Origin of the sequence: Hymenobacter sp. (assembly GCF_036387835.1) — a bacterium.
Lineage (GTDB): Bacteria > Bacteroidota > Bacteroidia > Cytophagales > Hymenobacteraceae > Hymenobacter.
Window position 1 is genome coordinate 1 of sequence record NZ_DASVSY010000045.1, and the last position, 57,671, is coordinate 57,671.

Here is a 57,671-nt window from a genome sequence, read left to right on the forward strand (position 1 = left end):
CTCAGGAGGAATCTGAGTCAGCCTGTTGAACGACTTAACTCAGATTCCTCTCGCCGCTTGAGGCGCGGAATGTCGCAACAACAAGCGGCTGGAGTAAACCTTTACCGGTACTCCCCGGCAACGCTGCGGCTGGCGGTATCGTGGCGGCCGGCCTTGATCAGCGACCAGCCGGTGAGCAGCAACAGCACGCCGAAGCCAAGGAAGGCCAGGTCCCAAGGCAGCTTGTTGGCGGTGTATTCCTGTACGTGGTGCAGCCCGAGCAACTGGTGGTCGATGATGCCTTCGACGACGTTAAAAAGCCCCCAACCGAATAGCAATGCCCCCATAAACGTCCGGCCCGACCACGGCACGTCGCGCCGGCTGCCCGCCGCCCAAAGCATACGGAGGCCAAGGGCCGTCATAATCCACACGGCCGCGTGAAACACCCCGTCCCAATACATATTCACTTTGGCGGCCACCAGCGTATCGGGTGGTAGCTGGTTGGAAAGCATGTTGTGCCACTGCAAAATCTGGTGCAGCACAATGCCATCCACGAAGCCACCGAGGCCAGCTCCCATTAACACGCCGGCAGAAATTAACGGGGAACGGTGGAGCTGATTAGTCATGCAGGGGTGGAGAAGTGAAACGGCGGGTTAGCGAATCGGCAAAAAACAGTCCTACGCCTAGCAATACCAGCAAGGCCACGGGCAGCAGGATCAGCAACAGATTATAACCGTAGTCGGGGGCGTGGATGACAGCTTGCACGCGGGGACGGCACACGCGGCACGCCTCGGCGGGCAGTGTCAGCCAGCACAGCAGCCAGCTGGTTAGTAGCACCAGAAGGCGCCGCGTACTTGGTTTCAAGATGGTCATGTACCTGGCACCTACGCAGCGCCGGGGGCCCGGGGTTATGGTCGAGTTCATTAAATAACTAACTCAACGGCCGGCATTTAACGGTGCCCGGCAGTGGTTGGCTAATTCGCTGCGTTTTGCAACCTAGCTCCGTCGGGCAAGTACAAAGAGTTAGCAACCGCGTTTTGTAGCGCCTTATACCTTAGCGTTTTCGCTTTCCAAATATGACTCAGATTGTCACGCTTACCCTGAACCCGACGGTAGACAAAAGCACTTCGGTAGACAAGATTGTGCCCGAGCATAAACTCCGCTGCGCCGCGCCCAAATTCGAGCCGGGCGGCGGCGGCATCAACGTGTCGCGGGCGTTGAAGCGCCTCGGCACCGACTCGCTGGCGGTATTCCCATCGAGCGGCCCGGCCGGAACTTTGCTCCAACACTTGCTCACGCAGGAAGGAATTGCGCAGCAGCCTATTACCACCATCAACTGGACCCGCGAAAATTTCATTGTCGTTGACAGCTCCACCAACCAGCAGTATCGGTTTGGCATGCCGGGCCGCGAGATTTCCACCGACGAGCAACACGTAATACTGGAAACGCTGCAAGCCCTCAACCCGGCCCCCGACTACTTGGTGATAAGCGGCAGCCTCCCGCCCGGCATCGAGCCCGATTTTTTGACCGAAGTAGTGCGCCAGGCCCACGCCGCCGGCACCAAAGTAGTGGTCGATACCTCGGGGCCAGCGTTGGAGCGGGTGCTGGAGGAAGGGGTTTTTCTGATCAAGCCGAATGTGGGAGAGCTAAGCCGCATGGCCGGGGTAGACGAGCTCGACAGCCGGGCCGTGGGGGAAGCCGCCAAAGCCCTCATTAGGGAAGGCAAATGCCAGATTGTAGTAGTGTCGCTAGGTCCGCAAGGCGCTTGCATCGTCACCGACGAATTAGTGGACCACGTTCCCGCACCCGCCGTCAGAAAACGCAGCACCGTAGGCGCCGGCGACAGTATGGTGGCCGGGATGCTTTGCGCCCTCACCGATGGCAAGTCGATACGGGAAGTGGTGCGCATGGGCGTTGCCTGCGGTACGGCCGCTACGATGAACCCCGGCACCGAGCTGTTCAAGAAAGAAGACGCGGAAAAGCTCTATAACTGGCTGCTGGAAACTATGCCCGAGCTAAAAGCCGTGAGTTAGGCTACGGGAATGAGATAACAACAAAGACCGTCCTGCCGAGGCGCCTCGGCAGGACGGTCTTCTAGAAAAACCAAATATACTGCGCCTGGAAGCCCTTCTTGCCCTTAAAAGGACATCATGCTTCGGCTGCGCCTCAGCATGACGTTCTAGTGCTTGCAGACGCTGGCCTAAGCTTATTTCGCGGTAGCGGGCGTCTTCACCAGGATAAAGTTCTTGGCGTCGCGGGCGGTGGGCGTGAAATCGGTGAACACCCCGTCGAGGCCGAGGTTGTAGAAGTTCTTGTACTCGTTGATGGGGTTGTTGCCGTAGGCGGGCAGCAGGTAGCGCGGCTCGTTGCGGAAGGTGTAGGCATGAACCAGCAGCCCGCGGGAGTGCGCCCGCGCAACAAGGTTAGTGGCGGGCAGTAAGCTCATGTCGGTCGAGCGGTACGGCTGGATATAGGGCTTCCAGGGCCCGATGCCATCGGCATAGGTTCTGATGAAATCCAGGCCCACGTTGGTGGAAAGATCTAGGAAGGTGCGTGGGTCGCCCGCCACCACAAAATCGTAGGGCTGCGCGTAGGGAGCCCGCATAATCAGGTTGCCGTTGGCATCCACGTCTTCCGCGTCGAGGAGCTGCACCAGCTTCACGGTTGAGCGGTACTGGCTGCGGATGGAGCGGAGGTTACTGACTTCAAATGACTGCACGAAGACGGGCGCCGCGCGGTTGTTCCAGCCCGCGGCCGTAAGGGCCTGCATCAGCTTGTCGGTTAGTTGCAGCCCTAGGCTTTGGTGGAAGGTGGGGTGCTTGGTTTCGGGGTAGATACCGATGATCCGGCGCTTCGCCAACGTCTGGGCTTTCACCAGGTTGATCACTTCCTCGAAGGTGGGGATGCGGTACAGGCCGTTGTATTGCTGAGGGCGGTCGGCCATGGCCTGCTTGGCACGTATAGTTTTGATTTCGGCCAAGGTAAAGTCGCTGGCAAACCAATCGTTGACGGCCACCCCATCCAGCATTTTGGTGGTTTTGCGGCTCGCGAACTGCGGTAAATCGGCCACGTTGGTGGTGCCCGACAAGAAGGGCTCGTGCCGACAGATTAGCACCGAGTCTTTCGTGAGCACTAAGTCCTGTTCGATGAAATCGGCCCCTTGGTCGATGGCCAGCTGGTAGGCTTCCAAGGTGTGCTCGGGCAGAAAGCCGGAGGCGCCCCGGTGCGCCACCACCAACGGGGGGCGGCCGTTGAGGGTGTTGTACAACACGGTGCTGTCGTCGTCCTGGCAGGCCGTGGTGGCGAGCAGGCAGGCAGCAGAAAGGAGTAGAAGTATGTTTCTCATGGCTGAGTAGGATAGTTCAGCGCAAAAATTGGATTGCAACATCACTTCCTGATTAAGCCTAGATTACCAAATCGGGTATTGCTTATGAAGCCGGCCCACACTAGCACGGCATAGCACTTACCAATTGATGTACACTGCGTAGCATTAGTTACCAATGTTGTTGCGTATCATGGCCTTCGGTTTAGGGCGCCTAGCCGTTTTCACTCCACTTTAGGAGTAACTAGGGGCAAGCGAAAAGGCTACTGTTGCAAAAAATAGCAACTGGAAGCAGCTTTATCCCTTTAAACCAGACTTTACCACCGTATTCGCTTTCCAACTCCACTGCGTGACCGAACAAGACGTAAACCGCCTCCTGGCCAAGCTGCCACCCTTACGCGAAGAAATTGCCAAAGTAATTGTCGGGCAGCACGCGGTGCTGGATGAGGTGCTGGTTGCCCTCCTGGCCGGGGGCCACGCCCTGCTCGAAGGGGTGCCGGGCTTGGCCAAAACCCTGCTCGTGCGTACCCTGGCCTCCGCCACCGACCTGTCTTTCCGCCGCATCCAGTTCACCCCCGACCTGATGCCCACCGACATTCTGGGCACCGAAATTCTGGAAGAAGACCACGGCACCGGCCACCGCTCGTTCAAGTTCAACGAAGGCCCTATCTTCGCCAGCCTCGTCCTGGCCGATGAAATCAACCGGACGCCGCCCAAAACGCAGGCGGCCTTGCTCGAAGCCATGCAGGAAGGCCACGTAACGTACGCCGGCCAGGAGCACGCCCTGCCCAAGCCATTCTTTCTGCTGGCCACCCAAAACCCTATCGAGCAGTCGGGCACGTATCCGCTGCCCGAAGCGCAGCTCGACCGGTTTCTGCTTTACATCCGCATCGGCTACCCCACCGAGCAAGAGGAACTGGCGGTGCTCAGCGGCACCACCGGCACCGCCCGTCCCGAAGTGCGCCCCGTGCTCGGCGGCGCCGACGTCCGGCAATTGCAGCAATTGGTCCGGCAAGTAAGCTTGAGCAACGAGTTGTTAGGCTTCGTCAACCGGCTGGTGCGGGCCACTCGCCCGGCTACGTCGGAGGTGAAATTCATTCGGGACTACGGCCGCTGGGGCGCCGGCCCGCGCGCCGGACAGGCCCTGATTTTGTGCGCCAAAGCCCGCGCCCTGCTGCAAGGCCGCTTCGCCGCCACCCTGGAAGACATTCGGGCCCTGGCGCCCGCCGTACTGCGTCACCGCGTGCTGCTCAACTTCAACGCCGAAGCTGAAAACCTAACCGCCGATGATGCCGTGCGGGAGTTGCTGAAGGCGGTTACGGTTTAGTTTTTCGTTGTTGGTTTTCGTTTTTTGCCAAATGAGAAATGACAACCTATAAATTTTAGCGAAAAACGAAAAACCAACAACGAAAAACGAACCCATGCTGACGCCCGAACTCCTTTATGCTTTGCGCAACTTGCCGCTGGCTGCCAAGCAGGCGGCGGAAGGCTTCTTGCACGGCCAGCATCAAAGCCGACGGCACGGCGCGGGCATGGAGTTCAGCCAATACCGCCCCTACCAGCCCGGCGACGACCTGCGCCGCCTCGACTGGCGTTTGGCCGCCCGCTCGGACCGGTATTACCTGCGCGAATCGGAGGTGGATACCAGCCTGACGGTGCATCTGCTGCTCGATGCCACCGCCAGCATGAACCACCGCGACGACAACGGCTTGCGCAAACTCGATTATGCCCGTCTGCTGCTGGCGGCCTTGGCTTACCTGGCCACGCAGCAAGGCGACGCCGTAGGCTTGACCGTGCTGCTTCCGGGAGGCTTATACCACCTGCCGCCCCGCGCCGATGCTCGCCAGCTGACCCGCCTCTATCATGCCCTCGAAACCACTGAAGCCACGGGCACCTTCCCCGATGCTGGCACGCTGGCCCCGCTTACGGCCCGGCGCCAACGCGCGCTTACGGTGTGCGTAAGTGATTTGTACGAGGAAGAATCGGAAATTGAAAGCCTGCTGAAGCGCCTGCGCACCACTTCCGGCGAGGTGCTGCTGCTGCATCTGCTGGCCCGCAACGAGCTGGAATTCACGTTCCGCGGAGCCGTCACGTTCGAGGACCTGGAAACCGGCCAGCGCCTCCAACTCGACGCCGACCAGCAACGCGCCACCTGGCAGCAGCAGCTCCAGGAGTGGCTGCAAGCCACCGCCCAACAAGCCCGCCGCCACGGCTTCGATTATCATCAACTCAACACGTCCGCTCCTCTAGACCACGCCATGCGCGAATTCATGCGCCGAAGAATGCTGTTGTCCTAACCATCACTGAACCAGTAAGCACCATGGTGTTTGTCCAGTTAATTCGTCATGCTGAGGCCACGGGGCATAGAACGTGCTGATGTTGCCAAAGTATTGTCATGCTGAGCGGAGGCGCTAGCCGAAGTCGAAGCATCTCGCTAGGGTGGTAAACCCTTTTACCATTGCAACGATTCGAGCGAGATGCTTCGACTTCGGCTAACGCCTCCGCTCAGCATGACATTCTAGCAAACAAATAACCCACTCGTTCCTTCCATTACCTCCACCAATTCACCTCGTTTTTCACCAACCTGTTTTGTCTTTGTTTACTTCCTATAGCCTCCAAGACGTTATGGCCGGGCTGCTGGCCTTGTTGGGCTTGGTAGTACCTATTGCCATTCACCTCTGGAACCGACGGCCAGGGCAGACGGTGCAGGTGGGCAGCGTGCGGTGGCTGGCGGCCGCAGCCAATCGGCGGCTACGCAACCTGCGCCTCGAGCAGGTAGGGCTGTTGCTGCTACGCGTAGCGTTGCTGGCACTGCTGGCGCTGGCTGTGGCGCAGCCCCTTTGGCAACGCAGCTTGCCGCAGCCGCTGGTGCGCGGTCACGTGTTACTCTCGCCCGACCTGCTACGCCCCGACGTGCTGCCGGCTTTGCGCCCTGGCATAGACTCGTTGCGCCGCCGCGGCTTTGCGTTGCAGCTTTTTGCGCCTGGTTTCCGGGCAGTTTCCGCGCAAGCCTGGACGAACCCCGACTCATTGGCCAAGCTTTCCCTGGCGCCCGGCGCTACGGCCTTAGCGGCGGGGGCACCCGTCGTTTCGCCAACCGCCCTTGTACCCGATGATTATTGGGCGCGGGCTCAGCAAGCCGCTGACTCGTTTCCCGACCAGCCACTGCGCATCGTATCGGGCGCGGCGCGCCAGCACTTCAGCGGCCCGCGGCCCGTTCTGCCGGCCCGGCTCACGTGGCAAACGGTACCCCTCCCCGACTCGGCGGTATGGCTGGCCGGTGCAGCAGTACCCAAGGCCGGTACTCTCCGCCTACAAGTAGGCCGGAGTGGCGAGGATGCTACTACGTTTCGCGTGGTGCAGCTGGCGTTGCCGCGCGGGGCTGCACCGTTATCAGTAGCTGGTCTGCCCGAGCTTCACTATCAGCCCGCGCAAGCTGCCCTTCCCGCCACCATCGAGTTGCCCGGCCGACCGGCTGTGACTGTAGCGGCCGATCCGTTGCGGGTAGTGATTTACGCCGATGCCGCTCACATTGAATCGGCGCGCTATGCGCGGGCGGCCTTGCAGGCCGCGGCTATCGGCCTGCCGCAGCGCCTCGACCTAACTACTGGTTCGCCTACCACTGATTTTGCAAAAGCCGCCCCCAATTGGCTTTTTTGGCTGAGCGACAAGCCCGCCCCGGCTTCCTGGCAGCAGCAAGCGCAGCGCGGCGCGCAGCTGTGGCAAGAAGCCAGGGCAGGTGCAAGCGTTGAAGCTGAATTAGACCTGACTGGCTTGGCTACAGCGCCTCCCGTAGCTATCAGCCGCCTCGACACCACCGCAACGCAGGCTGCCAAGACCTCAGTGCTGGTGTTATGGCAAGACGGCACCGGTCGGCCGGTGCTCACCCACCAGGCTAGTGGCACGGGAGGCAGCTATCAGTTGGCAACCCGGCTACAACCCACCTGGAGCGGCCTCCCCGACAGCCCGGCGCTGCCCGAATTGTTTCTACAGCTTCTGCGCGCCACTCAGTCCGAGGCGCCCGCAACGGCCATCGATTTACGTCAGCTAGACGCCCGCCAGCTCTCGGCCTCAACTTCCCTGGTATCCCAAACCACCTCTTCTACTGCTGCGCAACAGCCCTCTGGCTCTGATGCCCCACTCACGGCGCGTCAGGTAGTGGCCAGCACGGCTTTGCGGCCATGGCTGGTGCTGGCGGCGCTAGTGCTGTTTGCCATAGAACGTTGGTTGGCGGCCCGGCGCACTTCGCTTACTTCCACTTCGTCTCTATGAGTGTTGTTGCCACTTCTTCTGCTCCGGGCCGGGAGCTGCTGCTTGCCATCAGCCGGCGCGAAACCAACCGGCGCACTATAGCACGGTTGCTACCGTTGGCCGCGGCCGTGTTGGCGCTTGGTGCCTGGACTCGACACACGGCTGCGGCTCCTTTACTTTTCAGCGGCGGGCTGGCGCTATTGCTGCTCGGCGCGGGCCTGTGGCTGTATCGGCAGCGGCAACCGCGGCTGGCGGCACTGGCCCGGCGCCTCGACCGGCTCTATCCTGAGTTAGAAGACAGCACGGGCTTGTTACTGCGCGATGAACGCCACGCGCCCTTGAATCTGCTGGAAGAGTTGCAGTTGCAGCGCATTGCCACCCGGCTGGCAGCACTTCAAGCGGCAGCGCCTTCTCTGCTGCCCTTCTCGTGGCGGCCAACCATACTGGCTACTACCGTTTTGCTGCTGATACTGGCCATTGGTATGTGGTGGCACCAACCTGCCCGCTCGGCAACTACCAGCGGCCTACCCGTGCATTTTCCGGCCGCCGATACGCCCACCCGCCCTGGCCAGCCGGTGCCGGCCAGGCTGCTGACTACCCAGCTGCTCGTGCTGCCACCGGCTTACACCCGGCGGGCGGCCTTCACTCCTACCAGTCTTTCCTTTAGCTGCCCTGCCGGCTCGCGGGTGCGCTGGACGGTGCAGGTAAACCGGACCGCTAACGCGGCGCCCGTGCTGGAGCTCGGCTCGAAACGCTTCCCCTTCCAAAACGTAGCTGGCCAGCCTGCCGAGTTTGTGGTCGAAACGGTGGTAACGGCCTCGGCGCTCTACCGCCTGCGCTTTGCCGGCCAGGCTTCCGACGACTATGCCCTGGATGTTGTGCCCGACCAAGCTCCTACCCTGAAAATTCAAACGCCCAAGCCCTACACCCTTATCGAGTTCGGCCAGAGTCCGGTGGTGCCGGTACGCGCCGATTTGCGCGACGACTATGGCCTCAGCGAGGCGCAGTTGGTAGCCACGGTAGCGCAAGGCCAGGGCGAGGCCGTAAAATTCAAGGAATTCGTTGTCAACCTGAGCAGCCAGCTGCGCGGCCAGCCCCGCCAGGTTACATTGAAGACTAGCCTGCGCCTGCCAGCCTTGGGCCTCACCTACGGCGACGAGGTGTATTTCTACGTCCGGGCCCGCGACAATGCTCGCCACCTGACCCGCTCCGACACCTACCTGGTGCAGTGGGAAGACACTACCGTGCAAGACGGCCTCACCGATATGTCGTTGAGCGTAAATGTGGTGCCGGCTTACTTCCGCAGCCAGCGCCAGATCATCATCGACACCGAAAAGCTGATGGCCGAGCGCGCCAGCCTGCCCGCCGCCACCTTCTCTGAGCGAGCCAACAACCTTGGCTTCGACCAAAAGATGCTGCGGCTACGCTACGGCAAGTTTCTAGGCGAGGAGTCGGAAAGCGGCTTCGGTTCGACGGCGCCCCAACCTCCCGTAAGTTCCGACACCAGCCACGCCGGCGAGCAAGGCGCTGAGGCCGGCCACACCGCCGCCGATGGGCACGACCACGCCGCTCCCGCAACACCGCCCGGTGGCGAGGCAGCCGCCAATACCGCCGAGCTAATGGAGCCCTACCTCCACCGCCACGACGACGCCGAAACCGCCGATTTCCTGGAACCCGCCGTGAAAGCCAAGCTACGGGGGGTGCTCAACCAAATGTGGGAAGCCGAATTACGGTTGCGCTTGGCCAAACCTGCCGAGGCGCGGCCCTACGAGTACCGGGCCCTGCGCTTACTCAAGCAGGTGCAGCAGCAAACCCGCGCTTACGTCCGCAAATCGGGCTTCGAGCCGCCGGTATTACCCGAAGCCACCGCCCGCCTTTCCGGTGACCTGGCCGGGGCTGCTACGCCCCGCTTGCAGCAACAAACCACCCGCCCCGCTACGCAGCCAGAGATTCGCGAAGCCCTGCGCTTACTGGCCGCCTTACGTGCCGGTCAGCCGGCCCGGCCCGCCGATGCCGTGGCCCTGGAGCGGGCCGGCCAAGCCGTGGCGCAAGCGGCGCTGCAGCGCCCTGGTGCTTACCTGGCGGCCGTCCGGGCGCTACGTCAGCTTGCCACCGATGCCCGCGCCAGCCGCACAGCTTGCGCTACGTGCTTCGTTCCTGCCGAGTCGGCACTTACGGCGCTGCTGCCCGCCCCACCTGCCACTCCCGTTCGCGCCAGCAGCGGCGGCCGCTTAAGTCAACTCTACTTCCAAAATCTGAACTCCCGATGACGTAGTACGGCGGCCTGTTATTCCGACACCGGAGGAATCTGGATAAGATGATTGAATGGCCTAAATCAGATTCCTCCGGTGTCGGAATGACAGGCCGCCGCACTACAATCTAAATCACCTACAATGTTCAATCAGCCCATCTATTACGCTTTGCTTGCGGGATGCCTGCTGCTAGCCTTGGGAGTGTCGGTGGCGGCTTGGCGCCGGCCCAACACCCGGCGGCGCGCAGTCCGGTTGCTGGCGGGCTGGTTGGCGGTGGCAGGGCTGTGGCTGACTGCCTACCCGCCGCACCGTACTGTAGCTGAGCCTCAGGCCGAAGCCATCCTGCTCACCAACGGCTACCAACCCGATACGTTGCGCGCTTTACTTAACCGTTTTGGGGCGCATACCCGCGTGTGGCGTTTCGCGTTGGGCGGTCCGCGGCAACCTACCGATACGCCCACCATAGCCAGCTTAACCACCCTGCGGGAGCAGATGCCCGCTTTGCGGCGCCTGCACTTGGTTGGCCGTGGCCTGCCCGCCGCCGCCCTGCCGGCCCTAGGCCCCGTACGCCTGGTGCCCCACGGTCCGCCACCTTACACGGGCTTTCAGAGTACGCATTGGAATCATACGCTGGAATTAGGGCAGCCGCTGCTGCTGGAGGGCTATTTCGCGGCATCAACTACCCGCCGGCCGGGCCCGACGTGGGTGCGCCTGCAAGTGGCCGGGGCCGTCCGCGACTCGGTGCAACTGCCAGCGGGGCGGGGCCCTTTCCGGCTGCGCTACGTACCCAAAACGGCCGGGCGGCTGGTGGCAACTATTTCGGCCGGACCGGGCCGCCAACTACTGGCCAAGGAGCCTGTGCCGGTGGAAGTGGTTGCGCCGCGCCCTTTGCGGGTTTTGCTGCTGGCCGTCACGCCTTCGTTTGAGCTTAAGTTTCTGAAAAACCACTTGGCGGCCCGTCAGCACGCCGTGGCTTGGCGGGCCGGCATCAGCCGGGGCCTCACGCAAACCGAGTTCCGCAACCAGTCCACCGCCGACATAAGCCGCCTCACCCCTGCCCTGCTCTCCCGCTACGATGTGCTGGTGACGGAAGCCGGCGTGCTGCCCACTCTGCCTGCCGCCGAAGCACAAGCCCTACAAGCGGCGCAGCGCACAGCTGGCCTAGGTGTAATTGTGCTGGCAGAACCAGCCGCGCTACCCGCTACCGTACCCGGCCGGCCAACGGTGCGGCTGGTGCTGCAAAACAGTAGCCTCAACCGGCCACAGCGCCTAAACTGGCCCGATGCGCCTGCGGCCACGGCCATAGCGCCCGGCACTCTGACACTGAGCGGTACCGCTCGGCCCTTGGTGACGCTAGCTGGCTCGGGGGCCGTGGTGGTGGCCGGGCAGCGGGTAGGCTTAGGCAATGTGGTAGTTTCCACTCTACCCGAAACTTACCCTTGGCTGCTGCAAAATGCTCCCGCTACCTACGAAAGCTACTGGAGCCGTTTGCTAAGCGCTGCAGTTCGTCCAGCAGCCCCCACCGCCCGCTGGACCCTGGCCGACCCATGGCCCCGCCCCCAACTGCCCCTCTCGCTCCGGCTAACAGGTGCTTTTCCGGCGCAGCAGCCTACTGTACTAGGGACTACCAACGCACCCCTAGCCCGACTGCCGCTGCACCAAGACCCCGCCTTACCCGAGTGGAGCACCGCCACTTACTGGCCTACCGCACCGGGTTGGCACCAGCTTCAGCTAGCGGGTCAGCCCACCCACTGGTTCTATGTGTTTGCCTCATCCGACTGGCAGGGCCCCGAACTAAAGCGCCGAATTCAGAGTGCTATTCCGTGGCTTACTTCGGCCGCTGAACCTTTGCCGGCCCTTCAACGCACGGAACCCTGGCCAGTTAAGTGGTTCTTTGCGCTATTCGTGCTGGCAGCAGGCTTTCTATGGCTCGAAGAAAAACTGTAGTTGCCTTACTTATCAAGTATCGAAGCTGTTGAGGAAGGAAGGTTGCTGAACCCCTTTAGCATGATAGGCGAGCAACTGCCTAAACACCTTCATCAGCATAAAAGCAGAAAACGGCCTCTAGAGGCCGTTTTCTGCTTTCAAGCCGACACAGAGTATCTAATAGCGAATACCGGGATGTCCTCCGAGGTCGTCGTAGGCGGTGTCGCCTATCATAAACTCGGTAACAGCCTCCATTGAAGGCTGTATTACGGCATTGTTCTCAACTATCAGCAAGTTGTGCGCAGGAGCTGCTTCACCATTCTCGATTTCAACGATTGGCGTGTGGACAGTGGGTAGGATGGGTGAAGCTTTCAAACTGATAGAAGCAGAAGTAGCGCTGGCTAGCTGAAGTAACATTCAATCAATATTAAATAGTATTTATTATATATTACAACAGTCCTAGATTATTTTTTCCCTTAAGTAAGAAAACTAGCTACTGTGTAGTTGCTTATTCTGATAGCTAGCATGTTCCTAACTACCAACACAGCAAGGCGAAAGAGCAAGAACTGACTGCCTGAATTGATTCCGGCAGCTTGATTATCAACACATTACCGCACAGCCACACCTTACTTACCTCTTGATACTAAAAGGAAAAGCCCGGACTCTCACGAATCCGGGCTTACTTATCAAGCGAAGCAGCCAGTTAACTGGCTGTTCCTTACTTCTTTTCTTCGGTAGTCGTAGTGGTAGACGACTCGGTGGTAGCTGGAGCAGCCATTGCGGAAGAGTCACCAGCCATTGCTGAAGAATCGCCAGCCATGGCTGGAGCCGTAGTTTCGGTGGTAGTCGTAGATTCGGTGCTAGCTTCAGTGGTAGCAGGCTTCGATTCGCAAGAGGCGAGGGCTACAGCGAAAAACAGAGCGGATACTTTCAGCAGGTTGTTCATTTGGTCGTAGGTTTGAAAAATTTTGTCTGGAAAACGTCCTTTATACTCGACAATAAGAAAGGTAACCCGACAGTAAAAAATATTTTCTCAACGGGTTACCGCACTTCCTTCATTGTATTAACCACCAAAGTGAATGGCGAAGGCCACTGCTTCTTATTCTTACACCGATGACGAGTTTGTGGCGGCTATCCGCTGCGGCGACGACCGGGCCCTGGCGCAACTCTACCGGCTGCACCTCCCCATGATTTCGCACTACGTGCTGCAGAACAGCGGCACCGAAGACGAAGCCAAGGATGTGTATCAGGAAGGGATTATGGTATTCTACGAAAAAGTACGCGACGGCTCCCTCGAGCTTAGCTGCCAAATCAAGACCTACCTCTACGCTGTGTGCCGCCGGCTGTGGCTGAAGCGGCTCACCGAGAAGACCCGCTTCGGCGGCTCCCTCGACGACCACGAACCCTACCTCGAAACCGGTGCGGAAGCAGATTTGGTGGAGGCTGAAGAGCGGGACCGGCGTTTTGCAACAATGGGCGAAGCGTTGGACCTAATTGGCGAGCCTTGTCGTTCACTTTTAGAAGGCTTTTACCTGCTCGATAAGTCGATGCAGGAACTCACTGCAGAATTCGGCTACACCAACGCCGACAATGCCAAGAATCAGAAATACAAGTGCCTGGTACGACTGAAAAAGCTGTTTTTCACGAACTACCAGGAATAGGAATCTTAAGAACGCAGAAGTGAGAAACCAGAATAGCGCGCCACTCTTTTATGGCACTGTTCTCGCCTCTAAGCCCTACATAAATACCTGCGGGTCTAACCCATCCGCGCTAATGCTATGATGACTGAAGCTGACTATTACGCTTTATTTGACGCATACCGACAAGGTGAGCTGGAAACTCCGGCCCGCCTTAATTTGGAGCGTCGCCTAGCCGCCGACCCGGTGCTGGCGCAGCGCTTTGCCGAATTCGAGGACATTACGACTACGCTAAACGGTTACAACCAGCGCTTGAGCACGCGCCAGAAACTGCGCGCCATTCAGGTTGAAATTGATGCCGAGCAGGCCGTGCGGCTGGAAGCCAACGAGGAGGTGCTGGAAACCGGCCATCCCACCATGCCTACGCTCCATATTTCGCGTACCGAGCAGAAGCTGCGCGAGTTTTGGCAGAGCCACCGCGCGACCATGATGGTAGCGGCTTCGGTAGCGGTTATGGCAGTGTTCACTACGCTGCTCGGCATCGAGTGGTGGCGGGCATCGCAGAAGCCTTCGCTGTATGGCTATACGGTGCTGCGCCGCGAGGTGGAGCGCATCAAGCGCACGCAGCGCGCCATGAACCGTGCTATCCAGGGCCAGGGCGATACACCCGAAGCAGCCAAGGAAGGTAAGTTCAGCGGCACCGGTTTCGCCCTTACGGCCGACGGCTATCTGGTTACCAGCTATCATGTTATTCAGGATGCCGATTCGCTGCTCATTGAAGGTCACGACCAGCAACGCTTCCGGGCCGAGCCCGTGTTTACTGACGTAGCCCACGACTTAGCTATCCTGCGCATCAAGGACAAGTCTTTCCGCGGCTTTGGCCGCTTGCCGTACTCGTTTAAGCGTGGCACTGCTGACCTTGGCGAGAAAGTGTATACGCTGGGCTATCCGCGCGAAGATTTGGTTTTCAACGACGGCTCGCTGAGCGCCCGCTCCGGTTTCGAAGGGGATTCTGCTTTCTATCAAATTAGCATTCCGGTGAATCCGGGCAACTCGGGCGGACCACTGCTTGATGAGCGCGGCAACCTGATTGGCGTAATTAGTGGTCGGCAGATGGATGTGCAGAGCGCCGCTTTTGCCACGAAGTCGTCGTACTTGATGCACTTGGTTGATTCGCTGGCCGCGGCTGGTACCGGGCACCCCTATTCGCTGCCTCGCGGCAACCAGTTGGCGGGCAGCTCGCGCCCGAACCAGATTCGCAAGCTCCAAGACTACGTGTTTGTAGTGAAGGTGTACGAATAAGTGAAAGCTTAGCGCATCAGTAATTGACATTGCGCCTGAACCACTGCTCTGCAAATCAAGCCCTGCCGTTTTTCGGTGGGGCTTTTTGTTGCAGTGAATTTTCTGCGCTTACCAAGGCCGAAATACCCAATTGCGTTGCGCCACGGTAACTGCGTAGAACCTAATAAAGAATCCCTCATTAAATTTTCACTATTTTAATAAGTCCTTAGAACACAGCTTGCTAATAGGAGCAGTAATACTTTACTTCCTGATCCTTTTGCGGTCCTTTCCTATTCTTCTCACCCAACTGCCTATGAACCGTAGAGCTTTCCTCAGCAAGCCTGCCGCCACCTTAACAGCTCCGGCAACAGCGGTATTGGCACGTCCGGCCATAGGCTCCGACGATCCGCCCACCGATGGAGAAACCATCAGCCGCTTTGCCAATACCCGGCTGCCCACCGAGCCGCGCTCTACGGCTGGCATTGGTCCTTACGCCGGCCCTTGGGGATATACGCAGGCAGCCCATCTGCTGCGCCGCTGCCTGTTCGGCCCCACTCGCACAGAGATTACTACGGCAGCAAGCCAAACCCTGACGCAAGTGCTGAACGGCCTGTTCACGGCGCCTCCCGCCCCCACGCCCCCGCTTACTGTGTCGGCCACCGATACGAGCGTGCCGCAGGGCCAGACCTGGATTACCCAGCCTTTCAACCAGACCTTTGAAGGCGCCCGGCGCTCGTCGTTGCGGGCGTGGTGGATGGGGCAGCTGCTAGGACAGAGTTCTTCTTTGGTGGAGAAAATGACGCTGTTCTGGCACAACCACTTTGTGATCGAGCTCGGCGACATCAACGATGCCCGCTACGGCTACCAGTACTGCACGCTGCTGCGGCAACACGCCCTCGGCAACATCAGGCAGCTCACCGAGGATATTACGGTGGCGCCGGCTATGCTGCGCTACCTCAACGGCAACCAAAGCACTGCCACGTCCCCCAACGAAAACTATGGCCGCGAGCTGCTGGAGCTGTTCACGGTAGGCAAAGGCCCGCTGATCGGGACCGGCAACTACACCAATTACACCGAGGCCGACGTGCAGGCCGCGGCCAAGGTGCTCAGCGGCTGGCGCGACAATGCAACCACTATTGCAGGTTACTACACCGCTACGCGCCACAATACCACCACCAAGCAATTCAGCGGTGCCTTCCAGAACGCCACCATCGCCAACCTCGGCGACCAGGAGTACAAGGCCCTCATTGCGTTGATTTTCGCGCAGCAGGAAACCGCCAAGTTCCTGTGCCGCAAGCTCTACCGCTGGTTTGTGTACTACGTCATCGATGCGACCACCGAGGCGCAGGTGATTCAGCCGCTGGCGCAGCAGCTTATTGCCAGCAATTACAACGTGGCGCCGGTGCTGCGGACCTTACTGTCGAGCGAGCATTTTTATGATGCCGTGAACATGGGCTGCTTGATTAAAAGCCCGCTTGACTTCACGGTGGGCACCTGCCGGCAGTTGCAGATGGTATTTCCACCCGCCAGCAACCTGGTAGCGCAATACGGCATGTGGGACTACCTCAACAGCGTCACGAACGTGCAGCAGCAGTACCTCGGCGACCCGCCCAACGTGGCCGGTTGGCCCGCTTACTGGCAAACGCCGCAGTACTACGAAATGTGGATCAACGCCGTGACGCTGCCGCGCCGCAATCAGCTCACCGACCTCTTTATCAGCACCAACGGCTACACCCGCAACGGCGCCAACATCAAGATCAACGTGCTTGACCTGGTGCTCTCGTTGCCGCCCGCTACCGCTGCCGACCCCAACCTGCTGATTGCGGAGCTGGCTCAACTGCTGCTGCCCATCACCCTGACGGCCAACCAGCTTACCTACCTCAACGACACCCTGCTGCCCGGCCTGCCCGACTTTGAGTGGACAGTGGAGTGGCAGCAGTACCTGGCCGCGCCCACCAACGTCACCCGCCGCGCCGCCGTCGAAACCAAGCTCCGGTCGTTGCTGCGCACCATGATGGGGCTGGCTGAATATCATTTGTCTTAATGGTTGGATGGTTGAATGGCTGCATGGTTAATCGTATCAACGACTTGCCACTATCCAAACAACAATTTAACAATCAACTATTTAACCATTAAATACGCATGAAACGCAGACATTTCCTCCAGACTACTGCCGCTGCTACCGTGTTGCCGACGCTGCTCGGCGGCTTGCCCATCGGGGCCTACGGATTTTCACCGGAGCTTTTCGACATAACGGGCGGCGCCACCCAAACCGACCGGGTGCTGGTACTGATTCAGCTAAACGGCGGCAACGACGGGCTGAACATGATTATCCCCACCGACCAGTATTCGGCCCTGATGAATGCCCGCGCCGACATTGCCATTCCGCAAAACCAGGTGCTGCCACTCAGCGCCACCACGGGCATACACCCGGCCATGGCGGGCGTGAGAAATCTGTTCGACGACGGCAAGATTGGGGTGGTGCAGGCCGTAGGCTACCCAAACGCCAACTACTCGCACTTCCGCGCCACCGACATCTGGACCTCGGCTTCTGATTCCAACGTGACCATCACCTCGGGGTGGGCCGGGCGCTACCTCAACGGCGAGTACGCCGACTACCCCACCGGCTATCCGAGCCCCGCCAACCCCGACCCATTGGCCATTAGCATCGGGTCGGTGGTGAGCAACTGCGTGCAGGGCCCGAGCGTGAACATGGGCATGGCCATTGCCAGCACTACGTCGTTCTATCAGCTGCTTTCGGGTGGGGTAGATGCGGCCCCGAATACCCCGGCGGGCCACGAGCTGACATTTATCCGGCAGGTAATATCGCAGACGCAGGTGTACACGACGGCCATTCAGGCGGCGGCCGCGCGGGCTACCAACCTCTCGCCTCTCTACCCGGCCACCGGCCAAAACTCGTTGTCGGACCAGCTTAAGATTGTGGCGCAATTAGTGGCCGGGGGCTTGCAAACCCGCATCTACGTCTGCAACCTCGGGGGCTTCGACACGCACTCCAACCAGGTACCTACCACGGGCAGCAATACCACCGGGACGCATGCCACGCTGCTCGGCAGAATTTCGCAGGCCCTGGAGGCTTTCCAGGACGACTTGCGGCGCCTGAACATCCAGCACCGGGTGGTAGGCATGACGTTTTCGGAGTTTGGCCGCCGCATCAAGGCCAATGCCTCGAAAGGCACCGACCACGGCGCGGCGGCTCCGCTCATTGTGTTCGGTACCAGCGTCAACCCCGTGTTGCACGGCACCAACCCCGTACTGCCCGCCACCGCCGGTGTAAACGACCAGGTGCCTATGCAGTTCGATTTCCGGGCCATCTACGCCAATATTTTGAAAGATTGGTTTAAAGTATCGCAAACCACAATAAACGAGTTGCTGCCGTCTACCAATAGTCCATTCCCCTACGTGCCCGTCATTCGGCCATCGGTGGTGAACGGGACGGCCTCGGCGGCCAACACCAACATAGCTAACTTCAGCGTGTACCCTAACCCCATCCGCGAGCGGGCCACGGTGGAATTTGCCAGCGAAGGCGGCCACGTGCAGGTACTGCTCTACGACGGGCTAGGCCGCGAAGTGGTTCGCCTCCTGGATCGGACTCTGCCCCGCGGTACGCAGAAGGTTTCGCTTGATGCCTCGCATCTGGCGGCCGGTTCTTATCACTGCCATGTGCAGGAAGGCCAGCGTATCAGCTCGCGGCTGGTGGTGGTGGAATAGCCAGCTCTACGAGTAGGCTTCATACCATAGAAATCCTGCGAATACAGTTCATTAGGCACGTTTTTGCCGCCGAAACAACTGTTGAACTTGCAGGTAATGAGCGTTGTCGAGTTTGATTTTTCTTTCTCTCCCCCGTCAAAAATCCTCGCATTGAGGCAGCCCGGAGCAAGCTTTTTGCGTACACGCCCTGCGGTGGCCTAGCCACCCGCAGCACTCACCTGTACAACCGCTACCACAACGCCACAATGGAAAACCAACTAGAAAAACAAATCGAAAAAATTGCCCCGGAAGATATTTCCCGCACGCTGGAAAGCGCTTATCATGTTATCTTCCAAGGCGACCATGACCGCATCGACGACCTACTGAAGCATGGTGGCACGCTGCTCCGCAAAGCCGCCCAACGCTTCACTACCACCCAACTGATCCTCGGTATTGCCGGTGTAGCCGCCGTGGCAGTGGCCGTAATAGCCCGCATCGAAAGCCAAACCCAAGACGGGGAAGCCGAAGTTGTTGATGCAGATGCAAGCAAGCCGGAAATCGAAAACAAGCCCAAGCCCAAGCCTAGCAAGGCGCAAACGCCAACGGTTTAAGTGGCTGTAGTTCTACACAAAAAAGCCCTGATTGGAAATATCCGATCAGGGCTTTTTTGTGTGAGCTTACGCACTGACCTCACACGGCCGAGTCGTTCAGACGGGGCCTCACCCCCTAGCCCCCTCTCCTAGAGGAGAGGGGGAACTAGTTGTAGTTGCCTTTCCGGATTCTAGTGCTAGAAAACTAGCCGCTAGTTCTCCCTCTCCACGGGAGAGGGGGCTAGGGGGTGAGGCCCCGTCTGAACGACCCAACTGCGTAACAGCAATTACTCAGCACTGTTAGGTGTAATACCATTGGCGCTTCTATCCGCATGCAGCAACGTTTAGGCGGCTTCCAGCACGCTAGCATCGTTGTGAGCGGGCGAGTTGACGCGCGTGGTAACAGTGTACTCGCGCATCAGCTCTGCCGGATACGGTTGCAACAGCGCCTGATGATCGGCTAGGCTTACGGCATCGTCGAGCCAGGCCAACTCGGCTTCGCGGCCTTGCAGCATTACGGGCATGCGGTTATGGATGGGCGCCATCAGCTCGTTGGGGTCGGTGGTGATGATGGTGAAGGTGGGGCGTATCTCGCCGGTGGCTTTGTCGAGCCATTCGTCCCATAGCCCGGCAAAGGCAAAAGGCTCTTCGTTGCGCAGCAGAATGCGGTGCGGTACCTTGCCCTGGGCCGTCACCTGCCACTCGTAGAAGCTGTCGGCGGGTACGAGGCAGCGGCGGCGCTGGAGCAGTTGCCGGAACGAGGGCTTCTCGGGCAGGGTTTCGGCGCGGGCGTTGATGGGTTTGGGCGCCGCTTTCAAGTCCTTCACCCAACCCGGAATCAGGCCCCATTGCAGCAGCTGAATCTGGCCGGGCTCGGTGTTGAGAATCACGGGCAGCCGCTGTGAGGGCGCGGCGTTGTAGTTAGGGTCGGCTTCGGCAGCGAAGGAAGCTTCAAAGCGCTTTTCAAGAACCGGTTTCGGGGCAACAGTGGTGTATCGGCCGCACATACGAGGGTTGGGAAAGAGTGAAACAGAGTATCAGCAAGGCGCTTATTGCTAACGCTGGAGGTGGAAGGAGGGTTCTTATGCACTGGCCTTATGTCGCCTCGGCTGGCCTCATTTCTCTCCCCGTTTCAAGGCAAATGCGTATAACCGAGCTGACTTACTATGCTGCCTTATGTCCGAAGCTCCTCGAAAACCGGAACTGCCTGCTTGGGTCTTCCTGCTCCTGCGCTTGGCGTCGGTGGCCTTGGTTGCGGCCGCCGCCTGGCTTGCGGTGAAGTGCACTTGATGCTTGCCGAGTCGGCAACGCAACAGAACAATGCAATGTAGAGACGCGAAACTTCGCGTCTTGGCGTTGCTGAGGTTGTTTCTGTTTTCATTTCTGTGGTCACATAGCGGCCGAAAGCTGGTAGTAAATCTATAGAATGACCCACGCCACGTAGCGGCGTCAGACCTACCAGCGTATTTGGCACTGCTATCCAGCCCTGAATTGCCTGTTTAATCTTCCAGAAGCCTGGAGTTGCCTGGCAACCTAATCATAGCTGGCGGAAGCCAGAAAACCTGCCCTAATCGTTCAGCGACGAGACGCCAAGTGTGGCGTCTCTACACTGTTTCCATCACTCAGGAGCAATGTGCTTCCGCCTGATACTTAGGTGCCGAACACTTCCTTGCTGGCGAGGAAGCAAAAGATAGTATCCGTAGCTCAGCTATAACCTAGAAGGCAGAATTAGCGCTACACCTAGCCTCACCCACTGCTCCTCTCCCCATGGCAACTTCCAAGCTGCGCGGCAACGACCTGCGCAAAATCGGCTACCCCGAAGGCCGGGCAATCAATCTGGCACTGGATATTCTGGAAGACAAGCAGCTGAAAAAGCTAGATAAGGGCAGTGCCCTCGCCACGCTGCAAAAAATCAAGGAAGATCCGTATGCCTACCTCCGCGACTCGCTGTGGCGGGAGCTAGCTAAGGAGTTTGTACCCGACCCGAGCCGCGACGTCAGCCTCAACCCCGAAATAAAAGATTACCGCCGCTACGGCGACGCCTACATCGAGGACGGCGCCCGCAAGCAGATGGACACCGCCATGAAATTGCCCGTAACGCTCGACGGCGCCCTCATGCCCGACGCGCACCAGGGCTATGGCCTGCCTATTGGCGGCGTGCTGGCCGTCGACAACGCCGTGATTCCCTACGGCGTAGGCATGGACATTGGCTGCCGCATGGCGCTGTCGGTGTTTGACTTGCCGGCGCGTTATCTGGAGCAGCGCACCCAAGAGCTGAAAAAGCTACTGCACAACCACACGCGCTTTGGGGCCAAGGAAGTGTTTAAGAACCCCGCCAACGACCCGGTGCTGGACCGACCCGAGTTCCGGGAAATTGCGGTGGTGAAGGGCAAGCGTGAGGCCGCCATCAACCAGCTCGGCTCCTCGGGGTCGGGCAACCACTTTGTGGAGTGGGGCATCGTCGACATCACCACCGAAGACAACGACCTGGACCTGCCGCTCGGGAAGTACCTGGGTTTGCTTTCGCACAGCGGCTCGCGGGGCCTGGGCGCGGCCATTGCGCAGCACTACACCAAAATAGCCATGAGCAAGTGCCCCCTGCCACCCGAAGCGCGCTACCTGGCCTGGCTCGACCTCAACAGTCAGGAAGGGCAGGAATACTGGCGGGCCATGAACTTGGCCGGCGACTACGCCTCGGCCTGCCACCACGACATTCACCGCCGCCTGAGTTTAGCCCTCGGCGAAAAGCCGGCGGCCCGGGTGGAAAACCACCACAACTTTGCCTGGAAAGAAACCCTGTCCGACGGTCGCGAAGCCATTGTGCATCGCAAAGGGGCTACGCCAGCGGGCCAAGGTGTGCTCGGCGTTATTCCCGGCTCCATGACTGCGCCCGGCTTCATTGTGCGCGGCCGGGGCGAGCGAGACTCCATTCAGTCGGCCTCGCACGGGGCCGGGCGCCGGATGTCAAGAACGGAAGCCAAGAAGAACATTTCGGAAGGTGACCTCCGCCGCCACCTCCGCGACCAGGGCATCGAGCTAATCGGGGGCGGCCTCGATGAAGCGCCCATGGCCTACAAAGACATTCACCAGGTAATGGCCCACCAGCGCGATTTGGTGGACGTGCTAGGCTCGTTCACCCCGCGCATCGTGCGCATGGACGCCGGCGGCAGGGGTAAAAGCAAGTATGGCGGCGAGTAACGCCCTGCAGGCATCCAACCAACATTTTATACCAAGCGTGACTGCGCGCCTAGCAACTCTTGCAACTGCCGCGCATTCAGCACGCCGGCCCCGCCGATACCGTTGTTGAAGTACACGTAGGCTTCCTGCACGCTTGGCTCGGCCTGTATGTCGTGGGCTATGCGGGCCAGGAATTCCTCGCTGTAAGCTGACTTGTACAGCTCAGGCACGCCATGAAAGCGGTAATAGAGTTGCGGCGTATTCACTACTACCTCGTCGGGCAAGGGCGCGGGGTAGCTCTGCCCAACGAAACTGATGCCGTGCCGCCCTAGCTCTCGCATAATTTCGCCCTCCCACCAGCTTGGGTGCCTAAATTCCAGCACGTTGAGAAAACCAGAGTCAAGATGCTCCAGGATGCGGCCAAGCAGTTCCTCGGTGTACGCCGCTTTAGGTGGCAACTGAAACAGGATGGGGCCTAGCTTCTCCCGCAAGCCCTCCCGCACCGTTCCGTAGAAATCAGCCAGCACGGGGCCAGCTTCCGCGTTGAACTTCTTGTAGTGCGTCACGATGCGCGGCGCTTTTACGGCAAACCGGAAATCGGCGGGGCTTTGGGTGTACCACGTTTCAAACACCTTCAACTCGGGCATGCGGTAGAAGGTCACGTTCACTTCCAGCGTATTGAAGTGGGTGCAGTAGTAGGCAAACCACTTGCGCGGCGGCAAACCCTCCGGGTACAGAATACCTTTCCAGTCGCGGTAGGAAAAACCGGAGCAACCAATGTAGATAGTGGGCATAGGAACAGCTAGGGTGTACTGCGTGTACTGCTCTTACGCAATTCCTCGCCGCCAGCTTCCATTATGTTTCCAAGCTAAGCGTCTCGCGCAGCGCCCAGCTGAAACTGGGGTTCAAGCAACTGCAAAATGCAGGCAGATTCGAACCTGTAGCTCGTCCATATAATTTCCTCTATTTTCGTGGCAGAAGTCTATTCAAAATTACCTGGCAGCAGTTAAGTACCCTTGCGTCTTATGCCTAAAAGCCTACCTCCTACCTTCTCTCTGTTTACTATTGCTGCAACAGTTCTACTATCAACCTCAACGAAAGCACAAACCCGTGCGCAAAGTCAGCCTGGCTATGTCGTGACTGCGCAAGGGGATACGCTGCGGGGAGTACTTGATGTACCACGCTTAGTTTCCGATCAAGGCTTACAATTCCGACCGGATAAGCAGGCTGCTGCAAAAACCCTGACTATAAAGGACCTGAAGGCCTTTGGTTTAGAGGATGGCCGCCGCTTCGTGAAACGCACTATCACAACTGGCCGCAACTCGCAAACTGGTGGCATCGATTCTGCCGTTGTTTTTGTGCAGCAGCAGATAGCAGGCACCGTGAACTTCTACCGGTACGAGCACAGCCCGCTCAACAACCGCACGCAAGCAGGATCTTCGGCTAATGAGCCAGTTCAATACTTTATCGACTCTGGGAGCCGCAGCCTTATCCGCCTATCCTCTCGCACCTATCAAAGCACCTTTTCGGTTCTATTTAAAGATTGCCAAACAGTGGTGGAAGAGGTGGCACGGACCGCATTTCGCGAAAAAAGCCTTGGCGACCTTGTTTTGCGCTACAACACTCAGTGCCCTAACTCTACGACCGTCGCTCATGACTATCGGGTAGCGGAGAAACCTAGCACCACTCACTTGCTGTTCAGTGGGCGCGGAAGCGTGCAGAGCGGGAATCTGTGGTATACCTCCTCCCCTGATTTAGCCCGCAAAGACTCCCGCATGCCTACTGGGGCGGCGTTCGGAGTGGAAGTACGGCTGGCCAACGATGGGCCTTGGTCGTTGAGCAGTGGCCTGCACTATGCTCAGTTGCACCGCGAAACCAATCGAACCCGGAATGGCTTTGCGGGTACTGTAAATGCCAATGAAAGCATTGTTGTTCCCGCTTCCGTGCAAGTTCAAAGCGTACAGGTGCCGCTGCTAGTTCGCTATACGCTGGGCCATAGTATGCTACGCCCCTATCTGGCTGCTGGTGTTTTATATGGCCAGTACCTCAACAACAAAACTATGCTGCCCTACTTGAAGATTACCAATGAGGGTGGCACCAACTCTTCTTATCGAACTGATGTAGTGGTAGAGCATACCAATAAACTCGATAATGCTCACTTCACTATAGCCAGTGTAGTACGCCTAGGGTTGCAGATAAAAACGTCTGCTCGATTTTCTCCGTTGCTTGAAATTCAGTACAGCGCAGGCCGGGATTCTGATTTGAACTCTGGTTTCTCAGGGACTGATTTAGGTGATTTGCATTACCAAACACTAGGTTTTACAGCCGGTTTAGAGTTCTGAAGTATCTGTTTTACTGCTCCTTTAGCTGGTTACCCTGGGGTAATTTCCTTCAGCCATGAAGCTGAGTTAACTCCTTACGGCCGTTTCAGACCGAGGCGTTCCACGGTTTCGCCCTCGAAGTCGAACTCGATAAGCACGGCGGGCTCCTCGCCTACTACCCACCCGTCGTGGCCGGGCGCAATGGCTACCACTTGCGGCGCTATGTACTCTTCCCGGGTCCCATCGGCGTATTCAATAGCCAGGCAGCCGGCCGCCAGAAACCCTACGTGAGCGTGCTGGCACAGTTCGGTACCAATCAGCGGCTTTAGGTTCTTCGACCACCGAAAGCCCACCGGATACACCACCCGCTTCACGCGTGAGTTGCCGGTGCGCACTACATCAACTTGCACGCCGCCTACTTCGCGGCGCGTGGCGTCCTTCAACGGACCTAGGAGATTGTCGATATTCATGGGAGGGCAGTAATGGTGGAAAGCGAACACAGCAAGACTATTCTTGAATATAGTGTATTCAAGGATAGTCTTGCTGTGTCGCTTGGTATCTTCCTAATCCTGCTGGTAGAGCCCGCCGTGGCAGCCGCGCTGTTTCTGACTGTAATTCCGGGCAGGATGGAAACCTAACGTGCAATTAGTCACAAATTCTAGCCACCATGTTGCTTGAAACGGCCGCCACAAAATCAGCCACCGTATAGAACTAGCCGGGACAGACCATGGTAACAGTCCAACAAAGTAGCTGCTTTATTCAACGAACAGCTTACGAACCACATTTCCGCAGCGCACCACATACAACCCACTTGGTAAGCCAGCCACATCAAGGTGCGCCCGGCTGCTGCCGCCAAGCAAAGGGAGCCTGCGCATCACTTGGCCTGTGGCACTCAGCAGTTCTAGCGTGCGGCTGTACATTACCGGTTCAATTGCCACGGTTGCCGCCTGCTGGGCTGGGTTAGGCGAAAGTTGTAGCAGAGTTTGCTTGAGCGTAGCTGGCGCCGTATTAGCCAGCACCATGGAAGCCAGCCGGGCCACAAAGCCCAGGTTATTAGTTGGAGCGGTAGTGTTGAGTAGGGTTATAGCATCAAAAGAGAGAGTTGGGCTACTGAAGGCGCCGGTTAAATAGGCATTGCCAGCGAGGTCCAGCGAAATGCCGTGCGCTATTTCGTTACCTGAGCCGCCTGCGCGCAGAGCCCATTGCCATTGGCCGCTCGGCATAAGTTTGGCAACGTATACATCCTGCGAGATGCCAATAAGTGTGGTGGTGCCGAAGCGAGGACGCCCAGAGAAAAAGCCGGTTACGTACGTACTCCCGTCGGCGCTAACCGCTAGACCCCGGCCAAAGGCACTGCCACTCCCACCCCCAGTAGTCAATCCCGATTGCGTAGCCCATTGCCACTGACCCGTTGCGGTCAGCTTGGCGACATACGCCGCTGTACTGCTCGTAGAGGGGGTGCCGAGCGTAATGGTCCCAAACCGCATCATGGCGCTTTGCAACTCTCCCCCGATATACAAGTTCCCATTGCCATCCGTTACAAGCTCGTTGGCGTAGTCGGAGCTACTACCGCCGGCAGCTATGGCCCATTGCCAACGGCCCGCAGCACTCAATTTTGCCACAAAAATGTCATTGCTGATAGCACCACTAGATCCCGCATTGGTGAGAGTAGAGTCACCAAGCGTGAGGGTGCTGCTATAGAAGATACCGGCTACGTACACGTTACCGGTAGCATCTAGCACTAGCTGATTGCCCCTGTTCACAACCGTAGGGTTGGTTTGCGTACTTATGGCAACCCATTGCCAAGCTCCATTTGCAGTTACTTTAGCTACATATAAACCAATACCTTGATTGTTGCGGCCGCTCAAAGAAGTCGAGCCAAACGCAGCAGAGATACTATGTAAAGCACCCGTGATGTAGGCGTTGCCGCCGCTATCCACAGTTATTCCATAGCTATTGTCTGTGTAGGGTCCACCCCCACTAACGGCCCACAACCACTGCCCCGCAGAAGTCAGCTTTGCTACAAAGACATCCTGTGCGCCAGCATTCCCTAACGTAATCGAGCCAAATGTGCTTGTTGAAAGCACCTCACCTGTTAGGTACACGTTGCCCGCGTTGTCTACGGCTATGTCGTTAGCTTCAGCCGAAGTGATTTTCAGCGCCCACTGCCATTGCCCGTCTGGGCGGAGTTTGGCCACGAAGGCGTCGTTGCCGTAGCTCCCGCCCATGAGCGTCGTGCTGCCAAAGACAACGGCTCCTAGAAATCGGCCGATAACATACACGTTGCCGACAGCGTCGGCTGCCGATTGACGGGCGGCAATGTTGCCCGACGTATAAGGCACTGTAGCACCAAAAGCATAGGCGTAATCGAACGTTGGCACCTGCGCTACCACAGTATGCCCCAGCAAAAGCAAGCCACTCAGTAGGCAGGCACAGAAATAGGAAGCACTAAAACGCCAAGAAGTACAGCATACCAGCATATAGAAAACGATAAAAGATGAGGCTACAAATTAACGCGACTTTCGCACAACTTGAATATATACTATATAGAAAGACTTTTCCTCACAATACTTTTGCCGTAAATGTGCTTATGGCCTTAACTATACATGCTTTTGTCACAGTTATCTAGGTGTGCTTTGTACCATAAGCACCATGTGAGGAATCAGGCAGGAAATACTTAATTGCAAAAATACACTCCTCTTCTTCCAACAATTATATTATAAATAAGCCTAAAAGGTTTTTGCAAGCCTGGCGCCCGTATATTCTTATATTTAGTATATCTTACGGTCGGTACTACCCCAAGAAAAAATGATACCGTTCCGTGTAAAGAGCCTGGTGCTCTTATTTCTCGTTTTTCCGCTGCTGCTTACCGCTCAAAACCGGCAGACATTGTCGAACCGCAAAGCCAGCAAGCAAGCCAAAGCCCTGTACTCCTACATCAATGACATGTACGGCAAGAAAATGCTGTCTGGGCAAATGTGGGCCAGTTGGGGCATCGATGAGTTGAAATACATCCAAGACAGTACGGGCAAGCAGCCGGCCCTGCGCGGCATGGATTTCATCGACCGCCGCCAAAACCAACAGGAAGTACAACGCGCCATCGACTGGTGGAAAACGGGCGGCATCCCGACCGTTATGTGGCACTGGGGCGCGCCAAGCGTGGGCCAAGGCTACGATAACAGCAAGAAGCCGGTGAGCATCGACAGCATTTTCATCGAAGGCACGCCGCAGTACAAAGCCTTCTGGGCCGAGTTGGAGGAGAAAGGCGACTTGCTCGAACAGCTCAAGAAAGCCAAGGTGCCCGTATTGTGGCGGCCCTTCCATGAGTTGAATGGTAACTGGTTTTGGTGGGGCAAGCAGGGGCCGGAGAACTTCAAACGGCTCTGGATTACCATGTACGACTACTACACCAAGAAACGGAAGCTCAACAACCTGATCTGGGTGCTGTGCTACACCGGCAAGCCCGATTCGGCCTGGTATCCCGGCGACCAATACGTAGACATTGCCGGCGCCGATACCTACAGCCGGACCAATGCCCCGCAGGAGCCCATGTTTCAGGCCATGAAGTCGATAGTCGGCGACCGGGTGCCCATCACCTACCACGAATGCGGCATCCCACCCGATCCGGATTCCTGCCTGAGCAAAGGCATCATGTGGTCGTGGTGGATGGAATGGCACACCAGTCACTTGCAGAAGCTCGACCCCAAGTACTTGCGCTACGTCTACCAGCACGACGCCGTCATCACGAAAGACGAAGTGCCAGATATTATGAAAGTGTATCGCCGGCGCAGGCGCCTGTAGTGGCTACCTAAGTCACTGACTATAAGCAGCAAGCAGCCCTTAACTGAACTCTGCGTTTCGGTTGAGGGCTGCTTGTTGTTTATGGTTCTTGTTCAGCCTAGCAAACCTTGTAGCACCCTGAACTGCAAGGGCAAGCAACTTCTGTTGTGCGACCCCACAACCAGCAACCAGGCCCCGGACATTGTTAGTCTGGATGCACCCGCCAACAGACCTCCAGGATCTGGAAACCTGACAGCTATCCCCGGCGACTACCACGGCAGCCTGCTTGTAATGTTGCACTACGCGGTTGTCCTGCAAGAATTACACGTGAAGCAGAGTGTCCAACTGGCGTAGATCTTGCAGCTGTTTAGGATCTTCTTCAAACACGCTTGAACGTCATGCTCACCATGACCTAAACACAGTTTCAATTGTCTTCTTGAAAACAGATAAACGAAAGACAAAATTTATTTGATTTCACTTGTTTACTTTGAAAAACAAAGTACTTTTGGACACGTAATAATGTAGAATGAATATCACTTAGGAATCCACAGGGCTGTTCCCATGAGTAGCATAGCAAGGACTAAAAACCGATGGAGCCGCAAGCGGCAGATTCTGGCCGGCGTTGCGGTTGTTCTGGCGGTGGGAGCCTTGCTGGTTGTGCCTAAGTGGAAGGCGGCCATCGACAGCGGCGGGCAGCTGCCCCGGCAACCGTTTCGCATTGCCGGCAACCTCTATTACGTGGGCGCCCGCGACGTCACATCCTTTCTGCTCACCAGCCCCGAGGGCCACGTGCTCATTGATGGTGGCTACCCCGGCACCGCCCCCATGATTCAGAAGAACATTGCTGCCCTCGGCTTCCGCATCACCGATGTGAAAATCCTGCTCAACTCGCACGCCCACTTCGACCATGCGGGTGGCTTGGCAGCTTTACAGCAAGCCTCCGGGGCGCAACTGTGGGTAAGTGAAGCCGATGCCGACATGATTTCCTCGGGCGGAATCAGCCACCGGAATATGGCGCCGGTTAACTGGTTTATCTACAGTGGCCTTATGCGCTACCCCGCGCCCCGCATCGACCACCAGTTCAAGGATGGCGCGCAAATTAGCTTGGGGCCGATCCACCTCACGGCGCACGTGACGGCCGGCCACACGCCGGGCTGCACCACCTGGGCATTTCCGGTCCGGGACGGCAACCGGGAGCTGCTGGCGGTCAGCGTAGGGAGTTTGTCGTTGCCGATGCCTACTTCCCTGTTTGATTGGACCTATGATGCGCCGTTGCGCCACGAGCTAACGCGCGGCTTCACCACGCTCCGCAACCTTCCGGCCGACATCTACCTTTCCTCCCACGCGCGGCCGTTCAGCCTAAAGCGCAAAGCCGAAGAACGAGCCACGGCCAAAGACCCCGTTAGTCCATTCCTTGACCGGAAAGGGTATCTAGTGGACATTACCAAGGCAGAAGCGGCATTTCGCAAGGCGCTTCAGGAGCAGGATCAGTAGCCCCCCACTCTTTCAGCAGCTCAATTCAACTACCCGTACCAAAAGCATTTTTCATTCATTCTTGAACCCCAAAAACAACTGTCATGACTCTTACCAAAAGCATTCTTCGCGTTGCGCTCGGCACCGGGCTCCTGCTACTCATCCCCTTGGCGGCTAAGCTGTTCGTTCCTGGCATGCTCTGGACCGTGGGCGACTTCGTGGCCGCGGGCATCCTGCTCTTCGGCGCGGGCCTCACGTTCGTTCTAATTGCCCGCATGGGCGACAACACCGCCTACAAACTGGCCGCAGGCGTGGCAGTGGCCGCCGGGCTCCTGCTCGTGTGGGCGAACCTGGCCGTCGGGCTCGTCGGCAGTGAAGACAACCCCGCCAACCTGCTATACGGTGGGGTGCTGGGCGTGGCCCTTATTGGGGCACTAGCTGCGCGTTTCCGGCCGTTGGGCATGTCCAACGCCATGTTTGCGGCGGCGCTTACCTACGTGGCAGTTACGGCAATTGCCCTGTTTGTCTGGCAACCTACCCGAGCCGCGGCCGAGCCTTCCGTGCACCTTGCGAATGTAGTAGGCGCAAATGCTGCTTTTGCCGCTATATGGGCGGTTTCGGGTTGGCTGTTCCGCCGCGCCAGCGCCACTGGCTCGAACCTGACGCAACGGCTGGCTTAAAGGCCGGAGCGCATCAACCTGTAGTATTCCTGACTCTTACCTGTTACCAATATGAGCGTATCGCACGTTGTAATAGCTGGTATGCTGCTGCTTGTCGTGGGGCTTCTGTATCTGTTGGCTGCCAGCAGAGCCCGCAGTGGCGCGTATAAAGTAGCCGCCGGCGTGGCAGTAGCAGCTTCCCTGCTGCTGGTGTGGGGCAATCTGGCGGTGGGGTTCATCGGCAACGAGGAAAACCCGGCCAACCTGCTGTTTGGTGGCGTGCTGGCTGTCGGCTTCATTGGGGCCGTTTTAGCGAAACTTCAGCCGCAGGGCATGGCGCGCGCCATGTTTGCCACGGCACTCACCCAATTTGTAGTTCCTTTCACTGCTATGTCCATCTGGCGGCCCGAGCTTAACCGCGGGGTGCTGATGGTAGTTGTGCTGAACACCATCTTCGCCGGGTTGTGGGTTGCGTCGGCGCTACTGTTTCGCCGCGCCAGTGCCACTGGCTATGGTGTAAGCCAGTAAACCAACGTAGGAGTGTAAATTTTTAGCTGAATATAGAATTAGAGCAGCAAAGAGAAATACCCTTAGGCTAGCATCTCCCAATGGAGAAATACGAGCCCGTTCAGTGTGCCGAGCCTCGACCGTCTCCTTTAGGAACAGCTATTTCTTGCGCAGCTTGCCTGCTGTAGATAGGCTACAGAGGCAAAACAATCTTGATAGGCGAGTGGTCTTAGGGAGTCGCTTTGCCAAACGGCGGCTCACCTACTACTCGCTCATCCTACTGCTTATGAACATTGGAATCATTGGGGCCGGCCACATCGGCAGCGCCCTGGCCGTGCGACTCACCAGCCTCGGCCACTCGGTCTATATCGCCAATTCCCGCGGCCCCGAAACGCTGACGGACCTAGCTAAAAAAACGGGTGCTACCCCCGTCACGGCCAAGGAAGCGGCCCGCCACGGCGAAATCATCGTGGTAACCATTCCACTGAAAAACATTCCCGACCTGCCCAAGGACTTGTTTGAGGGTGTACCCGCCGACGTGCCAATCATTGACACCAGCAACTACTACCCTTTGCTGCGCGACGGCCAACTACCCGAGCTGGAAAGCGGCGACCTGACTGAGAGCGAATGGGTGCAACAGCACCTGGGCCGGCCAGTGCTCAAGGTGTTCAACAACATCTTCGCCGCGAACCTCGAAAACTCAGGACAGCCCGCCGGCACGCCTGGCCGCATTGCGCTACCCGTAGCCGGCGACGATGCCGCTACCAAGCAGCAAGCAATGGCCCTCGTTGAGGAACTAGGCTTCGACGCCGTGGACGGCGGCAGCCTGCACGAGTCGTGGCGCCAGCAGCCGGGCTCGCCGCTGTACTGCACCGATTTACCGGCTGCCGAAGTGCAGCAGCATTTAGCTAGCCTCGGTACTGTGTTCACGCCCGAGCAGCACGCCCAATTCGCGGCCAACCAAGCCGCGTCAGAAAAACAACTGCAGGCGCAAGGCGTCAAGCTGTAAGGACCACCGCCTAAACCTATTTCAACTAACCACTAGCCGGTTGCCTCAAGCCCCACCGAACGAGCCCCTTAACAGTCGGAGTTCGTTTGGTGGGGCTTGTTCGCTAAGGAGGCGCTGCCAGGTGTCAGTGCCGTTTCCAGCGACGGCACTGACTCAACTCGTGGTTCCTTTCGTTGTGATGCTGATCTAGCAACTTGAGCTTAGTAGAGGTGTGGTATTGGTATTTGTGTTGAATACCCTCTTGCCAGGCTGTAGGTTGCAGCGGCATTGCTGTTGCGTCGCCGGCGGCGCCACCGAGTCCGGTTAGGGTCAGCAGTTGGCGTACTCATCATCCTGCCTGCATCAAGTTCTTAGGTCGCATACATTACTACAGACCGAGAGTCTGCTTTAAAGACCGGCCAGGGTACTTCTCGCAACCTGCATATCGAGCAAAACGCACGGCATTCAGCCGCGCCAAAGTTGATTCGTATTTAGCCGCCCGCGTGACCAAGTTCCTACGTCATTCTCTGCTTCAACCATAGCAGACGTTTACATTCGAAACGGTAGTGTCGCACCCGTCCAATCTAGATTTTCTGCGCGAGGCACGCATTGCCAGCTTTCGCACTTATCTCTATTTCGTAGCGACCGAAGACCCTGAAATCGACATAGGCTGCGTGCAGAAGAACGGCCACGATGTAGCCTGCGACAAAATCATTTCCCGCTACAGCCGCTCTCTTGATAACTTGCTGGCAAGCTGAGCGAAGCAAAAATGCGTAACCATCTGAAAACAAGAGTCAAGTAACAAACACATAGAATATGGCTTCAGGTTTTTTTGCGCTACTAGATGATATTTCCGCTTTGGTAAAGGCAAGCGCCGCTAGTTTAGATGACGTGCCTGCCCAGGTAGCCAAAACCGCTGGCAAAGTTTCAGGCATTGTCATCGACGATACGGCGGTTACGCCCAAGTATGTTGTGGGCCTCGACCCATCCCGTGAACTTTCTATTATTTACCGGATAGCGAAAAAATCACTCATCAATAAAATATTTATTTTGAGTCCGGCGGCCTTGCTGTTGGGATACTTCGCTCCTTGGGCCATTACGCCCATCTTGATGTTGGGCGGGGCTTATTTGTGCTTCGAAGGGTATGAAAAGGTGCACTCCATGCTCAGTAAGCACCACGACGTGCAGGCTGAAAGCGAGCAGTTAAAAGAGATTACGCCCGAGGAGTTGGAACAGGAACGGGTGGCGGGGGCCGTTCGTACGGATATCATCCTGTCGGCCGAAATCATGGCCATTGCCTATAGCCAGGTAACCGACCAGCCGATAGTAAACCAGATTGCCGTCATGCTAGCCGTGGCCATTTTTATTACCGTGGCAGTGTATGGCTTTGTGGGATTTATCGTGAAAGCCGACGATATAGGGGTACACCTGGCGCAGGACAAGTACCACCCCGCCACGCAAAAATTGGGGCGCGGTATCGTGAAATTTATGCCGCACTTCCTGCGTATCTTAAGTTATGTGGGTACGGCCGCTATGCTGTGGGTAGGGGCCGAAATCATAGCCCACGGCATTCCTTTTACTGCTCATTTATTGCACGATCTGGAACAGGCTTTAACTCAACTACCGGTTGTGGCCTGGCTTGCCAAGGCGCTGGCCTGTGCTATTGCCGGGCTACTAATTGGCTTTGTGGTTGAAAAAATAGTACTGCTGTTCAAGAAGGTATTCCGAAGCAAAAATGAGCCTAAATAATTCCCTAAGTTTTTACGGCTTCTAAGCCCTGCTTCTTTAGTGCGCGTAACAGCCAACCTGCGCCTAATCTTGCGTTTACGTGCTATCTTCAAGAATATGAAACTCGCCCTCGAACTGGAATTTCCCGACGACCAGGCCGCTCACATACTACGGCTGCTCCAAAGCGTGCCCGACGTCACGGCCCGCATCCTACCGCACCCGGCGTCGGCCCCAATCGTTGCATCCAAATCAGAAGCCGAATTAGAAGCCCTGTTTCAGCAACTGGCTGGCTCTTGGCAATCCGATGAAAACGGCGATGAATTAAACCGTCAGCTTCGCGAGGCCCGCCAAGATCAACCCCGCGACATTGAGTTATGAGCCAATTTCTGCTCGACACCAATATCTGTGTTTACTTAGCTAAGAACGAATTTGATTTGGTAGCTAAGCTGCGGCAAGTAGGGTATGCCAATTGCTTTCTTTCCGAAATTACCATTGCCGAAATGCTCTACGGCATTGCCAACAGTGTTCCAACCAAGCAAGTGGCCAACCGGCAGGCCGTGCAAAATTTGCAACAAGCCTTTGCTGCCCGCATACTTCCCATTAGCAACTGCCTTGAGATATATGCTCAGCAGAAAGCTCACCTCAAACGCATCGGCCGTCTGCAAGGCGAATTCGATATGCTAATCGGTAGCACTGCCTTAGCTCACGGCCTTATTCTCGTCACGCGCAATACCCGCCACTTCGCGGAGCTGCAGGGCATTCAGCTGGAGAATTGGATTGATGCACCGCCTACGTCTGCTCCAGCCACTACGTAAAGCATTGCGTGCTCCTTCACCCCGGCTCTCACTACAACTGCGGCTTGTGTGTATCTAGCGGTTGCCCACAGAACGAACTATCCGGCTACCGTAGCCCCAAGAAACGCAGCAGCTTGCAGGAACTTGGAGTATTGGGCTTCAAACAGCTTTTTCTCTTACTGCGCCGTTTGTAGTCACGCTGGTTCTGGTACAGCTTGCTGCTTCGCACTGCTAAAGGCACAACCTATACTGCCTGAAGGGCATGAGCTACACGCTCGCGCCAAGTAGGGTGTTAACAATGTTTCCGCCTAATACAAGCTCCTGCCAGTTTGGGAACCATCCGGGAATCAGCTAGTTTTAAATGCTATGAAATACACCCTCGAAATACCTGATCAGGAAGTTGAATTTGTCCTGGAGTTGTTGCGTCGTGTTTCGTCCGTCAAACTCACGCCCGTTACCGGCAGCCGCAAAAAGAAGACGCAGGATACCACCGAGTACCTGATGAGCACTCGCGCCAACCGGGAGCGGCTGCTGGCCGCGATGAACGAAATTGAGAGCGGTGAAACTACCCCTCGGGAATGGCCGCAGCCGTAACCCTTTCCTGGGCCACGTATGCCTGGGAAGACTATCTCTACTAGCAGGAAACCGACGAAACTATTCTGGCGAAAATCAACGAGTTGCTGAAGGAGTGTATGCGTACGCCGTTCACGGGGCGTGGCAAGCCAGAGCCGCTAAAGCAAGACCGAAAAGGATTCTGGTCACGTCGCATCACGCAAGAACATCGGCTGGTGTACAAAATAAGCGGCGATACGCTCTACATCGTTCAGTGCCGCTTCCATTACGACGATAAGTAGCTTTCACTACGCCTGCGCCGGTTGGGGCATTAATGTGCACTGTAAACACTCATTCTAACAGAATCATTAACCATTATCCTATGAAAGAATATAAACATCCTATATGCACAAATGTAATCGAAAGCAGATTTGGCTCCTTTGCAGTAATAAAACAAAGCATCGATTTACTTGAATGCAGTGAGCTTACTTCCGAAGTAAGGGGTGTATACTATCCATTATTAGCGGATACAAACAAGCCTCAAATCAATGATATAAATTTTCATTTGAATAGTTATTTTATATCAAGAACTATTTCACTCAATCCAATAGTCAATGAGGCAGAAGAAAGTATTTTTCACGAATATTTCAACAGAACACATAATATATCTTTCAACTATTTAAAAGATTTATCCAATCTTCAAATATTGAAAAACACTCAAGGAGAACCTCTATTGTATAAGAATAAATACAGGCAGTATGTAAAATATAAAATGTTAAATGTTAAATCAGAAATTGGTTCCTTAGAATATTTGTCGTTAGCTTCTAGATACGACTATGACCTTAGAGAATCTGATATAAACAATCAATATAAAGAGTTCATAAATTATGAAATTATTTCACTTGATGAACAAGATACCATTGAAAAATTATCTATAAAAGAATTATTATGTTACAGCTCGATTATATATATAACAGATGTTGAACAATTGAAAACAAGAAATAATAGTAAATATCACAATATAAAAGGGACTTATGCACGAGGAATTTTAAAAGACAATGAATTAATAATCAAGCATTTTGGCAAAGAAAAGTCAATAAATATATTTTACGACTATAATTTTAATTGCGTTGTATGGAATAAAATCCATGGACATAATGACTACTCACTAGATAATATAATTTCGACAAATATATCTATAGGGAAAGCGCTGAAAAACAACGTAATTAAATCTGGAAGTTTATTATCAGGAACTATTGTCAAAAAAAAGGTAGAGGGCTATAAGATAGGCGATTCCATTCATGCAATGTATACTACTCCTGTTTTATGGGACAGCATTTTTTATGATTATCAAGATAGAGATGAAAGGCTAAGTTTAATATTCTCGTTAGCAAATAGAAAAATCCTCCCTGATGCTGAAATCCAGTATGATAACTCAGATTCAGACTACGAACCATACACAAGAGATGATGCATTTGATGACGCATTTGGAGGAGAGGATGAAGCCTATTGGAATATTGACTGAATGACAATAAGGCATTTAATCAGCGGTTTAGACACGCAAAATATCAGCCAAAAAGTCAGCAAAAGCTCTTCTGCACCCCATTTGCTAGGCACTCGTAGAACTTCCTGACCCGAAGCACCTAACTAGTCTTAGCAGCCATGAACTTTAATAACTATACCATCAAGGCACAGGAGGCCGTGCAGAAGGCCACTGAAATTGCCGAGGGCAACCAGCAGCAGGCCATTGAAACGGGCCACCTGCTGAAGGGCCTCTTCCAGAGCGACGAGAACGTGCTGTCGTTTCTGGCCAAGAAGCTGGGTGTGAACCTGAACATCCTCACGCCCCGCCTCGATACGATTGTAGCCGGCTATCCGAAAGTAAGCGGCGGTTCGCCGTACCTCTCCAACGAAGCGGCCGCCGCTCTGCAGCGCGCTACCAACTTCCTGAAGGAGTTTGACGATGAATATGTGTCGGTAGAACACCTGCTACTGGGGTTACTGGGCGGCAAAGACGCCGTGGCTACCCTAATGAAGGACGCCGGCTTCAACGAGAAAGACCTGAAAGCCGCCATCAAGGAGCTGCGCGGGGGCCGTAAGGTGACCAGCCAAACCGCCGAAGACCAATACCAGAGCCTCAACCGCTACGCCCGCAACCTCAACGAGCAGGTGCGTACCGGCAAAATGGACCCGGTAATCGGCCGCGACGAGGAAATCCGCCGCGTGCTCCAGATTCTGAGCCGTCGTACCAAGAACAACCCCGTCTTGCTCGGTGAGCCGGGCGTGGGTAAAACCGCCATTGTGGAGGGCCTGGCCCAGCGCATCGTGGTCGGCGACGTGCCCGAAAACCTCAAGGACAAAGTCATCATGTCGTTGGACATGGGCTTGCTTATTGCCGGTGCCAAATACAAGGGCGAGTTTGAGGAGCGCCTCAAGTCCGTCATCAAGGAAGTGACCGACTCGGAAGGCCAAATCATCTTGTTCATCGACGAGATGCACACGCTGATTGGCGCCGGTGCCGGTGGCGAGGGTGCCATGGACGCCGCCAACCTGCTCAAGCCAGCGCTGGCCCGCGGTGAGCTGCACGCCATTGGCGCTACTACTCTCAAAGAGTACCAGAAGTACATCGAGAAGGACAAGGCGTTGGAGCGCCGTTTCCAGGCCGTGATGGTGGATGAGCCGACCATTGAGGACGCCATCAGCATCATGCGCGGCATCAAGGAGAAGTACGAGCTGCACCACGGCGTCCGGATTACCGACGACGCTGTAATTGCCGCCGTCGAGCTCAGCTCTCGCTACATCACCGACCGGTTCCTGCCCGACAAGGCCATCGACTTGATGGACGAAGCCGCTGCCAAGCTGCGCATCGAGCTGAACTCCATGCCCGTGGAGCTCGACGAAGTGCAGCGCCGCATTATGCAGCTGGAAATTGAGCGCGAAGCCATCCGCCGGGAAGAAAACCACGACCGGGAAAATGTGCTCAACAAAGAGCTGAGTGAGCTGACGGCCAAGCGTGACTCCCTGAAAGCGCAGTGGGAAAACGAGAAATCGGTGCTGACCAGCATCCAGGAGCAGAAAGAAGCCATTGAGCGTTTCAAGCTGGAAGCTGACCAAGCCGAACGCCAAGGTGATTACGGCCGCGTAGCCGAATTGCGCTACGGTAAGATTACGGAAGCCGAAGTGAAGCTGAAAACCTTGCAGGACGAAGCCAACGCCAATAAAGACGGCGGCTCGATGCTACAGGAAGTGGTAACCCACGAGGACATTGCCGAGGTAGTGGCCAAGTGGACTGGCATTCCAGTGAGCAAGATGCTGCAATCAGACCGCGAGAAGCTGCTGAATCTGGAGCAAGAGCTAGGCAAGCGCGTAGCCGGCCAGACGGAAGCCATTGGCGCCATTTCGGACGCTGTGCGCCGTTCGCGCGCGGGCCTGCAGGACCCCAAGCGGCCCATCGGTTCGTTTATCTTCTTGGGTACCACCGGCGTGGGTAAAACCGAGCTGGCCAAGGCGTTGGCCGAGTACTTGTTCAACGATGAGAACAGCATGGTGCGCATCGACATGAGCGAGTACCAGGAGCGCCACGCCGTATCGCGCCTGATTGGGGCGCCTCCGGGCTACGTGGGCTACGACGAAGGCGGTCAGCTGACCGAGGCCGTGCGCCGCAAGCCCTACTCGGTGATTCTGCTTGACGAAATCGAGAAGGCCCACCCCGATGTGTTCAACATCCTGCTGCAGGTGCTCGATGATGGCCGCCTCACCGACAACAAAGGCCGGGTGGCGAACTTCAAGAACACCATCATCATCATGACCTCCAACACGGGTGCCGACATCATTCAGCGCAATTTCAAAGAGCTGAACGAGTACAACCACGACGAAGTGGTGGACCGCACCCGCGAGGAAGTGGTAGAGCGCCTTAAAGGCCACATGCGCCCCGAGTTCCTGAACCGCATCGACGAAATCGTGATGTTTCAGCCGCTCAAGCGCCGCGAAATCCGCAAGATTGTGGACATTCAGTTCCGCCAGATTCAGTTGCGCCTGGAAGAAGCGGGCATCCGCCTCGAAGCCACCGACGAGGTGCTCGACTTCCTCGGCGAGCAAGGCTTCGACCCGCAGTTCGGGGCTCGTCCCTTGAAGCGGGTGTTGCAGCGGCTTGTGCTCAACGAGCTGTCGAAAGACATCCTCTCGGGCCGCGTGAGCAAGGACGCCGTAGTGGAAGCTGTGCTGGAAGACGGGCAAATCCGCTTTCTGAACGTGGACGTGGAAATTCCGGGGGTGTAATTCAGCCGGGTTGAGTTATGAATGAGAAAGCCCCGCCAGCGTTGTGCTGGCGGGGCTTTTTTTCATTGCGAAGTGTGTTGTTAACAGGAGGACCGTATTGGGTTATGCCGTTTTGTTTCCTTTTGTGTTGTTTTGTTATGGAAAATCGAGTCACTACCAAAGCCGAGGTAATTGCGCGGCTGCAGGCGCAGCAGGCAGCGCTACGGGCGTTAGGGGTAGCGCAACTGGGCTTGTTTGGATCCTTCGTGCGGGATGAGGCCGGGCCGGAGAGCGACGTAGATTTGCTGATCGACTTTCAAGAAGGACGCAAGACATGCGACGGTTTCTTTGAAGTGCTTGACTTTTTGGAAAACCTATTGGGGCGAGAAGTGGAATTGCTGACCCGTCAAGGGCTTTCCAAGTACATTGGGCCCCACATTATTAATACAACTGAATATGTCCTCCTTGCTGCCGCTTGAACGACTTCTGCACATCCGGGACGAAATAAAGTTTCTGCAAAGCTGCCGGGGCAAACTACCAGATATGACAGCTCTGGCAACAGACGAAGTGATGAGCCGGGCCGTAGTAAAAAGCATCGAAATTATCGGCGAGGCCACCAAGAATCTGCCTGTTGCCTGGCGCGAAGCCTATCCCCAAATTCAATGGCGCAACATTGCCCGAATGCGCGACAAGCTCACTCACCACTACTTCGACACCGACTTTGAGTTTGTCTAGATAGTGCTGCAAAAGCTGATTGATCCGCTAGGTGAAACGATTGAGCAGATGCTAACCGAACTACCGCGAACAGGCGAATAGGCGGCACCGACACCATGAGGGCTGAGGGTGGCGCGACCTCTCCTAATTGCATAAATAGAATCATTCAATCTGTCAAGCCATGCCCATCACCCTTAACCTTAATGATGAGCTGGCACAGCAAGCCGAGCAATACGCTCGGCAGCAGGGCCGCAGCCTAACTGCCTTAGTAGAGGACTATCTGCGTCAAGTAACTACGCAGCCGATTTCGCCTAAGCCACTAGCTCCGCCTGTAGAGGAACTGTATGGTATTCTATCGTTGCCAGCCGATTTCGATTACAAAACGCAACGCGACGAGCCAGCCTCTTAGATGCGCCACTTTTTTCTGGACACCAACGTTCCTGCAAAACAACAAAGTGCCGGTCGGTTTTGATAACATACTTGGCACCGATAGTAACGGCTACGGTCGGAAAGTAGCCGTTAACCCAAACGGCCGTACACCTTTTCCATTCGCATGATGTGCGCCAACACGGGCGCGGCCCATGCTGGCACCATCTCAACCTGCTGCAACGAATGGCCAGGTAGAAAGTCCGCTACTTTCCGCGCCTCAGTGCCCGTATTATCGTAAAGTTGCAGCCGGTCGAAAGTACGGTAGTGCTGCTTCAATAGCGACAGGCCGTTCATGTAACGCTGTTCAACTAGGGCGGGCGGCACATTATGGCCCCCTTCCAATACGCGCTGGGCAATACGTTTCTAGCATACTACTACCGATCCAGGTCCACGTAGCGAAGCTCCAGGTTATAGCCTACTTTCTTTAGCGCGGTAAACAGATTGTAGTCTCGTTCGCTGGCGGCATTGGTTTCTATCACGAACGAAATCCGTCGGCTAACCCATTCGTTTAATTGCTGGCGGAGAGCGGCTTCCACTTCGTGCACCGTAAACCCTTGCTGATACAGGGTGTCGCCATTCAGGCGCGGCACTTCCGAGGCTTCAAATTCGTAGAGCGACGTTTTGCCCACCCCGTTAGGTCCGGCCAACACATAGACCACAGGCCCCAATTGATGGCATCTATTCTACTCCGCAAGGATATCTATACGGCCTGTATTAGGCCACTCCTGCACCAGATCCCCTTGGTCGTTGCGGTAAGTAAGAAAGGAAATTCCTGCGTGCCCACCCGCTCAGCCATATTGGCCAGATTATCCAGTTGCTGTAGCAAATCTTTAAAATCAGTTTCGGTTGACATGCCAGAATTAAGAAAGGTATTAGAAACAGAAAGATAACGCTAAAATAGGGAATGGGTGCAGCACATATTCTGCATCATGGATATTCAGTTCCGCCAGATTCAGTTGCGCCTGGAAGAAGCGGGCATCCGCCTCGAAGCCACCGACGAAGTACTCGACTTCCTCGGCGAGCAAGGCTTCGACCCGCAGTTCGGGGCTCGTCCCTTGAAGCGGGTGTTGCAGCGGCTTGTGCTCAACGAGCTGTCGAAAGACATCTCGCTATTTGCATTCATAAAAAGCCCCGCCGGCAATTTGTCGGCGGGGCTTTTTGCGTTTTGGCTAATTACATCCTACTTCCTATTCCCGTGAAACACGCATTCTACTCCTTTTTCTGTGCATATGCCTCGGCATCTCCGTGCACAACACCTCGGCACAGGCCACCAGTAGAATTGCCGTGGTACAGCTGTTTACAGACTCAGGTGCCAAGCGGGTGTTTGTCAGCTATGGAGACGGCCGAACAGAGCAACAGGATTTAGTTGGGGTGATTGGCAAGAAAGACCAGGAAGCCAACACCGAGCAACTTCAGAAACTGGTGGCCCGGCTTTATGCGGAAGGCTATGCATTGATTGCAACGTTCAGCACCGGCACTTCCGAAACTCCAGCAAGCACCTTGGTATTCCGCAAGAACTGAGAGGCTTGTCGGCGTGTCGGCGCAAGCCTATTCGATGAAGTATTTCTTTTTCAGGCGGCGGCTGACGTATTTCGGCAGGGCCTTGGTTTGCTCGTACGCGCTGAGTGCTGCTGCCTCTTTAGCTTGGCCAAAGCGGACCAGTTTGCTGATGCCAATGCCAGCAGGCACCCCACCAACTACACTTACACTCAGGACCTTGCCTGCGGCATTTCCGCCCGAATCACTATCAGCCGACGCTGCGCCAACGCGCACGGTTGTAAGAACACCGATGGTCATCCATATCCACCCACCAGTGCGGCGTTTGTGGAATAGTTGCCGCACGGCTTGCACAGTGTCGGCATGTGTAGCAGCAGCTGTGTTGGTAGTAGCTGGAGTACTGTTAGTTGCTTGTTGCGCAAAGGCGCTGGTACCTATGCCCAGCACCAGGCACGAAATAAGTAGTTGTTTTTTCATAAGAATAGCGCAGAGCAGAGGTAGTCACTGCGCAGGATGACGAAATGGTTGGAAAAAGGACAGAATTCAGAACAAATCTACTATATAGATTGTGTTTTATACTACCTATCTTATTTGTCCTATTATCTAGGCGTAGAACTTAATCGGTATAATATCTTGTCAAAATTGTAATGAACAGTACACAAAGGCCTTCGGCTAGATTAGCCAAAAGAAGCGCTCAAGCGTGATATCAGTGCTTACCTGCTGAGTACAAGTATAACATTGAGTTGAACGGCCGCGCAAACCCGCCAACCAGTTTCAGGTTTAGGGGTACTGCTTCACCCGCAGACACCAACATCTTCACTCGGTTATTTCCTGTGGGTGTGCGTATAGGTAGCTGTCTGATTCGTTGGTTCTTAACCTTTTTTCTATGTCCCACTCTTTCTCTTCCCACAAAACAAAGCGGTTTGCTATGCCGCGCATTGTTCGTTTAACTGTTCTGGCAGTAGGTATTGCCGGGTTGTTGCCGGGTTGCGTCGATGACGATGGCAACATCTCGTTTCCGATTGCGCCCAATGGAATAAGAGTGGCCCAAGCTGGCCTCTCGCCCGAAGGGGTGCAGTACGACGAGCTAAACCGGCGCTTTGTGGTTAGCTCCCGGACCCGCGGACGCATTGGCACTGTGAAGGATGACAGCACGTACACCATCTTAGCAGACGATCCGCGGCTGATTTCCACCATCGGTTTGAACCTAGACCAATCCCGCAGCCGCCTATTGGCCGCCGTTTCCGACAACGGAGCCAACACCACCCGCTCGACTCCCGCTACCTTGCGCCGCTTGGCGGCCCTGGCCATTTTCAATTCCAACAATGGCAGCCTTACCCGCTATGTGGACCTTGGGGCTCTGCGCCCCAATCAAAACCACTTCGCCAACGATATTGCCGTCGACCTGCAGGGTAACGCGTATGTAACCGATAGTTCCTCCCCTATCATCTACAAAGTAACGCCCCAGGGCGTTGCGTCGGTGTTTTTGGAAGATCCGCAGCTAAGTGGCGGTACGGGCTTCGGGCTGAACGGCATTGTATTTCACCCTGGCGGCTTTCTGCTGACGGCCAAGTCCAATGATGGCACTCTGTATAAAGTACCGCTCAACAACCCTGGTAGCTTCACGCGGGTGACTACCAACCAGAACTTGACCGGAGCTGATGGCTTGTTGCTACAGAACGCGCAAACCCTGCTGGTTGTATCGGGTGGTCAAACCACGGTGTTCCGGCTGAACAGCCCCGACAACTGGTCTACTTCCACCACGACGGGCACGTTTGCTACGGGGCCTGTTAGCCCTACTACCATCACCCGCCGCGGCTTAAACGATGCCTACGTGCTTTACCCCTATCAGGCCACTTCTCCCTTCTTCGAGATTGTGAAGGCACGCTTTTAAGGGCCGGGCACTTCTTGATCTATTAAAAAACAGAAGTTAAGCTGAAAGCTGCACATAATACAAAACCCCGCTGGCTAGGTGCCGACGGGTTTTTTGTTTGTAGTTATTTACGCCAGTACTTACAGCGTAGCTGCCAGCTTATTTAGGTGAAGAACTGGTTTGCAGCCGGTCGCGCTCCATTTGCTGGCGCAGTGCTTCCCGCACGTAAGCAGCATCGGCAAAATGCTGCGCGTTGAGTTTGCGGCGATATTTGGTTGGAATAGGCTTACCGGCAGCATACGCCCGGTCTACCGCAACCAGATGAGCTTTGTTGAACGAGGTAGCATGCACAATAAAGCCTACACCCGTTGCGCTTAGTACCGCAATGCCCAACGGCGGCGATATGGCCTCTTCGGCTACGGTGGTAGTGCGGCCGTAAGCGTCGGAGGTGGAAATGGGCAAAGCCAACGACATACCCGCTATAAAAGGAAGAGTGTACACCAAACCGGCCCGCCGTCGCTTCCTGAACAAAGCCAGCAAAGCCCCAGTGGTGTCGGCCTCGGCGCCTTTCGGTTGATAGCGTGGCAAATACCACCCATTGAACACCAGCACCGCCCCCGAATCGACGGCAGCAGGTACGCTTGGCATGGCGGCAGTTGTAGTGGTAGATTGAGCAAGGAGGGTACTGTTGCACCCTATCAGCCCAAGTAGCAGGACTAAGGCTTTGGAAACTGGATAAGAGGCCACAGATTATTTAGCGGGTGTAGCGTTTACGGGAGTATATTGAATAATAGGCTCGTTGAAAAACCGTGGCTTCAGCTTGCGCCGCGTACTGCGGGGCAGCCCCTGCCCCGCAGCGTAAGCAGTGAGGATCGTTTCCAGCTTCTTATTGCTGAAGCGCGCTAGCTTGCTTACGCCATAGCCCATAATTGGCGTGGCAATCAAAAAAATAGCGCCGACATTGCTGCTGTTGTCTTGTACGACATAGCCATTGCTAGTTGTCGTAGTGCCTCCGCTGCTTGTTGCCAGGCGCGCCGCTGCCAGGGCCGAGCTAAAGATCCAGCTAGCTCCCCCGGCTTGTCGTCTGCTATAAAGGTTGATAAGGGCCTGCGCCGTATCGCTAGGCAAATACTGCGCTCGTAGGTGCTGCTTGAACGTTTCGTGTTTTGACTCTGAGCCGGGAACCTGGGCTAATACTGCGCCAGCATTTAGTGCTAGTAAGGTTGCAAGGAATAGGTGTCTGATCATAAACCGTTTAAGGAAGAAGTGCAAAAAACGCAGCAATATACCAACGGCTCTTATAATCACTCCTATTATTCACCTACCATTGCTAGCTCGCTGACAACCAGATTTTAGGACACTATTTCCAGCCATAGCTATGCGGGTGAAAGCTAGCACCAACCTCATTATACGGTCGAAAACCACTGGTAGCATGATGCCAAGCAATTGCCGGCGGCTGTCTAGCAGCTGCGCACACGGAAGGTGCATAGAGCCTATCCGGATAGGCAACGGCTTTGTCCTTCCGACAGTCCTTATCCGGATAGGTGCATAACACGTATGCCGCAGTTCAAAGTAGTGAGAAGAGTATTGTAGAGCACTGCGGGACTTTTGCTATTCCGCTGCTACTGAAGCCTCTACAGCTTAACTTAAGCGAACTTGCCTGGCTTGTGTAGATTTGCGCTATGTCGGTATTTCAAACCTACCTCCAGCTCGGCTTCTACCACATCTTCAATCTGCGGGCCCACGACCACATCGTGTTTCTGCTGGCCCTGTGCGCGCCATACGTGCTACGCGACTGGCGGCGGGTGGTGGCGCTGGTTACGAGCTTCACCGTGGGTCACTCGCTCACGCTGGCTCTGGCCACGTTAGGTTTCGTGCAGTACAATCCTAAGCTGATCGAGATACTAATTCCGGTGACTATTCTACTCACCTGCCTGCTCAACACCACGGAAATAGGGCGGACGGGAGAACGGCTGCCCACCCGCCGCCGACCAGCTCCCGTGCTGCTCGCGTGGCCCAACCTGCTCGCGGCGTTGTTTGGCTTGATTCATGGCCTGGGCTTTTCCAGCTATCTGCGCGAACTATTAGGCCGGCAGAGCCGGCCAGTTGTGGAACTATTGGCCTTCAACGTAGGGGTTGAGCTAGGTCAACTGCTTATTGTTGGCATCATTCTGCTGCTAGGCCTTGCTCTGTTGCGCGTTTTTGGCGTTGCTCGTCGCGACTGGCTACTGCTCGTAACGGGTGCCGCCGCGGGCATTGCCGTGATCCTGTTACTAGGGCAGCTAACCTCGTGAGGTAGGGCTCCAGGTTATTATGCCAACGAAGTGAATTCCTAAGCGCAGGCTACTGTTGCTCCCATCAGTACTTGGTAAGACAGCCTGTCCGCGCTCCGCTCCTTGTGCAACGCTAGGCTTGGCGTTGAGTCCTTCATGAATTGGGTGGTAGATTTCACGTAAATTTACTTCTCGACCTTTGGCCTTTGGCTCTTCCGCAACTACACTTACCCTATGACCAAAACCTTACTGCCAGCCGCCAGTCTGGCTTTGTTGCTGGCCGGGCCGGCACTGGCTCAGACCACCAATTCCGGCACCGATAAATTTGCCCAGCTTGGCACCGAGCTTCCGACGCCAAACTCCTACCGCACGGCCTCCGGGGCGCCCGGCACCGATTATTGGCAGCAACGCGCCGATTACAACATCCGCGTCAAGCTCGACGACGAGAAGCAGGCAGTTACGGGCTCCGAGGACATCACCTACACCAACCTCTCGCCTGATGTGTTGACTTACCTCTGGGTACAGCTCGACCAGAACATCATGGACAAGAACTCCATCACCACGGCCACGCAGGTGGGGCAGATTCAGGAGCGGATGCCGTTTCAGGCGCTGGACTATCTGCAACGCAGCGAGTTCGACGGTGGCTTCAAGATCACCAAGGTGGAGCTGAAGGGCGGCAAGGCGCTACCGCACGTCATCAACCACACCATGATGCGTGTGGATTTGCCCACGCCGCTGCGGCCCCGGCAGGCCGTTACGTTCAGTCTGGCCTGGAGCTACAACATCAACGACCAAACCAAAATCAACCAGCGCAGCGGCTACGAGTATTTCCCCGAGGACAAGAACTACCTCTATGAAATCGCGCAGTTCTACCCGCGCATGGCCGTGTACTCCGACAACCAGGGCTGGCAGCACAAGCAATTCCTCGGCAACGGCGAGTTTGCCCTGCCCTTCGGTGATTACCGGGTAAGCATCACGGCCCCCGCCGACCATGTGGTGGGCGCTACGGGCACCTTGCAGAACGCCTCGGAGGTGTTATCGGCCCGGCAGCGGCAGCGCATGGCCCAAGCGGTGAACTCCAAAAAGCCGGTGTTCATTGTGACGCCTATGGAAGCCGAGCAAGCCGAACAGAAGCGCGCCAAAGGCACCAAAACCTGGACCTACGCCGCCAAAAATGTGCGCGACTTTGCCTGGGCCTCGTCGCGGAAGTTTATTTGGGATGCCATGGGTATCAAGCAGGACGGCGTGCCGGTGATGTGCATGTCGTTCTACCCCAAGGAAGGCAACCCGCTGTGGAGCAAGTACTCGACGGAGGTAGTGGCGCACACCATCAAAACCTACTCGAAATTCACGATTCCCTACGCGTATCCGGTGGCTATTTCAGTGCACGGCCCAGTGGGCGGCATGGAGTATCCCATGCTCTGCTTCAACGGCGGCCGGCCTGAGAAAGACGGCACCTACACCGCCGAGCGGAAATACGGAATGATTTCGGTGATTATTCACGAGGTCGGGCACAACTTCTTCCCCATGATTGTGAATTCCGACGAGCGGCAGTGGACTTGGATGGACGAAGGCCTGAACACCTTCGTGCAGTACCTCACCGAGCAGGAATGGGAGCGGAACTACCCTTCGCGCCGCGGCGAGCCCAAGAACATTGTGGACTACATGCGCACCGGCAAGAACCTGCAAACCCCGATTATGACCAACTCGGAATCGGTGCTGCAATTCGGACCGAATGCTTACGCCAAGCCCGCTACCGGCCTCAACATCCTGCGCGAAACCATCATGGGCCGCCAGCTCTTCGACTACGCGTTCAAGGAATATGCGCGCCGCTGGGCTTATAAGCATCCTGAGCCCGCCGATTTCTTTCGCACCATGGAAGACGCCTCCGGCACCGACCTCGACTGGTTCTGGCGCGGCTGGTTCTATACTACCGACCACACCGACCTCGCTCTGGATGCTGTGAAGTGGTATAAGATTGACTCCAAGAACCCCGAGCTGGAAAACACCGTCAAGCGCCAGCAGCTCAACAGCGCGCCCCAAACTCTCTCGCAGCAGCGCAACCTCCAGGATATCAAGAAAACTCTGGTAGATGAGAAGCCTGATCTGAAGGACTTCTACAACAACTACGACCCGCTGGCCACCACCGATGCCGACAAGCAGCGCTACCAGCAGTTCGTAAAAGCTCTTTCGCCTCAGCAGCAGCGGCGCCTCAACGCGGGCCTCAACTTCTACGAGCTCGACCTCAAAAACCTTGGGGGCCTGACCATGCCAGTCGTCGTGCAGATGACCTACGAAGATGGCAAGCAGGAAGTGGTAAACATCCCGGCCGAAATCTGGCGTAAGAACAATGCCGAAGTTACCAAGGTCTTCATCACCGACAAGCCCGTAGTAAGCTTCGTGCTGGACCCTTACCTGGAAACCGCCGACACCGATCTAAGCAACAACTCCTGGCCGCAGAAAGCGTCGCCTTCGCGCTTCGAGCTATTCGAGCAGCAGCAACGCAACCAGCCCAACCCGATGCAACAGCAGCAGACTTCGATGCAGCAGAAGGAGCAGAAGCCCGGCAGCAGCGGCGCGGGCGCCGGCGGCACGAATTAGACTCTGCTACTCCCGAAACACAAAAGCCTTCCCTGTTAGTTAGGGAAGGCTTTTTTATAAGGTTTAAACTTCAATGACGATTGTACTTTATGCAACAGTTCTTCTTCAACAGGCATCATGATTTTTGGCCTATATATGATACTATAAAGCAGTATTACCTTCTAGGCTTTCTAAAGCCTAGCCATGATCAAGAGGAATTCTTACAGCGCTATCCGGGCCAGGAGAAGCTTTGGGAAATCACATCGGAACGCATAAACAATTACAAGCAGTAAATGAAAAGCGGGTGGCGCAATTCCATCGTCCGCTCTCGGGAGGTAAGAGGCAGTATAGCGTTTCAACCAATGTAACTTGCACTTATCAACACTTTAGCTTTGCTACCACGGAAAGTGCTGATAGCAGTCGTAATGAAGTGACTGATCTGGCCGTTTTATTTTAGCTTGAGGCCTCATCCTCCAACCTATCATACTCTTATGGGACTACTCGACGGCTTACTCGGCAATGCGTCTGAAAACGACGCGCAGGAAATTCAGCAGGACTTGGCGCAGGTGCTAACCGCTGGTGAGCGAGTGGAAAAATCATACGCCGTTCTCCGCGACCTGATTGTGTTTACCACCAAGCGCCTGATTCTGGTGGACAAGCAGGGCGTAACGGGCAAAAAGCGCGAATACCTCAGCATTCCGTACCGCAGCGTAGAGCGGTTCTCGATGGAAACCACCGGACACTTCGACCTGGAATCGGAGCTGAAAATCTGGGTGCGCGGCCAGACGGAGCCCATCAGCAAAACCTTCCGCAGCGACCAAAGCATCCTGGATGTAGCGCGGGCGCTGGCAGATTACGCCTTATAGCTCCGGGAGCGGAATGCAACCAAAACCAGCGTTGATGTATCAGGAAAGTATTACCTGATACATCAATGTATGAAAGCCTTTTTCGCTTTACTCTTAGCTGGCTTCTTGGTCAGCGCTTGCCAAGAAACACCAGAACCAGCACTGGAATGCCAGGACGGCACCGTATTGGGAACTGACTGCGGAGTGCCCACCGGCTACTTCATAAAAATCAGCCAGCCAATTCCCGAGGCCAGAAGCTGGGTCAATCCGACTACGGGCGCCACCGAATACATTATCAGCGCGATAAATGTGCCAGTGGCCTACCGGTCGGCCGGCAGCCATATTTTCTTCACGCTCCGCCGCCCTAGCTCAAGTGAGCTAGCCGCATTGGGATCCGTCATAGCGTTATGTGACCAGTCCTGGGAGGTTATGTATTTAGAGAATGCGGGGAACGGTTCCTGCGCTACCAAATAGAGACAGCAGCATCTAGCTGACCTCACGCAACCAAACGGAATGGTTCTGCAAAGACCGGCAAACAATTTATGGAACTACACCGCTCCGCTAGACTGCATAACAGTAAGTATCTGATTCAAGCAAAAAGCCCCGCAGCTGGAAAGGCTGCGGGGCTTTTTGCTTGAATCAGATACTTACCTTCCCAATACCTGCGCATCGGGCACGGGCACCGAGGGGTTGTACTGCGGAGTTTGGGCGTTTTGCTCAGCTGTGAGTTTGCCTTTGTCTTCTTTGAAGTCGGAGCGCTTGTAGGGCCGAATGATCAGGCGCAGAGCCCGGTCGGAGCTGGCGTAGCTGAAGGCCCAGTCAATGAGCGTCACAACTTTGTTGCGGAAACCGACCAGCGTCATCAAGTGAACAAACAGCCAGGTGAGCCAGCCCAGGAAGCCGCTGAAGTGCTTGTTGCCTGGCAGGTCCACTACGGCCCGGTTGCGGCCCACAATGGCCATGCTGCCTTTGTTGAAATACTTGAATTCTACGGGCGATTCGCCGCGCAACAGGCGTTTGAAGTTTGCTGCTAGCTGCTCGGCTTGTTGGATAGCCACGGGTGCCAGCATCGGGAAGCCACGGGGCATGTCGTCGGTTACCATGCTGGCCACGTCGCCGATGGCGTACACGTTGGTTTGGCCCTCCACACGGTTCCAGCGGTTCACTTTGATGCACTTGTTGCGCGCAATCACTTCAGCAGGCAAGCCTACTACCTCGTTGCCATTCACCCCGGCGGCCCAAATCAGGTTCTCGGTCCGAATAAATTCCGTGTCGGAAATGTAGGCTTTGCAGTCTTCGAAGCGCTTGACGGGCGTATTCAGGCGTACGTGCACGTTCATGCTATCGAGGTAGCGCTTGGCTTTATCCTGCGCAAACTTCGACATCGGGCCTAACACTGCCGGGCCGGCTTCCATCAGATAGATTTCCATCTGCTTCAAGTCCAGCTCCGGGTAATCCTTGGGCAGCACGTCTTTACGCATCTCGGCCAACGAGCCCGCAATTTCAACGCCCGTTGGACCACCGCCCACAATCACGACGTTGAGCAGGGCCTGCCGCTCTTCGGGGTTTTCCTTCAGCAAGGCCTTTTCGAAGTTCTGGAACAGATAGCTGCGCAAGTTCAGCGCGTTCGGAATGCTTTTGATCTGCATGGCATTCCGCTCGATGCTCTCGATACCAAAGAAGTTGGTAAGCGAGCCGGTAGCCAGCACGAGGTGGTCGTAGCGAATATCGCCGATGCTGGTTACCACCGTGTTGCGGGCCGTATCGACGCGCTGCACCGAGGTCATGCGGAAGAAGAAATTCTTCTGGGCCGCAAATATCTTCCGGATCGGATAGGCAATGCTATCGGCCTCTAGGGCACCGGTGGCTACTTGGTAGAGCAGCGGCTGGAAGTTGTGGTAGTTGTTACGGTCGATAACCACCACTTGCACGGGAGCGTCGGCTAGATCTTTCGCGAGCCGTAGCCCGGCAAAACCGCAACCCACAATAACAATGCGCGGCTGCGAGGTGACAGGTATATTAGTATCCATTTCGAGAAAGCAAGGTCAAACACTTCCTTTACCGCGAAACGGGGGTTGGGGTTGCCCAAATTAAGCAACTGAGCAGCTTAGTAATAAAGGAAAAACCACTGCCGCGAACGTCGGATAGGCGTGCGCGCTAGTGGTTTCCACTCAGATACTTACCTACTCAATTGCTCTTTAGTAGTCCTCGCCTTCTTTCTTCTTGAACTCGCCATCCTTAACCTGCTTTATCAGCTGCAACCAACTGAAAGGGTTCAACAGCGGATTGTTGCTTTGCAACGAGGGGCCCATCCCCATGCGGCGTTGCTGCTCTAACTGCTGCAGCTGCATGGTCTGGCGGTAGTTGCCCATGCTGGTGACGGGGGCATTGTTGAAAATGCGGCGCAGAATATCCTCGTTCAGGTTTTCAGCGGCGCTGGAGCCTTTTTCTTTCGGCAGACGCAGAGCCAGAAACGCTTCTTTGAAAGCCTTTTCAGTGGAATAAGGAAAGATGCGGACTTCGGGTAGTACGGTAGCATCTTCACGCAGCGTCACAATGATCGAGTAGCTCTCACGCTGGTAATCCGGCGGAATAACCACATACTGATTGCGGTAGCCCAGGCTGCGAATAACAATACTGTCACCCGTAAGCACGGGTATCGAAAAGTAGCCGTAGGCGTTGGTGGCGGTGCCACGGCCGGCTTTGGGCACAAATACTGTGGCGCCGGGCACGCCTAGCAACGAGTCGCCGGTGGCCACAATGCCTGTGAACTGCACCACGCGCGCCTGGCCTTGCGCCCGTGCGGCCGTCGGGGCTAGTCCGGCTAACAGCAACAAGCAGATAGCCAGCGAAAAATAAAATCGAACTGCTACAGACATAGGGGGAATTACTGACTACAAGTATACGGGTTCTTTGGGGGTCGCTGCCGGGTTTAGCTTAAATTTGCTACGGCCCACTCCGGGCCACCTTCTCTGTCGTTCGTTTAAAGATGCGCCTCAAACACATTAGCGTTGCATTTGGCCAGCAACTATTTAAAGCCATCGGCGACGAAAGCCGGGTGCGCATCCTGCACTTGCTTTGGCGCAACCAGGAAATGTGCATCTCCGACCTGGAACAGGTGCTCGACTTCACCCAAACCAAAACGTCGCGTCAATTACTGTACCTAAAAAATGCGGGCCTGGTGAACTTCCGGCGCCTCGACAATTGGATGTTTTACTTCATTGAAGGCGAAGGCACCGAGCTAGTGCAGCAACTGTTAGGCTACATGGAACGCGACCCGCAACTCGTACGCGACCAGCAGATTTATTTAACGCTCTGGTCGAACCGGGAACTGGCCGCGTATAAGCTTGAAAACCGCCGCTGGACCGGCACCCCCACGGAAAGTTAGCTTGTTTGGGGCAAGCGCCCTGGCATTTGTTCTACCAAATCCAGGCTCGTTCCGTTCCCGGTGCCAGTTGCTTAATCCTTGAAGTCAGTGATTCACTTATTCGTATGTAATGCCCAAAAGACCGAAGTCGGCAAAGATGTGGCGCGGGCACTGAAAATTGAACTGAAGAAGCAGGACCTGAAATCAGTGGTGCGCAAGGGCGAAAAACACAAAACCCGCGTACAAACCTGTAGTTGCCTCGACCAGTGTAAGCACTGTAAAAAAGGCTCTGGCGCGGCGGTAATCGTCTATCCGGACGGCGTTTGGTATGGCGACGTAAAGCCCAAAGACGCCGCCGACATCGTACGTGAGCATATCGGCGAGCATCACCCGGTTAAGCGGTTGTTGCTAGAGGGAGACTAGCCTACGGCTTGGCTTACGCTGGTTTGTGGCAGCAGAGCTCCAGTAGTTTTAACTCTCAGAAAAGCGCAGTGTTTTAATAACCAAGCACCTGTCGCCAGTTTCTTAATTCTTAATTCAGACTTCGTAATTGAAACCGTACCGTCACCTCTTCTTCGACTTAGATCATACGCTGTATGACTTCGAAACCAATGCCAACGAAACGTTGCGGCAGTTGTACGCGGACCACGATATGGCCCGCTACGGCGTGTTTACAGTAGACGAGTTCATTCAGGTCTATAGTGACATCAATCACGGCCTGTGGCGGTTGTATCAGAGCAACAAGATCACGCAGCAGCAGCTCCGTGCCACCCGTTTTCCGCGCACTTTCGTGAAGTTGGGGCTGCAGGAAGCCGATGCACCGGCGGGGCTTTCCGAACAGTTCACCGACATTCTGCCGTTGAAGTCGGCGGTGTTTCCGTTCACGTTCGAGGTACTCGAATACCTGAAGCCTAAGTACGCGCTGCACCTTATTACCAATGGCTTCCGCGACATGCAGTACACCAAGCTCGACTCGGCCGGCCTTACCAGCTATTTCCAGGAGATTATCACCTCCGAGTGCTGCGGTCACCTCAAGCCCGATTCCCGCATTTTCCAGCACGCCCTAGAACGGACCGGTGCTAAAGCTACCGAGAGCCTCATGATAGGCGACAACCTGGAATGTGACGTGCTAGGCGCCCACAACGTGGGCATCGACCAAGTGTATTTCAACCCCGAAAAGCGCCGTCACTTCGCCGCTACCACTTACGAAATAAGCTGTTTGAGCGAGTTGAAGTCGTTTTTGTAGCATTTATAAACCGGTTTTAAAGCTCTTCAAGATTTAAAATCACAGTGACTAAGACCAACCCTTCTTAGCTGAAGAAAATTAAGGGCGAATCTGTTGACCTTTGTTCGGCATGGTACACTTGATTGGCTTTTCGGGTCGCCGGGGTAGCGGCAAGGACACAGTAGCGCACCTTATACAGCAATTACAACCAGAGCGCCAGTGGCAAGTTCGCTCCGTAGGTGAGCCAATTAAGGCGGTGTGTGCCGCTCTAGCCGGCGAAGAGGTAGCGCCTTACTTTTCACAGCAAGGCAAAACGGAGTTGCTACCGGCTTTTGGCCGCACGCGCGGCGAAATGCTCCAGCAGGTAGGCTTAGCGCTTCGCCAGTGGGAGCCGAATATTTGGGTCCAGGCCTTCTTCTCCCGTTTACCCGCCAATCAGTTTATCCTAATCCCAGATGTACGCTTCCCCAACGAAGCCGACCTCATTCGTGGCCGTGGTGGCCTGATGCTCCGCGTAGAAGGCGACCCACTCCTGCAACGCGGCGACGGCACCCGCGATGACAATCACCCGAGCGAAACGGCTTTGGATGCCTACCCACACTTCGCGGCCACCTTGTACAACACTGCTTCGATGGGGGCATTGGAGCAGCAAGTAAGGGACGCATTCGTCCTGCTGTAGCTTCCAGCTTTGGGAGCTACAGAATTTGCTATTTGCTACAACAGTCGTTCTTGGTTGGCTGGAAGCAACAAGCAGATTCATTGCAATCGGCGTTACAAAGAGGAAGTAGTTGTAGTGTGCACATACTTTATATATAATAACAAGTGCTGATTAGGGATAATTTTTGATAGATGGCATTTGAAAAGTTTAATTACCAATTAAGGTTATTCTGGGCATCCTATTAGTATAGTAGGATTATTTACTACTCCGGTGTCAGCACGCAGGATGCTTATTTTATCTGTACAGCGGCCTTTTCAGATGAATCAAGCCAAAGGGACCCTCTAGAAATAGGCTAAATTTCACTATATAAATAATACTCATCAAATCTTCATAAAAGCCTTTATTTAGGGGACTAGATGAGATACGAGATCAAAAGAATATAATTATTCATACATTAATGATATTTTTTAGCTTCAATGCTTGAAATCTCATAACTAATCTTCTATTTTTAATAGAAATTAATAGAAGGGCTTAATTATTGCAGATTAGACTATTACAAATTACGCTCAGTACCAACCGCCCCTTTTGCCTTCCCGTACACCACACTTTCCACATCTGTTGTCATGATATCCTTCCCTTTGGTGGGCGACCACAGCACCCGCGTACGTAAGAAACGTACGGTTGATGGCCCCATACTCTCGAAAAAGTCTGTTGTCACAGTTGTAATCCCCATCCATAAGGAGGAGCCTTCGGAGCTGGAAAAAATCTCGCTTTCCCAAACGTTGGCTGTCCTGCACAGCTACCCAATCACTTTCATGACTCCCACCGGGCTCAACACTCAGTGGTACGAAGAGTTCTGCCGTGACAAAGCGCAAATATTTTTCGAGCGCTTCGAATGGAAGGGATGGCAGGCATTCGCGGAGATGATGATTTCTCCCGTGTTCTATCAGCGGTTCTTGGCGTACGAATACATGCTGATTTGTCACCTGGATGCCTTTGTGTTTCGGGATGAACTAGAGGAATGGTGCGCGCTTAATCACGACTATATCGGGGCCGTTATCTACAACAATGGCTACAGTAAGCCAAAGACTTTCTGGCGAAACTTGATAGGATTTAACTTTCCTACTTACGTAGGCGCCGGTGGTTTTTGCCTTAAGAAAACTAGTACGTTTTATCGTATTACTTCTAGATACAAGAAGTACATCGACTTGTTTCTTTGGACAAACAAAAAACTGAATCGCATCTTCTTAGATGATGTTTTTGTTTCTCTACACTTTCCGAAGCTTGAGCCAAACTTCAGCATACCACCTAAATCATTAGCCGAACATTTCGGCGCGGATTTCAATACCAATTGGGAAGCAGAAAATCTACCCTTCAATAACCAGGACAACAGCACAATGCCGTTCGGCGTCCATGCCTGGATTCAGTATCACCAAGACTACTGGAAACCTTGCATACAGCGCTACGGGTACTCTTTGTAAGTAAGAAACGACTAACCGGACGGTTTTCGGCAAGCACTTATTGAAATAGGCACCATTACTAAATACGGCGCAACGCGGTAGGTATACACGTAGCGCCATAAATGACAATAGCCTAATGAGCAGCTAATACTGCTCATTAGGCTATTGTCATTTACTGAATTTATCGTGTTTCAAGATTTACCTACTTTACTTAATACTGCCTCCACTGCATTTATCAGTGCAACGGATAATTATTAGGCAAGGCCTTAAATTTTTGGTTGTCTGGTCGCGGGCCGTTCCTGCGCTTCCCACGATGGGGTACCACCCGTCACCAGCCGGGGCCAGCCAGCCACATATTCTAAACGGTCGAGCAGCATAACGCGGCGGGAGAAGCCTTGGTCGGGGTCGATGGCGTCGAACTTGGGTTGCCGCACATCAATAGCGTGGTAAGCTAGCCAGTCTTGATCAGCGGCATCGGTTACTACACAGTTGTGACCAGGAGCCAGCCAGTGTTCGTTGCCTTCGAGCAGCATGGCGTAAGGATTTTCGGTGGTTTCAGCCAGGGTTTCGAAGGGGCCGGTGGCGGCGCGGGATCGAGCGACGAGCACGCCATAGTGGGCATCGTCGCCGCAGCAGTTGTTGCCGGAGTAGAACAGGTAGTACCACCCGTCGCGCAGTACCACCCAACTGCCTTCTATGAGTTGATCGTAGCGTTTCGGGTCGCCGGCACCAGCTGGCTGAATCAAGATATGCGTTTCAGCATCGGGATTAAAAGAAATACGGTCTTCGGCTAGTTCACGCACCATCAGAGGACCGAAACCGGAGCCCCAATATAGTAGGCGCTTACCGGTGGCCGGATCGTCGAAGGCCATGGGGTCAATGTTGAGAAAGCCAGAGCCGCAGAGCAGCGGTGCCCCTATATCCGTGAAGGGACCGGCAGGTGCATCGGCAGTAGCTACGGCCAGGCAGAGGCCTTCGTCGGCATCGGGCAGCGCCGAATAGTACAGGTAGTAACGGCCTTGGTGCTCGCTTACGTGCGGGGCCCACAGCTTTTGGGTGTTGCTGGCCCATATGGGTTTTACGGGCAGCGCATCGCCTAGATACTCCCACTGCACAAGGTTGGCAGAGCGGGCCACCTGTATGTTGATGATGGCGCCCTGGCGTTTGGTTTGGGTGCCATAAGCGTAATACCAGCCGTCTGTTGACCGTATAATGGTGGGGTCCGGAAAGTCGTCGTTCCAGATAGGGTTGGTATACGTAGCAGTAGGCATAGCAGAAGTAGTAGCATCAGGCATACTCAAGCGTACGGATAGAGTGTTGGGTAAGGTTGAGGTACACAGATATGAAAAGGTGGAATGTACCTCGTGCCCGGCTCCTCGCATCATTTCTAACGGGTGGCTACCTTTGCCTACCCTTCCTAATTCGAAACCACAAACTAATAATTAGCAATACCACCCATGTCCAACGCCTTTTTCAACGTTCCTACTCCCGTAAATGAGCCTGTGAAAGGCTATGCGCCCAACTCGCCCGAGCGTCTGGAGCTGCTCAAAGCCATAAAAGAGTTAAAG

General features: G+C 55.6%; 57 protein-coding genes and 2 pseudogenes (1 of these 59 running past the window's edge). 42 read left to right on the top strand and 17 right to left on the bottom strand.

From position 1 onward, the window contains the following. Positions 1-101: 101 nt before the first annotated feature. Positions 102-605, bottom strand: a complete 504-nt coding sequence (locus VF639_RS09235; RefSeq protein WP_331145608.1) for a DUF2243 domain-containing protein — start codon at positions 603-605, stop codon at positions 102-104. After that, entirely contained in the window at positions 598-852 is a 255-nt protein-coding gene (locus tag VF639_RS09240; protein ID WP_331145609.1) for a hypothetical protein, read from the bottom strand. Before VF639_RS09240 ends, VF639_RS09235 begins: the two co-directional genes overlap by 8 nt. Before the next feature lie 203 nt (positions 853-1,055). On the opposite strand from VF639_RS09240, the gene VF639_RS09245 reads away from it, so the two are divergent. Further along, the gene (locus VF639_RS09245; RefSeq protein ID WP_331145610.1) at positions 1,056-2,012 is read left to right on the top strand and encodes a 1-phosphofructokinase family hexose kinase; all 957 of its coding nucleotides are present in this window, start codon (positions 1,056-1,058) and stop codon (positions 2,010-2,012) included. A 173-nt stretch (positions 2,013-2,185) separates the two neighbouring features. Here the strand turns inward: VF639_RS09245 and VF639_RS09250 are convergent, their stop codons facing one another. Beyond that, positions 2,186-3,325 carry a glycerophosphodiester phosphodiesterase gene (locus tag VF639_RS09250; protein ID WP_331145611.1) on the bottom strand — a complete coding sequence of 380 codons (1,140 nt, stop codon included), beginning with the start codon at positions 3,323-3,325 and terminating at the stop codon, positions 2,186-2,188. A gap of 325 nt (positions 3,326-3,650) precedes the next feature. Between VF639_RS09250 and VF639_RS09255 the strand changes: the two genes are divergently transcribed. From VF639_RS09255 to VF639_RS09275, 5 genes are all read left to right on the top strand, one after another. After that, entirely contained in the window at positions 3,651-4,628 is a 978-nt protein-coding gene (locus VF639_RS09255) for an AAA family ATPase (RefSeq protein ID WP_331145612.1), read from the top strand. 94 nt (positions 4,629-4,722) lie between these two features. Then, positions 4,723-5,598: a DUF58 domain-containing protein gene (locus VF639_RS09260; RefSeq protein WP_331145613.1), complete on the top strand. Its 876-nt coding sequence runs from the start codon at positions 4,723-4,725 to the stop codon at positions 5,596-5,598. 298 nt (positions 5,599-5,896) lie between these two features. After that, on the top strand, positions 5,897-7,573 hold the full coding sequence (locus tag VF639_RS09265) for a BatA domain-containing protein (protein ID WP_331145614.1): 1,677 nt from the start codon (positions 5,897-5,899) through the stop codon (positions 7,571-7,573). After that, entirely contained in the window at positions 7,570-9,822 is a 2,253-nt protein-coding gene (locus VF639_RS09270) for a hypothetical protein (RefSeq protein ID WP_331145615.1), read from the top strand. The genes VF639_RS09265 and VF639_RS09270 overlap by 4 nt, the downstream gene beginning before the upstream one ends. 123 nt (positions 9,823-9,945) lie before the next feature. Continuing rightward, positions 9,946-11,751 carry a hypothetical protein gene (locus tag VF639_RS09275; protein WP_331145616.1) on the top strand — a complete coding sequence of 602 codons (1,806 nt, stop codon included), beginning with the start codon at positions 9,946-9,948 and terminating at the stop codon, positions 11,749-11,751. A gap of 156 nt (positions 11,752-11,907) precedes the next feature. On the opposite strand, the gene VF639_RS09280 is transcribed toward VF639_RS09275, so the two are convergent. Beyond that, entirely contained in the window at positions 11,908-12,147 is a 240-nt protein-coding gene (locus VF639_RS09280; RefSeq protein ID WP_331145617.1) for a hypothetical protein, read from the bottom strand. Between the two features lie 301 nt (positions 12,148-12,448). Next, positions 12,449-12,676, bottom strand: a complete 228-nt coding sequence (locus tag VF639_RS09285; protein WP_331145618.1) for a hypothetical protein — start codon at positions 12,674-12,676, stop codon at positions 12,449-12,451. Between the two features lie 133 nt (positions 12,677-12,809). Here VF639_RS09285 and VF639_RS09290 point away from each other — a divergent pair, with 133 nt between their 5' ends. The 5 genes from VF639_RS09290 (at position 12,810) to VF639_RS09310 (ending at position 18,967) form a co-directional block, all read left to right on the top strand. Then, entirely contained in the window at positions 12,810-13,391 is a 582-nt protein-coding gene (locus VF639_RS09290) for an RNA polymerase sigma factor (protein ID WP_331145619.1), read from the top strand. Between the two features lie 117 nt (positions 13,392-13,508). Further along, positions 13,509-14,669 carry a serine protease gene (locus VF639_RS09295; RefSeq protein WP_331145620.1) on the top strand — a complete coding sequence of 387 codons (1,161 nt, stop codon included), beginning with the start codon at positions 13,509-13,511 and terminating at the stop codon, positions 14,667-14,669. Positions 14,670-14,961: 292 nt separating this feature from the next. After that, entirely contained in the window at positions 14,962-16,692 is a 1,731-nt protein-coding gene (locus VF639_RS09300; protein WP_331145621.1) for a DUF1800 domain-containing protein, read from the top strand. A gap of 98 nt (positions 16,693-16,790) precedes the next feature. Beyond that, on the top strand, positions 16,791-18,377 hold the full coding sequence (locus tag VF639_RS09305) for a DUF1501 domain-containing protein (RefSeq protein ID WP_331145622.1): 1,587 nt from the start codon (positions 16,791-16,793) through the stop codon (positions 18,375-18,377). A 245-nt stretch (positions 18,378-18,622) separates the two neighbouring features. Next, entirely contained in the window at positions 18,623-18,967 is a 345-nt protein-coding gene (locus tag VF639_RS09310; RefSeq protein ID WP_331145623.1) for a hypothetical protein, read from the top strand. A 323-nt stretch (positions 18,968-19,290) separates the two neighbouring features. On the opposite strand, the gene VF639_RS09315 is transcribed toward VF639_RS09310, so the two are convergent. Next, positions 19,291-19,953 (bottom strand): SOS response-associated peptidase, encoded by a 663-nt coding sequence (locus VF639_RS09315; protein WP_331145624.1) that lies wholly within the window; start codon positions 19,951-19,953, stop codon positions 19,291-19,293. A 760-nt stretch (positions 19,954-20,713) separates the two neighbouring features. On the opposite strand from VF639_RS09315, the gene VF639_RS09320 reads away from it, so the two are divergent. Further along, the gene (locus VF639_RS09320) at positions 20,714-22,144 is read left to right on the top strand and encodes an RtcB family protein (protein WP_331145625.1); all 1,431 of its coding nucleotides are present in this window, start codon (positions 20,714-20,716) and stop codon (positions 22,142-22,144) included. Between the two features lie 26 nt (positions 22,145-22,170). Here the strand turns inward: VF639_RS09320 and VF639_RS09325 are convergent, their stop codons facing one another. Further along, positions 22,171-22,917, bottom strand: coding sequence for a DUF72 domain-containing protein (locus VF639_RS09325; protein WP_331145626.1), 747 nt, complete (start codon positions 22,915-22,917; stop codon positions 22,171-22,173). Positions 22,918-23,415: 498 nt separating this feature from the next. On the opposite strand from VF639_RS09325, the gene VF639_RS09330 reads away from it, so the two are divergent. Next, entirely contained in the window at positions 23,416-24,465 is a 1,050-nt protein-coding gene (locus VF639_RS09330) for an outer membrane beta-barrel protein (protein ID WP_331145627.1), read from the top strand. 74 nt (positions 24,466-24,539) lie between these two features. Here VF639_RS09330 and VF639_RS09335 read toward each other — a convergent pair whose 3' ends face one another. Both VF639_RS09335 and VF639_RS09340 read right to left on the bottom strand, forming a co-directional pair. Further along, positions 24,540-24,914 (bottom strand): cupin domain-containing protein, encoded by a 375-nt coding sequence (locus VF639_RS09335; RefSeq protein ID WP_331145628.1) that lies wholly within the window; start codon positions 24,912-24,914, stop codon positions 24,540-24,542. Positions 24,915-25,199: 285 nt separating this feature from the next. Further along, positions 25,200-26,852, bottom strand: a complete 1,653-nt coding sequence (locus VF639_RS09340) for a hypothetical protein (protein WP_331145629.1) — start codon at positions 26,850-26,852, stop codon at positions 25,200-25,202. 400 nt (positions 26,853-27,252) lie between these two features. Here VF639_RS09340 and VF639_RS09345 point away from each other — a divergent pair, with 400 nt between their 5' ends. The 16 genes and pseudogenes from VF639_RS09345 (at position 27,253) to VF639_RS09420 (ending at position 40,305) form a co-directional block, all read left to right on the top strand. Continuing rightward, positions 27,253-28,245, top strand: a complete 993-nt coding sequence (locus VF639_RS09345; protein WP_331145630.1) for a glycosyl hydrolase — start codon at positions 27,253-27,255, stop codon at positions 28,243-28,245. 540 nt (positions 28,246-28,785) lie between these two features. After that, positions 28,786-29,718 carry a subclass B3 metallo-beta-lactamase gene (gene bla, locus VF639_RS09350; RefSeq protein ID WP_331145631.1) on the top strand — a complete coding sequence of 311 codons (933 nt, stop codon included), beginning with the start codon at positions 28,786-28,788 and terminating at the stop codon, positions 29,716-29,718. An 83-nt stretch (positions 29,719-29,801) separates the two neighbouring features. After that, positions 29,802-30,377, top strand: a complete 576-nt coding sequence (locus VF639_RS09355) for a hypothetical protein (RefSeq protein ID WP_331145632.1) — start codon at positions 29,802-29,804, stop codon at positions 30,375-30,377. Between the two features lie 51 nt (positions 30,378-30,428). Further along, complete coding sequence (locus VF639_RS09360) at positions 30,429-30,884, top strand: hypothetical protein (protein ID WP_331145633.1); 456 nt, start codon at positions 30,429-30,431, stop codon at positions 30,882-30,884. A 202-nt stretch (positions 30,885-31,086) separates the two neighbouring features. After that, positions 31,087-31,872: an NADPH-dependent F420 reductase gene (locus tag VF639_RS09365; protein WP_331145634.1), complete on the top strand. Its 786-nt coding sequence runs from the start codon at positions 31,087-31,089 to the stop codon at positions 31,870-31,872. Between the two features lie 545 nt (positions 31,873-32,417). Next, the gene (locus VF639_RS09370; protein WP_331145635.1) at positions 32,418-32,609 is read left to right on the top strand and encodes a hypothetical protein; all 192 of its coding nucleotides are present in this window, start codon (positions 32,418-32,420) and stop codon (positions 32,607-32,609) included. Positions 32,610-32,667: 58 nt separating this feature from the next. Next, on the top strand, positions 32,668-33,600 hold the full coding sequence (locus VF639_RS09375; RefSeq protein WP_331145636.1) for a DUF808 domain-containing protein: 933 nt from the start codon (positions 32,668-32,670) through the stop codon (positions 33,598-33,600). A 96-nt stretch (positions 33,601-33,696) separates the two neighbouring features. Next, on the top strand, positions 33,697-33,957 hold the full coding sequence (locus tag VF639_RS09380) for a hypothetical protein (protein WP_331145637.1): 261 nt from the start codon (positions 33,697-33,699) through the stop codon (positions 33,955-33,957). After that, complete coding sequence (locus tag VF639_RS09385) at positions 33,954-34,394, top strand: type II toxin-antitoxin system VapC family toxin (protein WP_331145638.1); 441 nt, start codon at positions 33,954-33,956, stop codon at positions 34,392-34,394. The genes VF639_RS09380 and VF639_RS09385 overlap by 4 nt, the downstream gene beginning before the upstream one ends. Before the next feature lie 345 nt (positions 34,395-34,739). Further along, complete coding sequence (locus VF639_RS09390; RefSeq protein ID WP_331145639.1) at positions 34,740-34,967, top strand: hypothetical protein; 228 nt, start codon at positions 34,740-34,742, stop codon at positions 34,965-34,967. Then, a pseudogene (locus tag VF639_RS09395) lies at positions 34,952-35,227 on the top strand (Txe/YoeB family addiction module toxin). The gene VF639_RS09390 and the pseudogene VF639_RS09395 overlap by 16 nt, the downstream one beginning before the upstream one ends. Positions 35,228-35,307: 80 nt before the next feature. Beyond that, positions 35,308-36,450: a hypothetical protein gene (locus VF639_RS09400; protein ID WP_331145640.1), complete on the top strand. Its 1,143-nt coding sequence runs from the start codon at positions 35,308-35,310 to the stop codon at positions 36,448-36,450. Between the two features lie 137 nt (positions 36,451-36,587). After that, on the top strand, positions 36,588-39,203 hold the full coding sequence (clpB, locus tag VF639_RS09405) for an ATP-dependent chaperone ClpB (protein ID WP_331145641.1): 2,616 nt from the start codon (positions 36,588-36,590) through the stop codon (positions 39,201-39,203). Between the two features lie 137 nt (positions 39,204-39,340). Beyond that, positions 39,341-39,661, top strand: a complete 321-nt coding sequence (locus VF639_RS09410; protein ID WP_331145642.1) for a nucleotidyltransferase family protein — start codon at positions 39,341-39,343, stop codon at positions 39,659-39,661. After that, positions 39,639-39,917, top strand: a complete 279-nt coding sequence (locus VF639_RS09415; RefSeq protein ID WP_331145643.1) for a HepT-like ribonuclease domain-containing protein — start codon at positions 39,639-39,641, stop codon at positions 39,915-39,917. Before VF639_RS09410 ends, VF639_RS09415 begins: the two co-directional genes overlap by 23 nt. 160 nt (positions 39,918-40,077) lie before the next feature. Continuing rightward, positions 40,078-40,305 (top strand): DUF6364 family protein, encoded by a 228-nt coding sequence (locus VF639_RS09420; RefSeq protein WP_331145644.1) that lies wholly within the window; start codon positions 40,078-40,080, stop codon positions 40,303-40,305. 110 nt (positions 40,306-40,415) lie between these two features. Here VF639_RS09420 and VF639_RS09425 read toward each other — a convergent pair whose 3' ends face one another. Both VF639_RS09425 and VF639_RS09430 read right to left on the bottom strand, forming a co-directional pair. Next, positions 40,416-40,619 (bottom strand): hypothetical protein, encoded by a 204-nt coding sequence (locus VF639_RS09425; protein WP_331145645.1) that lies wholly within the window; start codon positions 40,617-40,619, stop codon positions 40,416-40,418. Positions 40,620-40,699: 80 nt separating this feature from the next. Further along, a complete protein-coding gene (locus tag VF639_RS09430; RefSeq protein WP_331145646.1) occupies positions 40,700-40,975 on the bottom strand; it encodes a hypothetical protein in 276 nt (91 codons plus the stop codon). A gap of 276 nt (positions 40,976-41,251) precedes the next feature. On the opposite strand from VF639_RS09430, the pseudogene VF639_RS09435 reads away from it, so the two are divergent. Continuing rightward, a pseudogene (locus tag VF639_RS09435) lies at positions 41,252-41,524 on the top strand (hypothetical protein); the annotation flags it as partial. Between the two features lie 85 nt (positions 41,525-41,609). Continuing rightward, positions 41,610-41,846, top strand: coding sequence for a hypothetical protein (locus VF639_RS09440; RefSeq protein ID WP_331145648.1), 237 nt, complete (start codon positions 41,610-41,612; stop codon positions 41,844-41,846). A gap of 27 nt (positions 41,847-41,873) precedes the next feature. On the opposite strand, the gene VF639_RS09445 is transcribed toward VF639_RS09440, so the two are convergent. Next, positions 41,874-42,299 (bottom strand): hypothetical protein, encoded by a 426-nt coding sequence (locus tag VF639_RS09445; RefSeq protein WP_331145649.1) that lies wholly within the window; start codon positions 42,297-42,299, stop codon positions 41,874-41,876. Positions 42,300-42,708: 409 nt separating this feature from the next. On the opposite strand from VF639_RS09445, the gene VF639_RS09450 reads away from it, so the two are divergent. Next, positions 42,709-43,716 carry a gluconolaconase gene (locus VF639_RS09450; RefSeq protein ID WP_331145650.1) on the top strand — a complete coding sequence of 336 codons (1,008 nt, stop codon included), beginning with the start codon at positions 42,709-42,711 and terminating at the stop codon, positions 43,714-43,716. Positions 43,717-43,854: 138 nt separating this feature from the next. Here VF639_RS09450 and VF639_RS09455 read toward each other — a convergent pair whose 3' ends face one another. After that, the gene (locus VF639_RS09455; RefSeq protein WP_331145651.1) at positions 43,855-44,343 is read right to left on the bottom strand and encodes a hypothetical protein; all 489 of its coding nucleotides are present in this window, start codon (positions 44,341-44,343) and stop codon (positions 43,855-43,857) included. 102 nt (positions 44,344-44,445) lie between these two features. Then, on the bottom strand, positions 44,446-44,823 hold the full coding sequence (locus tag VF639_RS09460; protein ID WP_331145652.1) for a hypothetical protein: 378 nt from the start codon (positions 44,821-44,823) through the stop codon (positions 44,446-44,448). Between the two features lie 554 nt (positions 44,824-45,377). On the opposite strand from VF639_RS09460, the gene VF639_RS09465 reads away from it, so the two are divergent. The 4 genes from VF639_RS09465 (at position 45,378) to VF639_RS09480 (ending at position 49,867) form a co-directional block, all read left to right on the top strand. Further along, the gene (locus tag VF639_RS09465; RefSeq protein WP_331145653.1) at positions 45,378-45,989 is read left to right on the top strand and encodes a HupE/UreJ family protein; all 612 of its coding nucleotides are present in this window, start codon (positions 45,378-45,380) and stop codon (positions 45,987-45,989) included. Between the two features lie 213 nt (positions 45,990-46,202). Further along, entirely contained in the window at positions 46,203-48,569 is a 2,367-nt protein-coding gene (locus VF639_RS09470) for a M1 family metallopeptidase (RefSeq protein ID WP_331145654.1), read from the top strand. 470 nt (positions 48,570-49,039) lie between these two features. Further along, a complete protein-coding gene (locus VF639_RS09475) occupies positions 49,040-49,414 on the top strand; it encodes a PH domain-containing protein (RefSeq protein WP_331145655.1) in 375 nt (124 codons plus the stop codon). A gap of 69 nt (positions 49,415-49,483) precedes the next feature. Further along, positions 49,484-49,867: a hypothetical protein gene (locus tag VF639_RS09480; RefSeq protein ID WP_331145656.1), complete on the top strand. Its 384-nt coding sequence runs from the start codon at positions 49,484-49,486 to the stop codon at positions 49,865-49,867. Between the two features lie 173 nt (positions 49,868-50,040). Here VF639_RS09480 and VF639_RS09485 read toward each other — a convergent pair whose 3' ends face one another. Both VF639_RS09485 and VF639_RS09490 read right to left on the bottom strand, forming a co-directional pair. Continuing rightward, positions 50,041-51,423 carry an NAD(P)/FAD-dependent oxidoreductase gene (locus tag VF639_RS09485; protein ID WP_331145657.1) on the bottom strand — a complete coding sequence of 461 codons (1,383 nt, stop codon included), beginning with the start codon at positions 51,421-51,423 and terminating at the stop codon, positions 50,041-50,043. 168 nt (positions 51,424-51,591) lie between these two features. Further along, positions 51,592-52,272, bottom strand: coding sequence for a carboxypeptidase-like regulatory domain-containing protein (locus tag VF639_RS09490; RefSeq protein WP_331145658.1), 681 nt, complete (start codon positions 52,270-52,272; stop codon positions 51,592-51,594). Between the two features lie 110 nt (positions 52,273-52,382). Between VF639_RS09490 and VF639_RS09495 the strand changes: the two genes are divergently transcribed. From VF639_RS09495 to VF639_RS09515, 5 genes are all read left to right on the top strand, one after another. Further along, positions 52,383-52,781 (top strand): ArsR/SmtB family transcription factor, encoded by a 399-nt coding sequence (locus tag VF639_RS09495; RefSeq protein WP_331145659.1) that lies wholly within the window; start codon positions 52,383-52,385, stop codon positions 52,779-52,781. Between the two features lie 87 nt (positions 52,782-52,868). Next, complete coding sequence (locus tag VF639_RS09500) at positions 52,869-53,183, top strand: (2Fe-2S) ferredoxin domain-containing protein (protein WP_331145660.1); 315 nt, start codon at positions 52,869-52,871, stop codon at positions 53,181-53,183. Positions 53,184-53,310: 127 nt separating this feature from the next. Further along, positions 53,311-54,006, top strand: coding sequence for a YjjG family noncanonical pyrimidine nucleotidase (locus tag VF639_RS09505; protein WP_331145661.1), 696 nt, complete (start codon positions 53,311-53,313; stop codon positions 54,004-54,006). Positions 54,007-54,115: 109 nt separating this feature from the next. Next, positions 54,116-54,664, top strand: coding sequence for a hypothetical protein (locus VF639_RS09510; protein ID WP_331145662.1), 549 nt, complete (start codon positions 54,116-54,118; stop codon positions 54,662-54,664). Positions 54,665-55,266: 602 nt separating this feature from the next. Then, entirely contained in the window at positions 55,267-56,124 is an 858-nt protein-coding gene (locus VF639_RS09515; protein ID WP_331145663.1) for a DUF5672 family protein, read from the top strand. A gap of 245 nt (positions 56,125-56,369) precedes the next feature. Here VF639_RS09515 and VF639_RS09520 read toward each other — a convergent pair whose 3' ends face one another. Further along, complete coding sequence (locus VF639_RS09520; protein ID WP_331145664.1) at positions 56,370-57,398, bottom strand: glycoside hydrolase family 43 protein; 1,029 nt, start codon at positions 57,396-57,398, stop codon at positions 56,370-56,372. A 162-nt stretch (positions 57,399-57,560) separates the two neighbouring features. Between VF639_RS09520 and pruA the strand changes: the two genes are divergently transcribed. Continuing rightward, on the top strand, positions 57,561-57,671 hold the start of the coding sequence (pruA, locus tag VF639_RS09525) for an L-glutamate gamma-semialdehyde dehydrogenase (RefSeq protein WP_331145665.1). It continues 1,560 nt past the right edge of the window; the window shows 111 of its 1,671 coding nt (coding positions 1-111); the start codon lies at positions 57,561-57,563; its stop codon lies off the right edge, out of view.

Coding starts and splice junctions, on each gene's coding strand:
- VF639_RS09260 (WP_331145613.1), top strand. CDS start 4,723: ATGCTGACGCCCGAACTCCTTTATGCTTTGCGCAACTTGCCGCTGGCT.
- VF639_RS09480 (WP_331145656.1), top strand. CDS start 49,484: ATGAAAGCCTTTTTCGCTTTACTCTTAGCTGGCTTCTTGGTCAGCGCT.
- VF639_RS09240 (WP_331145609.1), bottom strand. CDS start 852: ATGACCATCTTGAAACCAAGTACGCGGCGCCTTCTGGTGCTACTAACC.
- VF639_RS09400 (WP_331145640.1), top strand. CDS start 35,308: ATGAAAGAATATAAACATCCTATATGCACAAATGTAATCGAAAGCAGA.
- VF639_RS09235 (WP_331145608.1), bottom strand. CDS start 605: ATGACTAATCAGCTCCACCGTTCCCCGTTAATTTCTGCCGGCGTGTTA.
- VF639_RS09465 (WP_331145653.1), top strand. CDS start 45,378: ATGTCGGTATTTCAAACCTACCTCCAGCTCGGCTTCTACCACATCTTC.
- VF639_RS09335 (WP_331145628.1), bottom strand. CDS start 24,914: ATGAATATCGACAATCTCCTAGGTCCGTTGAAGGACGCCACGCGCCGC.
- clpB (WP_331145641.1), top strand. CDS start 36,588: ATGAACTTTAATAACTATACCATCAAGGCACAGGAGGCCGTGCAGAAG.
- VF639_RS09390 (WP_331145639.1), top strand. CDS start 34,740: ATGAAATACACCCTCGAAATACCTGATCAGGAAGTTGAATTTGTCCTG.
- VF639_RS09425 (WP_331145645.1), bottom strand. CDS start 40,619: ATGAACGGCCTGTCGCTATTGAAGCAGCACTACCGTACTTTCGACCGG.
- VF639_RS09355 (WP_331145632.1), top strand. CDS start 29,802: ATGACTCTTACCAAAAGCATTCTTCGCGTTGCGCTCGGCACCGGGCTC.
- VF639_RS09515 (WP_331145663.1), top strand. CDS start 55,267: ATGATATCCTTCCCTTTGGTGGGCGACCACAGCACCCGCGTACGTAAG.
- VF639_RS09485 (WP_331145657.1), bottom strand. CDS start 51,423: ATGGATACTAATATACCTGTCACCTCGCAGCCGCGCATTGTTATTGTG.
- VF639_RS09285 (WP_331145618.1), bottom strand. CDS start 12,676: ATGAACAACCTGCTGAAAGTATCCGCTCTGTTTTTCGCTGTAGCCCTC.
- VF639_RS09325 (WP_331145626.1), bottom strand. CDS start 22,917: ATGCCCACTATCTACATTGGTTGCTCCGGTTTTTCCTACCGCGACTGG.
- VF639_RS09290 (WP_331145619.1), top strand. CDS start 12,810: ATGGCGAAGGCCACTGCTTCTTATTCTTACACCGATGACGAGTTTGTG.
- VF639_RS09495 (WP_331145659.1), top strand. CDS start 52,383: ATGCGCCTCAAACACATTAGCGTTGCATTTGGCCAGCAACTATTTAAA.
- VF639_RS09445 (WP_331145649.1), bottom strand. CDS start 42,299: ATGAAAAAACAACTACTTATTTCGTGCCTGGTGCTGGGCATAGGTACC.
- VF639_RS09520 (WP_331145664.1), bottom strand. CDS start 57,398: ATGCCTGATGCTACTACTTCTGCTATGCCTACTGCTACGTATACCAAC.
- VF639_RS09490 (WP_331145658.1), bottom strand. CDS start 52,272: ATGTCTGTAGCAGTTCGATTTTATTTTTCGCTGGCTATCTGCTTGTTG.
- VF639_RS09455 (WP_331145651.1), bottom strand. CDS start 44,343: ATGCCAAGCGTACCTGCTGCCGTCGATTCGGGGGCGGTGCTGGTGTTC.
- VF639_RS09380 (WP_331145637.1), top strand. CDS start 33,697: ATGAAACTCGCCCTCGAACTGGAATTTCCCGACGACCAGGCCGCTCAC.
- VF639_RS09305 (WP_331145622.1), top strand. CDS start 16,791: ATGAAACGCAGACATTTCCTCCAGACTACTGCCGCTGCTACCGTGTTG.
- VF639_RS09410 (WP_331145642.1), top strand. CDS start 39,341: ATGGAAAATCGAGTCACTACCAAAGCCGAGGTAATTGCGCGGCTGCAG.
- VF639_RS09360 (WP_331145633.1), top strand. CDS start 30,429: ATGAGCGTATCGCACGTTGTAATAGCTGGTATGCTGCTGCTTGTCGTG.
- VF639_RS09385 (WP_331145638.1), top strand. CDS start 33,954: ATGAGCCAATTTCTGCTCGACACCAATATCTGTGTTTACTTAGCTAAG.
- VF639_RS09510 (WP_331145662.1), top strand. CDS start 54,116: ATGGTACACTTGATTGGCTTTTCGGGTCGCCGGGGTAGCGGCAAGGAC.
- VF639_RS09245 (WP_331145610.1), top strand. CDS start 1,056: ATGACTCAGATTGTCACGCTTACCCTGAACCCGACGGTAGACAAAAGC.
- VF639_RS09315 (WP_331145624.1), bottom strand. CDS start 19,953: ATGTGCGGCCGATACACCACTGTTGCCCCGAAACCGGTTCTTGAAAAG.
- VF639_RS09280 (WP_331145617.1), bottom strand. CDS start 12,147: ATGTTACTTCAGCTAGCCAGCGCTACTTCTGCTTCTATCAGTTTGAAA.
- VF639_RS09250 (WP_331145611.1), bottom strand. CDS start 3,325: ATGAGAAACATACTTCTACTCCTTTCTGCTGCCTGCCTGCTCGCCACC.
- VF639_RS09375 (WP_331145636.1), top strand. CDS start 32,668: ATGGCTTCAGGTTTTTTTGCGCTACTAGATGATATTTCCGCTTTGGTA.
- VF639_RS09475 (WP_331145655.1), top strand. CDS start 49,040: ATGGGACTACTCGACGGCTTACTCGGCAATGCGTCTGAAAACGACGCG.
- VF639_RS09295 (WP_331145620.1), top strand. CDS start 13,509: ATGATGACTGAAGCTGACTATTACGCTTTATTTGACGCATACCGACAA.
- VF639_RS09320 (WP_331145625.1), top strand. CDS start 20,714: ATGGCAACTTCCAAGCTGCGCGGCAACGACCTGCGCAAAATCGGCTAC.
- VF639_RS09420 (WP_331145644.1), top strand. CDS start 40,078: ATGCCCATCACCCTTAACCTTAATGATGAGCTGGCACAGCAAGCCGAG.
- VF639_RS09470 (WP_331145654.1), top strand. CDS start 46,203: ATGACCAAAACCTTACTGCCAGCCGCCAGTCTGGCTTTGTTGCTGGCC.
- VF639_RS09345 (WP_331145630.1), top strand. CDS start 27,253: ATGATACCGTTCCGTGTAAAGAGCCTGGTGCTCTTATTTCTCGTTTTT.
- VF639_RS09415 (WP_331145643.1), top strand. CDS start 39,639: ATGTCCTCCTTGCTGCCGCTTGAACGACTTCTGCACATCCGGGACGAA.
- VF639_RS09450 (WP_331145650.1), top strand. CDS start 42,709: ATGTCCCACTCTTTCTCTTCCCACAAAACAAAGCGGTTTGCTATGCCG.
- bla (WP_331145631.1), top strand. CDS start 28,786: ATGAGTAGCATAGCAAGGACTAAAAACCGATGGAGCCGCAAGCGGCAG.
- VF639_RS09310 (WP_331145623.1), top strand. CDS start 18,623: ATGGAAAACCAACTAGAAAAACAAATCGAAAAAATTGCCCCGGAAGAT.
- VF639_RS09275 (WP_331145616.1), top strand. CDS start 9,946: ATGTTCAATCAGCCCATCTATTACGCTTTGCTTGCGGGATGCCTGCTG.
- VF639_RS09300 (WP_331145621.1), top strand. CDS start 14,962: ATGAACCGTAGAGCTTTCCTCAGCAAGCCTGCCGCCACCTTAACAGCT.
- VF639_RS09270 (WP_331145615.1), top strand. CDS start 7,570: ATGAGTGTTGTTGCCACTTCTTCTGCTCCGGGCCGGGAGCTGCTGCTT.